Source organism: Lutispora thermophila DSM 19022 (assembly GCF_900142105.1).
Lineage (GTDB): Bacteria > Bacillota > Clostridia > Lutisporales > Lutisporaceae > Lutispora > Lutispora thermophila.
Genome location: NZ_FQZS01000024.1, coordinates 1 through 41,319, shown reverse-complemented (window position 1 = coordinate 41,319; position 41,319 = coordinate 1). Strand labels below are relative to the sequence as shown.

Below are 41,319 nucleotides of genomic sequence, written 5' to 3'. Positions count from 1 at the left end.
CTCTACTATAGTATCTTTAAATTCTTTGGTGTAATGTTTTTGACCTCTTCCCATTGTAGACACTTCCTTTCACTTCTTATTTTAAATCGTTCGAACTTCTGTGTCTACAAAACTATACTAACACTAGTTTTGTGTGGCTTAATGTGAAGCTATACATAAATATCTTTTAGAATTGTAAAGGAGAGGTAAAAATAATGGATCAGAATTCACCTATGTATCATTTTTTAAAGGCAAGAAGGCCAGATGAATTTTCTGATTCAACTATAAAAAAGAAGGGGAAACTATCAAGAGAGTTTCTTGAATATTATTTAAATTCTCTTACTAGTAGAAGTCAGGAAAAAGAGTTTGAAATATTCTGCAGGAGATTAGCTGAAAAAGAAATATGCCCTAATTTATTACCGCAAACAGGTCCAACCGGGGGTGGTGATAGTAAAGTTGATTCAGAAACATATCCTGTGTCTGAAACAATTACTCTGAGTTGGTATAGTGGTATTGGAAAAGCAGCAGCTAATGAACGATGGGCTTTTGCTATAAGTGCGAAAAAAGATTGGAAACAAAAATGCATATCTGATATTGATAAAATTATAGCTACAGGACGAGACTATAAAGAAATATTTTTTATAACAAATCAATATGTACCTGATAAAAATCGGGCTGCATTAGAAGATGACCTAACTAGTCAATATAATATTGGAATTCATATTTTAGATAAAACATGGATTTTAGAAAAGGTTTTTACCAATCATTATGAAGATATTGTGATCGATACATTACATTTATCAAACGACCTTAAGGAAGAAAAGGATTTAGGGCCATTAGATTATAGACGAAGAAAAGAATTAGATAAGGCTGAAAAGGAAATCTCGGATTATATTTCTTCTGGAAATTTCAACCTTCATTTAGTAGAGAGAGCATCTGATGCTGCTATTTTAAGTAAGGAAATGGAACTTCCTTTTTATGAAACCAAGGGGAAATTTGAACGTGCTATCAATCTTGCCAAAGCCTATGGTACTTCGGTTCAGATAAAAGAGATTTGCTATCAGTGGGCTTGGGCGACTTATTGGTGGTACAATAACCAACCAGAATTCATAAAAGCTTATTCAGATTACGAATCCTTAGTTCTTGGTAGCAATAATTTCTTTGATATTGAACGGTTAACTAATTTATGGATGAACCTCTTTGCGCTTTATAAAGGAGATTTAAATAACTCGGCACTAAAATCAAAAACCGATACATTACTTAGAGAATATGATAGACTTGTGTCAGATACCTCTCGTCGAAATACATCTTTAGAGGCCAGAGCTAACTTAATTTTTGTTCGATTATTTTTAGAAAAAAATAGCGGTAAATTATTTCAAGAGCTAGGAACGATAATTGAAGAGGCAAAGCATTCACTAGATTTTAGTTTTACAACAATAGAAAAAATGATATCCGGCTTATCAGATTTCTTTTTGGAAAACTCGGAATACGATACGTTGTATGAAAGTCTCATTAAAATATCTGAAAGTCGTTCCAAAGAAATTAATGGTGCTAAGTTGCTTATAGTTAGAGGAAAATCTTTTTATTCAGCAAAACCTTATACAGCGATAAGATACTTAGGAAGATCTTTAATGCGATTATATAAATCTGAAAGCAAGAAATTATTGATAGAAGCTCTATTTTACTTGGGAGTGTCATTCTCTAAAATAGGTCTTTATTGGGCTGCCTATGGATATTTTGCAAACACATTGTTTATTGCTTTTATTGACTACATGAAATTTGGAAATGTATCTCCGTTTTTAATTGGTTGTGCCGATAATCTAAGGAGAATAGAGTTACAGAGTGGCTTGATTTCTAATAGTTTAGAATGGAACAACCTATATAATATTTCAAAAGCATTGGTCCAATCCGCTGGATTTAACATAACCGATCCTGAAATAGAGGAAACTGATCAATTATATGATGGGCTATTAGGTGTATTATTTTTAAACCTCGAACATAATGAACTTTATAAGCTCATTAAACTACCGGATAATTTAGACCGTCTAGGTTTAGCTATGTCTGCTTTAGCATTAAGATACGAATTAGGCTATGTAGATCAAGAGCTATCAAATATATACGGAGATGAAGAACAGTTAGAAGATTTTATAAGCAAATGGAGAGACCAACCAGCAAAAGATTATTTATCTTTTTCTGTCATTAGTGGCACAGAAGAAATTGTTAAGCTAAAATCTAAAATATTAGGTTGCTTAATTAAAATAGATTCTAGTTTAACTTTTCCTTGTGTTGAACTTTCCAAAAGTATTTTAGCTAGTATAGAAGCATTCATGGCAACAAGTATTTTGGATAGAATCATGGCCAGATACTCTGAAGTATATATCAAAGTAGAGTTTCAAGAGAAAATAAAATTTGAACCTTCTTTTACTGTAGAAGAAAAAGATGGTTTGTTGTATTATCATGTTTATTGTAATAATTATGAGCAAAGTGAATTTGTTTCATCTCAAACTCAGATTAAAGAATTTCTATTTAATTTTGTTTCTGAATTTGTAGCACGAGTATTTATATTTAGTGATATTGAACAACAGATGAAAAAGATGGTAACAGAAGATCATGTGTTCAATCGTGCATTAGAGTTTTCTAATTGTATTTTTGTTATAGATGATCTTATAGGAAGAGAATCAACTTCATTAATAAAATGGATTATCAGCGACTCGAAAGAATATATGCCTTTAGAAAGAAAAATGTCTTCTAAAAACATAAGCTCAGTAGACGATAGCAAAAGTAACGAAACAAAAGAAATTACTGTACATTATGGCGCTCCGGAGCAATTTGATCCTGAAGATATTAATTATAGTGACATAGTTATGGATGATTTGATTAACATACCTCTATGGGATCAAGCAAAATGGAAAGGTATGTTGTATTTGTTTGCTCCTGAACCTAATATTCCCCCAATATTAGCTCCGGTTTTTTCAGATAAAGCCTCTTGCATTGCAATTTTCAAAAAATGGATTTCAGACATTGGAAACTTGGATTCTGAAAATAAAATTAGGTGCTGTGTAATCAAAGGAGTGGATAAAGATAATCCAACATTTTATAAATTTGCATTTTCTCCTAACATAAATAAATCATATTCATCCAGAACTCAATGTCAATTTATTGCACCTAGTAGATTTCAATTAATGGAATCTAAAGATAATAGACCATTAAACTGTTTCTTAGATAAATTAAAAACAATGAATAATCGCTATTTTTTAGTTCCTGCAATTATGAAGTCGGAAACGGATGAACCTGAAATTTTATATGATTATGCAATAAGAAAAAGTCATCTTGAAATAAAAAATGCTTGGGAAATAGGCAAAGATAGTTGGTGGGCATTTGTGATATTACCTAATGATAAACCTATCATTCCACCTATGGTTTCAAAGGCTCCTGTTATGGAATTATTAGAAATAAAAAGAAATAAAAAGAAATGATAAAGTACGGTATATCGATCGATGTACAAAGAGGTGATAAAATGCAATACACATTTTCTACATACGAAGATTTTCTCAAGGAGTATGAGAAGTATCATATGCACAAATGTTCAAAATGTGGTAGTTTAAGAGAACTTTCAAATGAAAAAGTCGATGTAGTTATTGATAATAGGAAAATTCATTTTAATAATTTGCTAATACTCACCTGCACTAAGTGTGGTAGCGGGTGCTTGCCACTATATACAAAACAAATTATCAATAGATGTTATAAAATAATGGTTGACGAAGGAATTTATGAGAGTGAACAATATTATAAAGGTTATAGGAAAAAATTCGATTATTGTAAAGAACAAGATTTTATATACGATCATCGTGATTATTATAATATTCCGGGGCTTTGTTTTGACGACGAGCATTCTGTCGAGGGGTACCTAACTCCGGTCTATTTCACGAAAAAAGTTCTCCTGTATTTTATGCAAGATCCCGATTATACTGTGAAGTTGGGTGCTGAGACGTATGGTTATTTTAGTTTCAAAGATGAATGGGTAATTCCTTTTGGAATTAATAGAAACGGAAAAGTTGTATTTTGGCTTGGTGATTTAGATTACCTAGACGATCAGACTCTCAATATAATGAAACCACATAATATTGACTCAGATCATCAATTGATTGTTTCTGAATTTTATGCGGGTCAAATGTGCTGTATATGGAGTGAACCTAATAAGGAAATCCAGATATGTGAGCAGAAAAACAAGCTATTTAACGCTTTATTATCTCAGTATAATATTTCGCTTTTTCACCTAGAAGATGAGATTGAACAACAAAAAGCATCTTTTGTGAAGCCTGTGGTGTTTACAGAGAGAACAATCGAACCATCTATAAATATGCTCCATAAAGTTCTTATAGAGGGCGTGAATATATCAGAGTTTAGAAAACTCTATTTGAAAATAGTTGAACATCCAAACGAAAAATATTTAGAGTGGAAATCCATTAAATTTTACGAGGCACTTTTAGCACAAATTGTAGTAAAAGAGGATGATGTGCGGGAAATAATTGCGCCACTATACTTGTTAAATGATTTTCGCCAGTATTATGACCATCTGCTCCCATCAGCTAAGAAAAATGAAATTAAAGAAAACATAATAAAATCCTTAAGGATAGCGTCTTTTAACGATATTGAGAAATTATATGTTACACTTCTAAATAGGCTGGGGAGTTTATTTGAATACTTGATATTAGGTTATACACCTTAACATAGGTGTTAAAGATTGTATGCTTTGGTAAGGATAGGTGTAATAAAAAATATCTAACGCAATTCAAAAACAGTGTTTATGATAGATATACTAAGGTTGCAAATATCAAAATCGAATAAATGAGGGAGTATTAGTTAGTTTAAGCTAATTCTCTCTTTTTATAAAAATTATTAAAGAAGCCGTTTGTTTTATTATCTGATAGAGCAAGCGGCTTTTTTGCGTGAAAGGAGGAATTTCAAGTGTCAAGAGTAATCGCCTTGGCTAACCAGAAAGGCGGCACAGGGAAAACAACGACGGCGGTCAATCTTGGTATCGGTCTTGCTAAACAAGGTAATAAGGTACTGCTGGTGGATGCGGATGCACAGGGAAACCTAACGGATTCATTGGGCTATCAGGAGCCAGACAATCTGCCCATTTCGCTGGCTACCGTCCTGACCAAAATCATGATGGAGGAACCATATGAGCCTGATGAGGGTATCCTTCACCATGCGGAAGGCGTTGACCTGATGCCGGGCAACATTGAGCTGTCCGCCATTGAGGTATCACTGGTCAACACCATGAGCCGGGAAACGATACTGCGCACATATATCAACACGGTCAAAGACAAATATGATTATGTGCTGATCGACTGTATGCCGAGTTTAGGCATGATGACCATCAATGCCCTTGCCGCCGCAGACAGCGTGATTATTCCCGTCCAGGCTCATTATCTGCCCGCCAAAGGAATGACGCAGCTTTTACAGACCATTGCCCGTGTGAGAAGGCAAATCAATCCCAGGCTGACTATTGACGGCGTTTTGCTGACAATGGTGGATAACCGCACCAACTTTGCAAAGGATATTTCCTTTGTCCTGCGGCGGGACTACGGCGACAAGGTGCGGGTTTTTCAAACGGAAATCCCCCTGTCGATCCGGGCGGCTGAAACAAGCGCGCAGGGAAAAAGCATATATGCATTCGACCCGCACGGAATAGCCGCCAAAGCCTATCAAGCCTTTACAAAGGAGGTGCTGGAAATTGGCGAAAAGCAGCGCAAGAGACAGCATCAAACTCACCTCAGTAGATGAATTGTTTTCCACGGAGGAAAGCCGCGCTGATAGTCAGCGGGAAAAGGTGCTGGATATTCCTCTGTCGGAAATCAGCGATTTTCCCAATCATCCTTTTAAGGTAAAAGCGGATGAAGCCATGTTGGAAATGGCCGAAAGCGTAAAACAGTACGGCGTTTTAGTTCCCGGCTTAGTTCGCCCCAAACCGGACGGCGGCTATGAAATGATAGCCGGACATCGCCGTAAAAAAGCAAGTGAGCTTGCGGGCAAAGAAACTATGCCCTGCATTGTCCGTGAATTGGACGACGATGCCGCTATTGTCGCTATGGTTGACAGCAATCTGCAAAGGGAAAGCATTTTGCCGAGCGAAAAAGCCTTTGCATATAAGATGAAGCTGGAAGCCATGAAACGACAAGCAGGAAGGCCAAGCAAAGAAAATATGTCCCAAGTTGGGACACAAAAACGTTCAGACCAAATATTAGCTGAACAAAGCGGAGATAGCCGTAATCAAATCCAACGATATATCCGCTTAACCGAACTCATACCACCCATCCTTGAAATGGTGGACGAAAAGCGGATTGCTTTTAATCCTGCGGTAGAAATCTCCTATCTGGCCGAAAAGGAACAGCAAGACCTATATAACACCATGCAGTCCGAGGACTGCACCCCGTCTTTGGCACAGGCACAGCGGATGAAAAAGCTCAGTCAGGACGGCAGGCTGAATGTGGATGTCATCTTTTCCATTCTCACGGAAGAAAAACCCAACCAAAAAGAAAAATTCCATATTCAGCGTGAACGCATCGACCGCTTTTTTCCTAAGAACTTTACCGAGAAGCAAAAAGAAGATTTGATCGTACAATTGCTTGAAAGTTGGTACAGGAAGCGGCAAAAGGAACAGGAGCGATAAAACAGAATACAACCGCGCCGTATAGCAATTCGCTCTCATGAATGAGGGTATTTTTTGTGCCCTTTTTGAAAGGAGGTGCTTCCATGTACTTTACGGAAGGGCGGCTGCGCACATACGAGCGCATGATGCAGGAAAAACCGAAGCATGACAGTGAGCCTGTTAAACCAGTGAGAGAGGAGGATTGTGCGCAATGTCGCTACTTTGACAAGCATAGCGGAAAATGCAGCAAAGAAAAGTGTGTCATACCTGATGATTAACGAGGGATTTTACACCAAGGGGGTAGTCTGTCCTTTTGCTTGCAGGCATCGCACAGCGGCCTTGCGGTTTCCCCCTCCCCACACCCCTCCCCTGAAAATTTACCGGCCGAAAAAGAAATATTTCTGCCTTTCGGCAGGTAATACCGCAAAATTCATGTAGAAAGGAGCTCTTTATGAAACAGACAGCCCAAAAGAAACCAAAAGTCTTTCGTACCCTGATCCGGCGAATCCATATCAGCCGCAAAACAGCAAGGGATGAAAGCAATGGGCCTGCTGCAGGGAGAAAGAACGAAAAGCAGGAAACCCACCCGCCTTTCTTTTTCGGCCCGTAATAGCGCTCTCTGTGAAAACACAGGGAGCTTTTTTAATTCATCACAACGGAAGGAGGCATAGAACAGTTTGAAGATATTGAAAAACCGGATATTTCTAAGCGCCCTCTGCATCATTGCTGCAGCAGTTGTTTCCTTTGTGCTTCTGCCAGGGTTTTACGAGAATAAGGACGCAACCGTCATGGTGCTGCGGGCATCAGAAGACATTCCGGCAGGAGCCAGAATAGAAGATAAACAGCTTGCCGAGGTGGAAGTTGGAAAGCTGGGTCTGCCGGAAGGTGTCATCAACGACAGGACCCAAATTGTCGGGAAAATTGCACAGACCGACGTTTACAAGGGGGATTATTTCTTTCCCAAAAAGCTCGGAAATTTTGTTGCAGATGAAATTTTAGACCGTATCGCCAGGAATAATCAGCGCCTTGTCACCGTGAGCGTTTTAAGCATTGCAGCGGGACTTTCCTCCCATCTGCAAAGCGGCGACATTGTGACGGTGGCCGTGTTTATGCAGAAGGCATCCAACGGCCAGGATGCTTCCCCGCAGGTTATTATTTATCCCGAATTGAAGGAGCTGGAGGTTTACAGCGTGGAAAATGCCCGCACACAGAGCACTGCGGAAATGAGGAAACAGCAAAAGGAAAGTCAATCTTCCTCCAATGACCCCGTCCCCAGGGCTGTGACCTTAATCGTTACCGAAGCACAGGCAACAAAGCTCATCGAAGCCGAATACACGGGCAAGCTGCACCTGATTTTTGAGAAAAGGGGTGTGAGCCGTGAGCGGTAAAATCATTGCTGTATGGGGCGGAAGCAATAGCGGGAAAACCACCTTTGCGGTGAATCTGGCCTGCGCACTGTCCACGCGTGACCGCCTAGTGGGCCTCATATCCTCCAACCTGACCCATGGGGACCTGCAAGTCTTTTTCGGCCAGAGCGTTCCTCCCCAAAAGGGCCTGTTTCAGGCTTTGAATGATGATAATCCCAACATCGGAGAAAAATTCACGGAATATGAGGACAGCAAAAATCTGTTTTTCCTGTCCGTACCCACCCACTATACCGGGCTTCTCTGCGATGCCGTGACCCTCCGGGAAGCGGAACGGATGATGGATGCCGCAGCGTTGGTTTTTGACATTCTCATCGTGGATGGAGCCGCAGAGGTGACTAATCCGGTATCCGGCGTCGGCCTCTGGCTGGCCGACAGGATATATACCCTGCATAAGCCGTCCATAGCGGCGAAAATGTGGCATGAAGGCGTTGCCGATTTTGTGCGGGAGCTGCATATTGCGGAGAAGCAGATTCATATCCTGCAGCTTCCCAACGGCGAGTTTGATGACAAGACCTATCGGAGCATGACGGGACTTCCCTTTGCCTATGAGCTGCCCTATATAAAACGGGCGGACGAGCTGGAAAACGCCGGGACACCCATCTATTTCTTTCGGGACAGAACCTGCAGGCGTTACGGCAAGATATTGGAGCAAATAGCAAACGGGATCTGCGGAGGTGAAGCATCGTGAACAATAGGTTTTCTGTTAATGAGCTGATTTACCGGGCCAACAAGCGGCGCTCCGACAGCGGAGAAAGCAATCCGGAAGCTCAGGACTACGGCGAAATTCTGGATAAGCTGCAACGGATTATTGCCAAAAACAACTCCGCGGAACTGGCACAGGTGCTGTATTCGGAGGAAGCCGAGGGCAAGCTCAAGGACCTGATCATGCGCTACCTGAACAGTGAACGGATGGTGGCAAAGGGCATCCAAAACATCTCCGAGCTGGTGGATATGATTTACGACGATATGGCCGGCTTAGGACTTTTATCCCCCTACCTTCAGGACAGTGACGTGGAGGAAATCAACATCAACGGCTATAACGGCATCTGGGTGCTGTACAAGGACAAAAAGGTGAGGCTGTCAAATACCTTCGGCAGCCCGGAGGCTTGCGCCAACATCGCAAAGAAAATGAGCCGCTTTGGGAATGTCATCCTGGACGGCTCCAAGCCCATCGGAGACAGCTTTATTGCGCGGGGCATCCGCATGTCGGGAGCCATTGAACCCTGTGTTGACCCTGATACCGGGGCCATCGCTTCGGTCAGAAAGCAAAAGCCGTCTTACATCACACGGGAAAACCTCATCGGATGGAACACGGCCACGGCGGAGGAACTGGACTTTCTCACTCTTTGCGTCAACAACGGCGTATCGGTGGCCATTGCCGGAGCCACCGGCAGCGGGAAAACCTCCGACATGGGATACATTTTAAGCTGCGTATCCCGGGACAAGCGTATCGTCACCATTGAGGACACCCGCGAATTGTCACTGGCACAGTTCGACGAAAACGGCGTAATGGTCAACGACGTGATTCACCTTCTCACAAAAGAAGAACCCAACCCCGTCACCATGCTGGATTTGTTGAAGCTCTCCCTGCGGCTTCATCCCACCGTCCTTGTTCCCGCCGAAATGCGCGGCAAGGAAGCGCTGACGGTGCAGGAGGCCGGACGGACCGGGCATACCATCGTCAGCACGTTGCACGCCAACAGCGCCAGGTCCGCTTATGACAGAATCCTGACCATGTGCCTGGAAGCAGGGACTTCCCTGTCGGAGGAAAGGCTCCTGAAAAACATCGTGGAAGCCTTTCCCATCATGCTTTTCAAAATGCAGCTTCCCGACAAGTCCCGCAAGTACATGGAAATCTTTGAAGCCACCGGGGTAAAGGACGGTGAAGTCGCAGGCAATACCCTTTTCAAATATGAAGTTGACCATTATGAAAGGGATGAAGCCGGAAGGATTGCAAAGGTCGTGGGAAGCCACAGGCGTGTGGGAAACATCTCCCCCGCCCTTGCCGAGCGGCTGCTGGTCAATGGCGTTGAACTGACAGAAATCCGCCGTTTTGCGGGCAGCGGATACAGGCCGGAAGGAGGTTAGAAATGAGCATTCAAATATCTCTTATCGTTGTGTTTATGCTCATCAGCCTTGCCCTGTTCCTCTTGTTGGGACTGAACCCTTTTGCAGCGGAGCAAAACCCGCTGAAAAAGCGCCGCCTGTACCTGACGGGGACAAAGCTGAAAATTACCGAGCGGATCGCCATCCGGTTTCAAACCCTGTTCCGACAGACCGGATGCACGCAGAAAAAATACCTTGCTATGACGGGTGCGGCAGCGGCAGGCGGATTTCTGGCAGGGCTTATGCTGTTTAACAGTGCCGAGCTGGCGGCAGTCGTGTCGGTATGCCTGACCCCCGCCCCATTCTTCTACCTGATCGTAAAAAGCGCCACAGCCGCGCGGGAGGAAATCGAGGGGCTGGAAAACACCATGTCCATCATCACCAATGCCTATGCAGGATGTGACGACATCATCAAAGCCGTGGAAACCTATGTGGAAGAAAAAAACCGGTACATTCCGGCTCACCTGAGAACCCCGACTCCTTTTGACGAATTTGTATCGGAAATCAGGCTCATCAACCCCAATGTGGAGCACGGACTGTACCGCCTGTCGGCAAAGATAAAAAACCGGTATTTTGCCGAGTGGGTGAAAATGCTCATCCTATGCTGCCACGACCGGCGGCTGAAATTTGCCTTGTTTCCGATTATCAAAGCCATGAACGATGCGAAGTCCATGCAGATTGAAAGCGACGGCATGATGATCCGGGTCTGGCGGGATTACCTGCTGACGGCGGGGCTGATGTTTTCCGTCATCCCCATGATGCGCTTTTCCAACGCCGAATGGTTTTCCATCCTGACACAAACCACCATCGGGAAGCTCTTGATCGTCATCATGCTGCTGACCGCCCTTGCGACGGCGTTTTATGTGATGAAGATTACCAAACCCGTTAACAGATAGGAGGTTCCAATTTGTTTTATCAGATCATTGTCTTTGTCCTGCTGACTGCGGCAGGATTTTTAATTTGCAGGCAACTGCTTAAAATCCCTAAGCTGAGCATGAAGAAAAACATCAAAAACCTGCAAATGGAAAAGGAGAAAACGGGCAAACGGCTCCTAAACCGCTTTGTCATGCCCCTTATCAAGCCGGTATCCCGCTGGATCAGGCTTGACCCGGCAAAGGAAGCGAAGATGGCGTCCATGATAAGGCGCGGCGGGCTTGACCTCACACCCAGGCAATATCAAGCCAGGGCGCTCATCTGCGCCGCCTTCACCCTGCTGCTCTTGGTTCCGCTTTTGGCAATCGGGGCAACAAATATCGCACCCGTCATTCTCATTTTTTCCATTGTGGTCTATTTCCATTTTACGACCGACTTCAAAGATAAATTAAAAATGAAAAAGGCCCTCATCGAAGCGGAGCTTCCAGGCTTTGTCCGTTCCATCCTGTATAAGCTGGACGATATCCGGGAAGGCAGCCAAAAAACCGTCGTGCAGGTGGATTTGATCCAAATATTTGAGGATTACCTGATGGTTGCAAGCGATGTGTTCCGCTATGATGTCGCGGTTTTGGTCATGGAGATGAAGGCCAAGGATATTGAAACCGCCCTTCGGAATTTCAATGAACGCATCGGCCTTACGGAGGTGTCCTTTTTAGTCAATGCCCTTATCGGATTATATCGAGGCGAGCATCAGGGCGAAGCTCTGGCGTATCTTGCCCGGGATATGGACATCAAGGCAAAGGAAGTCTTGAAGAAAAAACTCAATAGGCTGCCACGCAGGGTTAAAATCGCATCCATCCCTTTGGTGGCCGTAACCCTGGCCACACTGCTCTACGTCATCGGCTCCCATCTGGTACGGTCCATGGGGGGCCTTTTTTAATGCCAAAAGGCGATAAGTATCGAATTACTGCGTTGCACTGCGGTCGGAAAGTCCTCACATACAGGAAGTATGCTCCGGGCTTTCCGCCTTGTGCGCCTTGTACTTCTCGCTTCTGGCCTTTTGGCCGGCAATTAACGTGAAAACGGGGCAACCCTTTTCAAATACATTTTTCAGGAGGTATTAACATGCAAAACAGAACAACCGCAATCCAAATCACCGGGGAAAGGAGGGAAAATTCCATGAAGAAAAGAATCGCAAATGTTCTTTCAAGCGCCAGGGGGCTTCTTAACAGCAAGTCCGGCGATCAGATGACCGGCTGGCTCATTGTCGTGCTGGTTGTCGTAGTAGTGGGCGCCGTGTTCATGACACTGTACCAGGGTTCCATCACCAGCATCTGGAACAGCATTGTCACCAAAATTACCAGCCTGTTGAGCTAACAATACTTGCAGCCAAAAAGGCTACGGCAGCAAGGGGGAGAATCGTTCTCCCCATTTTCCTTTGAACCAAAATCTAAAAATGATATGGAGGTATTTGCTATGATGACTGCTTTAAAAAACAAAATGCGAATGATGGGCTTAAAAGCGAGGAATGTATTGACAAACCAGTCCGGCGACCAGATGACCGGCTGGCTTATCGTCGTCCTGATCGTTGTAGTTGTGGGTGCAGTATTTATGACGCTGTATCAGGATTCAATCACCACTATCTGGAACAACATTGTCACAAAGATCACCAGTTTGCTAAGCTGATGGCAGCCGTGCCGGATATATCCACTCACACGGGAGGTGCAAGCAGATGAACAGAAAGCACCGGGGCATATGGGGGAGAAATTCTCCCCCACTGCCTTTCAAAAAGCTGCTTTTTAATCGGAGGGGCAGCGCCTATTACGAATTGATTATCAAGACGCTGGTGGTGATTACGCTCATGGCCACGGTGATGTCCTTTTTGAGCATCTTCACCGCCTATTTGAATTTGAACCATATGTGCCGACGTGTTGTCCGGGTGGTTGAACTGGAAGGACAGGTATCGGATAAGGCATACGACGTTTTTTACCGGCTGAAGGAGCAGACCGGCCTGTCGCCGGAAATGACCATTGAGAATGTCCAATACTGCGACGGAAGCCAAAAAATCCAACTGCGGGATACCTTTACGGTGACGATGACAGACAGCTATGCCTTTACCCTTTTCAAGCCGTCCTTTGCGCCGCCTATCCAAATCAACATCCCCATGAAGGTGAGCATCACCGGCATGTCTGAAAAATACTGGAAGCTGCCGGAATGAAGATGCCGGAAGGGAGAGAAAACCTGTGGGCCATTTCAGACGCATTATGAACAACCGTAAGGGCGGCGCTTTTGTGTTTATCCTCATCCTCGTCTTTTTCATTCTCACCCTTACCGCCATCCTGATCGAGTATTTCCGCATGGAAAGCCTTTACCAGCATGTGGAATACGTCCTCCAGCGCGGGGTAAACGACTCTGTGGAATACGCCATGCTGGATGAATACCGCAGGGACGGCTATTCACGGATGGACAGCGCCCTTGCGGAGGAAACACTGTACGAATATTTGCATGAAAGCATGGGGCTGGATTCCGATCTGAACAAATATGCTGACGGACAATGGGTTTATAAGCTTGAAATTGAAAGCCTGAACACCACCGGCGACCCGCCCCAGCTGACGCTGAAAGGAACACTGAAAACCCGCAGTATTTTCAGCTTCCTGACCGGCGAGGTGCGGCTTCCCTTTACCATATCCAGCGTCAACAACAGAATCGAGGAAGGAGGTTCCGAATGATAAAAAAATTCATCTTTTTCATGCAGGTTGTGGTTGTTTGCTGTCTGCTCTTTTCCGCCAAAGCATTTGCCGCATCGGACAGCGACATTGAAATCAATGTCACCTCTCCCATCGACAGCCTGCAAACCGAAAGCGGTGTGGTAGCCGTAGAGCATTTTCCGGCAGAGATCCCTATCCGTGTCACGGCTAAAACCGGGGCGCTCACAGATATTCAACTGGAGTATGGCGGCCAAAGCCAAGCGATAACTCCGGACTATACGCTGACGATTGAAAATAAGGAGGCTTGCGGTCCTTATACCATTACGGCGAAAACCGACCAGGGCGCTGTCCTCACCATCACGGCCAATGTGGTATTTCAGGTAAAGGCCACCTATGACACTCGATACCGCAGCATTGGGATGAATGTGAAAGAAATCTATGAGGGTGAAACACTGCTGAAATCCTTTCAGGAGCCGCAGCGCATCGACCTTGTGAACGCCAACACCATTGCCGGCCATGAACAGGAACGGATTGCCGGTTGGATCGGCAAGCACGACGGAGGTACTTACACTCTAAAGGGCAGTCTTGTGGTGGAAATTTACGGTTTTTCTTCCGGCAGGCTCTATGGAACCTATGATACGAATATGGATTTTGAACCATTGACTACCAGCTATGGCTGGACGGAGAAAGCCCTAATTGCCTTTGAAACCATGCGGAACACGGAAATAACCTACCAGGCCCCTGTCAAGATTGATGTGGACGCTACCTGGTGTGATGAAAGCAAACAGGAGGTTTATGGGAAGCTCACGGCCCAGGACAAGGGAGTGCCGGAGCTGCTCTATCCTTATCAGACCATCTCTGTTACCTTTCACAAGAATGATATTAAATTGTCCCGCAACTTCATATATAAAGGACTTGAATGGGACTACACGCCGGAGAGCGCTGAATATACTGATGGAGAAAGTAAAACCCAAACCAGCATCACGCAAAAAATAAATTATACAATACCGATAACAGACTTCTATTTCAAGTTCAAGGCATGCGACGGGAACGACCTGTCGGTCGCCATCCGTGCCCCTGCCACGGTGTACCGGGGGGACAGCTATTCCTTTACCGTAGTTTTTATGAACAGCGGAAAAAGTCCGGCTTATGATGTACCCCTCAAAGGCACGGTGGATGCTGTTTTGATCAAAGAAATCCCTGTCATGCAGGATTTTTCACCCAATGAGAGCAAGACCTATACCATAAAGCGCACAGCCGATACCAAAGCCGACGTGATACACCTGTGGGCAAACATCGGTGTGCCGGAGGGCTTTATCGACGGCAATCCATCCAACAACACAGCCACGGCAGACATCAGGGTAATTGACAAACCTGTTCCGAAACCAACGAATCCACCTGAACCGAAGGACAATCCGGATAACCCTGTCCCTCCGGGAGATAAGCCGCCCGCATCTCCAAAGCTGTGCGACCTGTCGGCAAGCATTCTTGCGCCGCCCACCGTATATGAGCATGAGAGCTACCACTTTACTGTTAGCTTTACCAATCAGTTCAACATAGAACTGAAAAATGTGATATTGCGGGGAACAAACAACGATACCGCTTTGACGCAAATTCCGAAAACTTGCAGTTTCAAACCAAAGGAAACAAAATCATTCACCATCACAGGCACGGCGGGAAATGCGGGTGAGACATACAACCTGTGGGCCAATATTGCAGCACCGAACGACTTCCGGGATGATAACCTGGCCAACAACACCGCCGTTTCAAAAATTACGGTGGTGAAAAAGCCTTCCGGCAATCCTGACAATCCGCCTGATAACCCGCCCGATAACCCCGACAACCCACCGGACAATCCCGATAACCCAAGCAATCCGGAGGTGCCATCGGAAAAGCTGTGCGACGTATGGGCAAACCTGTCCTGCCCGCCCATGGTTTACGAGCAGGAGGAATACAGCTTTACCGTGTACTTTGCCAATTCCACGGACAAACCGCTGTTGGGAGTGAGGTTGAACGCTTCCATCGACGGCAAGGCAGTTTCCACAGTGCCATCGACGGCAGATTTTAAAGCCTATGAAACCAAGGCTTATGTAGTCAAAAGCACGGCGGGAGAAAAAGGCACAACCATTCACTTATCGGCGCAGGTATCGCCGCCTGCAGATTACAAGGATACCAACACAAATAACAACCAAGCAGCGGCGGAAATCATGGTGACAGAACGTCCCTATGACCTGGATGTGCAGCGGATAACGCCCGACCAATACAAGGAAAACCAGACGGTCATCAGCACCATCAAGGTATCCAATAAAGGGGACCTGGACTTTACGCCGGGACAAAAGGTTTCCGTCCTGTTTGAAATCCCTGAGCTTTCGGTCAAAAAGCGTGTGGATGCCGTGATCATGGAGCAAGACACCTGGAATGTCGTATCAGTCAAATGGAATACCCCCAATGTCCAGGCCGATAAAAACATCACCCTGGTCGCCACCATCAATCCCGACCAAACTTTGGACAATGAAACCACTGCTACCAACAACACCTATACCCAAAAAGCCGTCATCAAAAATGTAACCTATGACGAGCCGGAAGAAAGCAGGGCCATCCCTGCACCGCCGCAAAGAAGCGAGCAGCCCAGGGTGACATGGTGGGAGCAGCGTTATGAGAACGGCCGATTTGTATGGCGGCAGTTTTATGCGGAACTGAAAGTTACCGCCGTGCTGGACTATGATACAAAGGCAAAAGGCTATCTTAAATCCGGCTACGGCTTTTCCATCAGCGTCACTGCTACCGTGAACACCAACTATGACAGGCCGGAGCTGATCACCGCTGCACAGACGGCGGAGGTATATCTGCCGCAATACTGCTATGAAACAGCCATCCCGTTGATGTCCGACAGTACGAATCATTTTACTTTCCGGGAGAATCCCAGCTCGCCGTTCCGGTATAAAAAGCAATATGTTCCAGTGTGGTTCCCCGACAACAGGGACTATATCGTACAACTCCTTGTTACCGACGTGCATACTCCCGGAGGCACCCTGTCCAAATGGATCACCGGAGGAGAACTAAAAATATTTGTGGTTGACAGCATGTATTCCGATGATGTTACCACGGGGAACTGAATATGGCTATGTTGCTTTGCGCCATCCCCATCCTTTGGGCGGCGGTAACAGACTTTAGAAAGCGGATCATCCCCGATTGGACATGGATTGCAATCCTTCTAATCGGCGGTGTATCCGCTTTCATGCTGCCATATCCTACCCTGCTTGAGCGGATTGCGGGATTCTTGCTGCCGGGATTGTGCCTGTTCCTTCTTGCCATGAAATACGGTGGTGTCGGAGGCGGCGACATCAAGCTGACAGCGGCAATGGGCTTTTGTTTCGGCTTATACGGATTTGCGGCCATCCTCTTTTTTGCGCTTGTTCCCGCCTGCATCTATGCAAAAGTGACAAAGCAAAAGAGTGTCCCACTGGCCGTGTTTTTGGGCATCGGTTTTTTCACGTATGCCGGTGTTCTTTTTATATATGGACTGATTTGCTGCTGATTAAGTAGCAGGAGGTGATTTCGTGGAATTAAAAACGATACTGGCCATCGTTCTTTGCCTGGTGATTGTCGGCGGCGCGGTGTATCTGCACATCAAGCGAAAAAAGAAGTGAAAGCAGGACGGCAAGAGGGGCGGCAACACCGTCCCTTTTTGCCTGCCATATAGATTGGAGTGAGAATGAAAATGAGCCGGAGCGTTAGGAGGTTTTAAAACATGGATCAGGAAATCAATGCCGGTTATGTCATTACCGACCGGTTAACCATAGAAAATACGGAATTTGTCATCGGGCAGAACGAAAATGCTCCCGCCAAATTTGTGACCTGGAAATGCAAAAAGGGTGAAAAGGATTACTACTGGGGACATTACTGCAATGACCGTATGACCGCCCTTGAAGATTTGTGCAACCGTGCGCTGGATGAAATCCATTATTTGAGAAGTCTCCGGCAGGAAAAGGACACCAACGTAAAAATGGTGAGACAAGCCGAAAAGGAACGATAAGGAGGGATGAGATTTGGCGACGAAGCTGCAACTGATTACGGAGCTTTCGCAAAGGACGGCTCACAGCATCACAAGAAATCCTGTCAACTGGACTTCCTTCCTGAAAACGGCGGCCTGGAACTACAAATACCCGTTTCAGGACCAGCTTTTGATTTATGCGCAGCGCCCCGACGCGACGGCCTGCGCTCCCATTGAGATATGGAACCGGAAGTTCGGCAGATGGGTAAACAGGGGCGCGAAAGGCATCGCCCTCATCAACGACAGCGAAAGCCGGTTGAGCCTGCGCCATGTTTTCGACGTATCGGACACCAACAGCCGGTATAACCGTCCCCCTGTCCTTTGGTCTATGCAGGATAGATATGCGGAGGCCGTGACGGAAACGCTGGAAAATTCCTTCGGCGACCTCAAGAATAAGAGCGATATTCCCTCTGCGCTGGTTTCAGCCGCCTTCAATGCCGTGGAAGATAATTATGCGGATTATCTTTCCGACCTGATGTACTGCCGGGAGAACAGCTTTCTGGAGGAACTGGACGGCCTGAACGTGGAAGTCATCTTCAAGGATGCCCTTAGAAGCTCCGTAGCTTACATGCTCTTAGTCCGCTGCGGCTGTCCTGCCGACAAGCTTTTTACTTCTGAGGATTTTCAGGGCGTTGTGAATTTCAATACCATTGATACCATATCCAGGCTGGGAGCCGCCGCAAGCGATATTTCCGAAATGCTGCTGCGGGAAATCGAGGCAACAGTCAAAGACCTGCAAAAAACGGAAAGGAAACAAATCCGCACAGTTGCAAAAAATCAGGGTGCAGGGCACAATGAAAGCAGAAAGGATGAAAGGAATGGTGAAGATGGAACTGACCTACACAATGCAGGGCGATTATCTGATACCTGACCTGGCGCTGTCGGAGGAAGAAACGCACATCGGCAAATATGGAATGTTGCGCAAAACATATCTGAAAAACCACAGGAAAGGGATGTACGCCAGCCTGATGCTGTCGGGCAAGCTGACGGAGCACCTGGCGGAGATCGACCGGACGGCGAAGGAACGGATCGAGAGAATCACGGCGAAGCTCCTCACGAGCAGCCCCGCGCCGGACAAAGCGGCCGACCCGATGGGCTGGACGGGACACATGAACAACCTGCGGCACTTGGCGGAGGAAACGGTACTGGCGGAGCTGGTGTACAGCTAACCCTTTTCCCCACCGTAGAGCAGCAAATCGAATCAATTAAACAGGCGGAGGACGAAAAATCCTCCGCTTTTTCTATTTCCCAGGAAGAAATTGACCATGTGCTTTGCAAGGGTACTGGCTTCCAGGACGGCAAATTCCGTGTTTACCTGCACTACCAGGAGCAGCATACCCTAAAGGAAACCATTGACTTTTTAAAGCGTGAATACGGAACCGGCGGCGGTACGCATATTTTCACCGATGGAACCCAGGGAAACACATGGCACGACGGCAAGGGAATTTCCATTAGCAAAAGCGGCAGTTTTATATCAAATCCTGATCTGAGACTGTCCTGGAACCAGGTTGCAAAACGCCTTGGAGAACTGATTGCCGCAGACAGATATTTAAACAGCAAGGAAAAAGAGCGTCTGCCCGCCGTGCAACAGGAAATGGAGGAACGCCGCCGGCAGCTTGCCGAGGAAGCCTATGCCCGTGAAATCCTGAACCGGGAGCCTGTACCTGCAGAACCGAAGGTGCCTATTTCAAAAGATACGGCTAAATATGTTTTCCATCTTGGCGATACGGTGTATATCGGTGCAGAGGAATATGAAGTTGTGTCCTTTAACAATCATGCGGTAGAACTGCGCGACATGAACTTCCCTATATTCACCAAACAATTCCCGCGGGAAGCCTTTGAACAGATCTTGCAGGATAATCCGTTAAACGACCATCTCATTGCGCCGGAGCAACCGGCCGAAGAAAAAACGGAAACGCCATCTCCCCGCACGCTGTACCGGACGTACCTGCCTGAAATCGTCGGCAGGGTGCGAACAGATGAGATCTACCCCTACCTGCGGGACAGGGATACCGACCCCGACAGTGCCAAACAGGAGCTGGACGCCGCCATCGACCGCATTGTCCTTTCCATGAGGGAGGAACACCCGGATTTTTATGAAGCCTATACCTCGTTGCCGCAGTTTCGGGAGTGGCTTCATGAAGATGTGTACCAGCGGACATATCAGGACCATTTGGCGGATTCGAGGGACAGCATCGCTATTCATGCCGATGACCCCGGCGCACCGGAATGGGCGCGGGAAACCGGCGGCATTACCATCACCCGCGAAAGCGATACCGTCACCATCGGGAGCAGCGGCGAAGGTGAAAAGCACGATGTGGAATTGGACCTGGAGCTGCCGGAAAGTCAAACCGAGCAAGAGGAAAAGGAACCTGCCGAAAAAGAAATTGTCGCAGGCATGGAGCTTTCTATTGAGGACCGGCGCTATGTTATTGACAGTATTAACATAGAAGCCGAAACGGTCAGCCTGCGGGACATCACCTTCCAGAGCAGCACGGGCTTCCCCATTTTCCGCAGCGAAAGCATCGAGTTTGTACTCGGCGTTTTGGAACAATCGGAAGAACCGATATGGCAAAAAGCGCAGTACGGCGAAGTTTCTAAAGTCATCATTGACCTCCGGCCGGAAACGCCAAAACCCCATCAGCCGCACATCAATTACCGCATCACCGACGACAACCTGGGCGCTGGCGGTCAAAAAACCAAATACGGCTGGAACGTCGCCGCCATCCGGCTGTTAAATCAGCTTGAAGCAGAAAACCGACTTGCCACACCGGAGGAACAGGAAATCCTGTCCCGTTATGTGGGATGGGGCGGCCTGCCGCAAGCCTTTGATGAGAACAACAGCCAGTGGGCGAAGGAATATGCCGAACTGAAGGAACTGCTCACCGACGAGGAATATGCTTCTGCAAGGTCTTCCACCTTAAACGCCCATTATACTTCCCCCACCGTCATCAAGGCCATGTATGCCTGCCTGGAAAACATGGGCTTTAAGACCGGCAACATCCTGGAGCCAGCCTGCGGCATCGGCAACTTTTTCGGCCTCATCCCCGACAGCATGAAAAATTCCAAGCTGTATGGCGTGGAGCTGGACAGCATCACGGGCCGCATTGCCAGGCAACTTTACCAGCAGGCCAACATTGCGGTGCAGGGCTTTGAGGAAACCAGCCTGCCCGACAGCTTTTTCGACCTGGCCATCGGCAACGTGCCTTTCGGCAGCTACGGTGTTGCGGACAAGAAATACGACAAATACCATTTCTATATCCACGACTATTTCTTTGCAAAGACGCTGGATAAGGTGCGTCCCGGCGGCATCATCGCCTTTATCACTTCCAAGGGCACGATGGATAAGCAAAACCCCGAAGTGCGCAAGTACATTGCACAGCGGGCGGAGCTTTTAGGCGCTGTCCGGCTGCCCAACAATGCATTTTACGATAACGCAGGCACGCAGGTTACAACAGACATCCTCTTTTTACAGAAGCGCGACCGCGTGATCGACATTGAGTCGGACTGGGTGCATCTCTCCACCACCAAGGACGGTATCCCCATCAACAGCTATTTTGCCGAGAACCCCGACATGGTGCTGGGCACGATGGACTACGATGACATGATGTACGGCAATGCCAAAGAAACCACCTGCCGTCCCTTTGAAAACGCCGACCTTGCCGGGCTGCTCCGCGAAGCCCTGGAGAACATCCATGCGGAAATCACCGAGTATGAGCCGGACGAAATAGCCGAGGAAGAAGATACCTCCATTCCGGCAGACCCGAATGTGAAAAATTTCAGCTATACCGTGGTGGACGGGGAAATCTACTACCGCGAAAACAGCCGGATGAACAAGGTGGAAGTTTCCGTCACGGCGGCGAACCGCATCAAGGGCATGATTGCCATTCGGGATTGCGTCCGCGAGCTGATCGAATACCAGACCGAGGATTACAGCGATGAAATAATCCGGGAACAGCAGCGCAAGCTGAATAAGCTGTATGATGAGTTTACTGCAAAATACGGACTGTTAAGCAGTCGCGGCAACAACATGGCCTTTTCCGACGACAGTTCCTACTGCCTGCTCTGCTCCCTCGAAATTCTGGACGAAGACGGGAATCTGGAGCGCAAGGCGGATATGTTCACCAAGCGCACCATCCGGCAGCGCACCGTTGTCACCCATGTAGACACCGCCACCGAAGCGCTGGCCATCTCCATCGCAGAAAAAGCCTGCGTGGACATGGCCTTCATGCAGAGCCTGACGGGGCTTTCCGAGGAACAAATTGTTAAAGACCTGGAAGGCGTCATCTTCCGTAATCCCGAAAAAATCGGCAATGAAGGAAAGCCGCATTATGAAACGGCGGATGAATACCTGTCCGGCAATGTAAGGGAAAAGCTGAAAACCGCCCGGCGGTTTGCCGAAATGCATCCCGACATCTACAGTATAAACGTTACGGCACTGGAAAAGGTGCAGCCGAAGGATTTGAGCGCGTCTGAAATCGACGTACGCCTCGGTGCTACCTGGCTTCCCCCGGATGTCATCAAGGACTTTATCTTTGAACTTCTGGAAACTCCTTATATGTACAGGCGCTACATCGACGTTTTTTATTCGTCCTATACCGCTAGCTGGAACGTCAAAGGCAAAAACGACGACCGCAGCGGCAACATCAAGGCAGTAATGACCTATGGTACCAGCCGCATTAACGCCTATAAGATTATTGAAGAAACATTGAACCTCAAGGATGTACGGGTTTTTGATACTGTTTATGAGGATGGCGTTGAGAAGCGTGTGCTGAACAAAAAGGAGACCGCCATCGCCCAGCAGAAGCAGGAGGCCATCAAGGAGGCATTCCAAAGCTGGATATGGAAAGACCCCAATCGCCGGGAACGTCTGACGCGGATCTACAACGACCGCTTCAACGCCGTCCGCCCCCGCGAATACGACGGCAGCCACATCCGTTTTACCGGCATGAATCCGGAGATCACCCTGCGCAAGCACCAGGTGGATGCGGTAGCCCATATCCTGTACGGCGGTAATACCTTATTGGCGCACTGTGTCGGTGCGGGCAAAACCTTTGAGATGGCGGCTGCGGCTATGGAAAGCAAGCATCTGGGGCTTTGCAATAAAAGCATGTTCGTCGTGCCCAACCACCTGACCGAGCAGTGGGCGGCGGAGTTTTTGCAGCTCTACCCCTCCGCGAACATCCTTGTGGCGACGAAAAAAGACTTTGAAACCAAGAACCGCAAGAAATTCTGCGCAAGAATCGCAACCGGAGACTACGACGCGGTGATCATAGGGCACAGCCAGTTTGAGAAAATCCCCATTTCCATGGAACGGCAAAAACGGCTGCTTGAAGAACAGATCGCGGAAATCACCAGCGGCATCCGGGAACTGAAAGAAGAACGCGGCGAGCGTTACGCCATCAAGCAGCTTGAAAAGACTAAAAAGACCTTGAAACTTAAGCTGGATAAGCTCAACGACACCAGTCGAAAAGATGATGTGGTCACCTTTGAGGAACTGGGCGTTGACCGCCTGTTCGTGGATGAGGCTGACTTTTACAAAAACCTCTTTCTTTACACAAAAATGCGCAATGTGGCGGGCTTATCCCAGACCGAAGCGCAGAAGTCTTCCGACCTCTTTGCCAAATGCCGCTACCTTGACGAATTGACAGGTGGCCGCGGCGTCATCTTTGCCACAGGAACGCCCATTTCTAACTCCATCACCGAGATGTACACCATGCAGCGGTATTTGCAATACGAAACCCTGCGCAAAAACGGCCTCCAGCACTTTGACTGCTGGGCCTCCACCTTTGGGGAAACGGTCACCGCCATCGAGCTTGCACCGGAGGGCACAGGCTACCGGGCTAAAACAAGGTTCGCACGGTTCTACAACCTGCCGGAACTTATGAATATGTTTAAGGAAATCGCGGACATCAAGACGGCGGATATGCTCAACCTCCCTGTGCCCAAAGCGAACTACCACAATGTGGCGGTGAAGCCGAGCAAATTCCAGCAGGACATGGTGGCCGAGCTTGCGAAGCGCGCCGAACGGGTGCGCGCCAGGCTGGTGGAGCCGTATCAGGACAACATGCTCAAAATCACCAACGATGGCCGGAAGCTGGCCCTTGACCAGCGGCTGATGAGCCCTATGCTTCCCGACCATGACGACAGCAAGGTAAATGCCTGCGTGGAAAATGTGTTCCGCCTCTGGCAGGAAAACAGCGATAAGAAGCTGACGCAGCTTGTATTCTGCGACCTGTCCATTCCAAAGAATGATGGAAATTTCAATGTGTATGACGATATACGCCAAAAGCTTATTGCCCGCGGCGTTCCCGCCGACGAGGTTGCTTTTATCCATGATGCCGACACAGAGACCAAGAAAAAGGAGTTATTTGCTAAAGTCCGCAAGGGACAGGTGCGAATCCTGCTGGGCTCCACCTTTAAAATGGGAGCCGGAACCAACGTGCAGGACCGCTTGATTGCACTCCACGATCTGGACTGCCCGTGGCGGCCGAGGGATCTGGAACAGCGCTCCGGACGTATCGTGCGGCAGGGCAACCAGAACGACGAGGTGCATATCTTCCGGTATGTGACGGAAAACACCTTTGACGCTTATCTCTACCAGATTCTTGAGAATAAGCAGCGGTTTATTTCGCAGATTATGACTTCAAAGTCCCCTGTAAGAAGCGCCGAGGACATTGATGAAACGGCTCTTTCCTATGCCGAGGTGAAGGCTCTGGCCACCGGCAACCCGCTTATAAAAGAGAAGATGGATTTAGACATTCAGGTTTCCAAGCTGAAATTGCTGAAAGCCAACCATTTAAGCCAGCGATATGCTTTGGAGGACAGATTGCTCAAACACTACCCGCAGCAGATCAAATCCACCGAGGAACGCATTGCAGGCTATGAAAAAGACCTTGCTCTGTACGAGCGTCACAGCACATCAAAATCTGCCGGGGATGGCACAGAGGACAGCAAATTCCCGGGCATGATGGTCAAGGGCATAGACTACACCGAAAAGGCCAAGGCGGGCGCAGCCATCCTGGAAGCCTGCAAGCAAATGACCTCGCCGGAGCCGCAGGAGTTTGGCAGCTACATGGGATTTTCCATGCTGTTTTCCTTTGACAGCTTCAATAAGCAGTATCAGATCACCCTGCGGGGCGCTCTGAGCCATACGGTCACACTGGGCACGGACATCCACGGCAACATCACAAGGCTCAATAATGCTCTTGCAGAAATACCAAAAAAACTGGAATACTGCCGGGAACAGTTAAAAACGCTCCGCCAGCAGATGGAAACGGCTAAAGAACAAATTGACATCCCCTTTGAAAAGGAGCAGGAGCTGCAGACCAAATCTGCGCGGCTGGCGGAGCTGAACATTTTGCTCAACATGGATAAGCATGAAAATGAGGTGTTCGACAGTGAACCGGACGAGGATATGGACATTCCCGAAAAGAAAGCCGTGGGCTATGAAAGATGAGGTGAAAAAACATGCCCTATGTAACGCCGGAGCAGATTGAGCGCGCAAAGCAAATGGACCTGCTGACCTATCTGCAATACTATGAACCCCAGGAGCTGGTGCGCTTCTCAGGCAATGTCTATACCACCCGCACCCATGACAGCTTGAAAATCAGCAACGGGAAATGGTGCTGGTGGTCGCGCAACATCGGCGGACGCTCCGCCCTGGACTATCTCATCAAGGTGCGGGGCATGACGCTCCCCGAAGCGGTGCTTCAGATAGACGGACAGGCGGCTGTCATGCCGCCTGTTTCGCAAAAAGTACAGGAACCCTCCGAGCCAAAAAAACTGCTATTGCCGGAGAAAAACGAAAACAATGACCGTATAATTGCCTACCTTATGGGGCGCGGCATACATAGAGATATAATCGGCTACTGTATCCAGACCGGACGGCTGTATGAAAGCCGCGATTATCACAACGCCGTCTTTATCGGCTTTGACCGGCATGGCGTTTCTAAATACGCTACTCTCCGTGGGACGTTTGGCAAACGGTTTATGGGGGAAGTCAATGGAAGCAATAAGCACTTCTCCTTCTCTATTCCGGCCAGGAACGAATGCAGCAAACTGCACCTGTTTGAAAGCGCCATTGATTTATTGTCATACGGCACTTTGGAATTGCTTTCCGGCAGGAACTGGCGGCAGGAAAACTGCCTGTCCCTTGCGGGAATCTATATGCCCAAAAAGATAATCGAGGAAAGCACCCCGCCTGCCGCACTCATGCAATACTTAAAAGACTTCCCGCAAATCAAGGAAATCGCTTTACATCTGGACAACGACACGGCCGGACAGCTGGCGGCAAAGACTATCAAGACCATCCTCCCGCCCATCTATACTGTTTCCGACGAGCCTCCGAAACGCGGAAAGGATTATAACGACTATCTGAGAATTGTATTAAGAATACGGCAGCCACATGAACGCGAACTGTTATAATTAAGAAGAATTGATTGATATCATAGCATGAAAGGAGTATAATATGGTTAGAATGTTACTACAAGGAGTTGATATCATGCAGATTAAACCGTCCGCAAGCATCAGGCAGAATTACAATGAAATTGCGGCTTTGTGCAAGTCTACCGGAGAACCTGTTTTTCTTACCAAAAACGGTGAAGGAGATCTTGTCGTCATGGATATAGAGGCGTTTACCCGCCGCGAAAAAATGCTGAAGCTGCGCGAAGAACTGCTGGCTGTTGAGGAAGACCGTCTGGCAGGACGTGCAGGAGTTACGCCGGATGAACTGGACAGCTATCTGGACAGCATTATTGATGAGGTGGAGCATGGAAAAGAAGGTTCAATATAAGGTAATTGTTTCCGACCGTGCCCGTCAGATGCTGGCGGGCCACGTACGTTTTCTGGCACAGAAAAGTCCTACTGCTGCTCGTAAAGTAAAAAACGACTTGATGGATGCTATTCGCTCCCTTCAACAAATGCCGGAACGTTTTCCGTTTCTGGAGGCTGAATTTATCCCGCCCAATAAGTATCATAAGATGTTCGTTGAAAAATATTATCTGGTACTATATCAGATCAAGGATCAGATAGTGTATGTTGATTATATTGTGGATTGCAGGCAGGATTATTGGTGGCTGGTACGGTAAATTTTGATATAGGATGTAATTGTTTATTGAGACAGAATTATTACATGGATTATGCTGTCTAATGACAAAAAATGATGTATTATTATGCTATAGATAAAATGTAAGAAAATGTACTTTGTGGGGGTGCAGTTATGAACTCAAGAATAACTGTAAGTGGTAATATTATCAGTGAACTATCCGAAAAAATTCCTTCGAATATTATTGCTCTTAACGAATTAATTAAAAATTCTTACGATGCTGGAGCTCATAAAGTTTCTGTCATTTTAGATACTACTGCGAAAACTTTAACTATATCAGACAATGGCTCTGGTATGAATAAAGAAGATATTGATACTTTATTTCATATTTCTGATAGTAAGAAAAAATATGGTGTAATAAATGAATATGGGAGATATACACAAGGTTCAAAGGGTTTAGGCTTTTTATCGGTTTTTAAATTTGGGGGACATGTTGAATGGAGAACACGAAAAGATATAGGACTAAAATTTTCAGTAAATTATGTTGATTTAATTAATTCTTCTGATATTTCTCAGTTTGAAATTGAAATAGTCGAGGATGATACAATTAAAAAAGGAACTACTATAATTATCTCATTAAATGACTATAATGCAAATTCTTTAGAAAGTTATTTTTCAGAAGAAAGGAACTATAAAAAAATAATCAATTCATTTGATGATAAAAATTTTGAAATTGAGCTTCAAATTAATGGAGTAGTATACTCTAGTAAAGACACTTTACCTTTATTAGAAAATTCAAAAGAGCATCAATTATATTATGTTACATACAATTATCAGGAACAAAAAATAAAGTTTTTTTATAATGGGTGTCAAATTTTATCAGAAAACTTTCCATTTAATTCTAATGCATACAAATTAAACATTGAGTTAGTCATTTTTCAATTTCCTCCTCATGGGAAAGGAAAGGTTGATCAGCTTTTCATAAATCCTCAAGGAGATTTAACACCTTTGATATATGTAAATGACAATCTATTTAATAATTTTGACATGTTTGACCCGAATGTCATGAAAAACATAAAAACTAGTCTGGTATTAAATCAGATGATTGGATTTATAAGAATCATTAGTAATGATCCAATGATAAGTTTTAATTCTGATAGATCTCAATTTTTGCAAAACGAACTGACTGATTCAATAAAAGACTTTTTAAGTAGTATAAATAAAAAAATACAAGAAATTGGCTCTATAAATAAAAAATATTTGATGAATTTTGATTTTTTAATAGTATCTGAATTGCCTGAAGAATGCAATGATAATAGTGATAATGAGCAATTTAGAAAATATATTAAAAGCGATTTTCAATTTAGACCAAATGTAAATATCAGACGTTCAGGAAATGTAGTGTTTTATTCATTATTTGGAAAAGAAACTTATTTAAAAATTAAGGCGAAAAATCTATCAACTATAACTACAAATAACAATAATACTTCAAATAATAACAACGGAGATAAACCAAAGACTCAACATCCTACTTCAAATGAATTACCAAAGTCTATTCCTGCAATCATTAATCTAAATTGCAGAGATGTTATTAGAATTGCCGTACCTTCTGAACAGATAGACTTAAGACAATACGTAGCTTCTGTTAGGGATAGCAAAGGGAACGAACTTAGTAAAGATATTTTAGAGATAAAAGTAGATGGAGTATCAATATCTGGGGAAATTTTATCTAGTGTTACTGAACCTTGTCAAAAAAATATAGAGTATAGATATTTGGACTCCGAAACAGGTCTGGTTGTAAAAACTTTGACATTATCTTTCTACCAACCAGAGGCTACTATAAATGCAGGGAATAAGACCACAAAGCTAATTACTCTTCCCTCAAGAGAAACTTATACAATAAGTTATAATCAATTTGTGGGGAAACTAATTGAACAAATTAATAGTTTAAGTCTGAATGATTATAGAGAACTTATTTCTTGTTCATTAAGAGCAATATTTGAATTAAGTATAGATTCAATTAGTAAATCTACAAAGTATAGCGGATTTTTCCCGAACAAATTTGGATTTGAAGATAAGGTTGTTAAGGTGGTTGAATATATTAAGAATAATAAAGTATATATAGGGGAGATAGCAAAATCAACCAAAATTGATTTTCACAGCTTAAATAATATGCTAGATCCGCAGTCTTTTCGTTCGGGCATTTCAACAGCACATTTGGGTGCACACAAATCAGCATCATATATTAGTGATGCTGAAATCGTTCATTTGGCGAAACTCTTAGGTATTTTTGTTGTAGTGACAAATGAGATGATAAATAATAGTAATATCAAGTAATTTAACTGATTTAATATCTCTTTACTAAAAAATGGTAATATAGAAGGTGTAATAGTATGTTAGATAATATTGATTATAGAGATTATAAAAAATGTGATGATATTCATGGCACAGTTTTATATCCTGCTGTTATGGTAGCACCCATACAAAAAGATATATTAAAGAATTTAATTTTGCGTGATGAAATTGCATCAGTTTTTGATCCTTTCCATGGGTCTGGTACTTCTCTGTATGAAGCAATGGAGATTGCACCGAACATGCACTTGGTAGGTTGTGATATAAATCCATTAGCAAATTTAATAACAAGGGTTAAACTGCAAGGAGTTAATTCAAACATCAAAAGTGATATTAATGAATTAAAAGAGCACATTATCGAACCCAAGGATATATCATACTTCTCATTTCCTAATATGGAAAAATGGTTTAGGACAGATATAATTGAGTCATTAAAAATTGTGCGCTCTGCTATTACAAAAATAAGTAATGATCAAAATCGATTATTTTTTTGGTATATGCTCTGTGATATTATTAGAAAATATAGCAATACTAGAAGCTCAACATATAAACTTCATATTAAAGAAGCAGATGCCATTTCTAGGATGGAAAATAATGTTATTGAAGATTATATTGGTTCAGTTGAAAAGAATATTTATAAATTTTTGCATTCATCCAATAATTTCATATTATATAAATGCAATGTATTAGAAAAATTTAGAGATTTTGAAAACGAATTATTTGATATTTCAATAACATCGCCACCGTATGGTGATAATGCCACTACTGTTCCATATGGTCAGTTTTCAATGCTTGCTTTATATACAATAGATCGTAAAGATTTGGAACTGGAAGGATGGGAACTAGATAATTATTCTATAATTGATTCAAATAGTTTAGGTGGAAAAACAAAAAATATTATAATGAATGATTTTGAAAAAGCATTAATCGCTCCTTATTTAAAAAAAATTTCAGTGGCTAAACATAAAAAGGTGATTTGCTTTTTTAATGATTATTTTTTATTTTTAAGAGAGTTGTGCCGAGTTACTAAAAAATATATTGTTTTAACACTAGGAAATCGTACTGTTGATAGAGTTCAAATTGATTTAACTAATATTACAAAAACATTTTTAGAAAAAAATGGATTTGAAAATTTAAAATTTGTTAAACGAGAAATACCAATAAAAAGAACACCAAAGGTAACTTCGATTGTTAACCAAAAACCAGTCAGTTCTATGAATTATGAGTATATAATTATTCATAGGCGTAATACATAACAATTATATTATCCATAATGAAATTTATATATAACCATTAAAGGTGCTGAAAGAATCAGTGCCTTTTTCTTTTGCCCAAAAATCAAGAAAGGAGGCTTTGCTTTTATGAAAACCTATCAGGTGGAAATCAGAGAAACCCTTTGCATGATTGTCGAAATCGAAGCAGAAAATGCCCAACAAGCGGAAGCGATGGTGCGGCAAGCATACAGCAACGAAGAATACATCCTCGATGCGGAACACTTTGCTGGTGTGGAGTTTGCCGCACGGGAAAAAGAAATCGAAGCGCGGAGCAGGAACCAAAAGCGCCGCGAGTATGAACGCTGACCAAGACTTCCTTTTTGGCTGGTAGAATCTTAAGCCAACCGTAACATGACAACACAAGACCGTTGTCTTGTGTTGCAGCAAGCACTGAATAATGCTGGCATTATTCGCTTGTCAGGGATAATCCCTGAAACCCTTAACAGAACAGGAGGTTTTATATGCTTAAAAGAAGCATCAAAATAACGTTCCGATTGAACGCACAAGAATGTCAGCGGTTAAAAAAGCAGGTAAAGAAATCGGGGCTTTCGCAGGAAGCATTTATCCGTACCCTCATCAACGGTTACGTGCCCAAAGAACTTCCCCCACCCGACTATTACGCCATGATGCGGGAACTTCACGCCATCGGCAGCAACTTAAACCAGATTGCGGCAAAGGCAAACGCCACAGGACATATCGACAGGACGGTGTTCCAGTATGAAGTTAACCGGCTCCGCAAGGCCGTGCTGGATATACAGGCGGCGGTCACGTCGCCGGAAAGGAGGGAAAATAATGGCAACCACGGCGATATGGGATGTGACAGACCGCCTTAACCGGGTGATCGACTATGCCACCAATCCCGAAAAAACCGAGAACCTGGATTTTTCAAGTCCCGATTTTCAGGGCCTGCGGAACGTGCTGGAATATACCGAGCAGGATGCCAAAACCGAAAAGCAGTTTTACGTCACCGGCATCAACTGTGATCCGGCTACCGCCTGTGAGCAGATGAGCCGGACAAAGCTGCAATTCCAGAAAACGGACGGCATCCTTGCCTTCCACGTCTACCAGTCCTTTGCTCCGGGGGAAGCCACCCCCGAAACCGCCCACGCCATCGGCGTAAAGCTGGCACAGGAGCTTTGGGGCGACCGCTTTGAGGTGGTGGTTTCCACCCATCTTGACAAGCATCATCTGCATAATCATTTTGTGCTGAACTCCGTATCCTTTATGGACGGCAAGCGGTATTACGATAACAACGCCACCTACGCCCTCATGCGGCGGACCTCCGACCGGCTGTGCAGGGAATACTCCTTGTCCGTCATCGAAAACCCGCAAAAGGGCAAATCAAAACACTACGCCGAATGGAAGGCCGAGCAGGAAGGCAAACCCACATGGCGAGGACTTATCCGCGAGGACGTGGACAAAGCCATTGCCGCATCCATGACCTTTACGCAATTTATTGCTGCTTTACGAAAACAGGGCTACGGAGTAAAAACCGGCGTAAAATACATGGCGGTGCGTCCTCCGGGAAAAGAACGCTTTGTCCGCCTGAAAACCCTGGGTGATGATTACACCGAGGACGCTATCAAGCAGCGGATACTTCAAAACCGCGCCCGGAAGCGTCCGGAAGTCCTGCCGGAGCCGAAGCGAAAACGCTATGCCGTCAAAGGCGGCTTCAATCCCAAAAAAGCAAGGAAGCTCACGGGCCTGCAGGCGCTCTACTTCCACTACCTTTACAAAATGGGCATTTTGCCAAAACATCGTGCGTCCAGCAAACGGGCGCATTTTTTATTGCGCGAAGACCTCCGGCATCTGGAGGAAATCATCGCGCAGACCAAGCTGCTCTGCAGAAACCAAATTTCCAGCAAAGAGCAGCTTTTCACGTATCAGCATGGAATAGAGCAGGAATTGGCAGCCCTGTCCGACGCCCGCAAATCTCTTTACCATCGACTGCGCCGGTGTAAAGACCATGAGCAAACTGCACAGTATAAGCAGCAGATTTCAGAACTTTCCAGGAAGCTGTCCCTGCTCCGGAAGGAGGTGAAGCTCTGTATGGGCATCCTGTCCCGTTCCGAAGAAATGAAGCAGAAACTTCTTCAGGTTCAACAGGAGAAAATTCATCAAGGAAAGGAGGAAAAAGCCTATGAACAGCGGAGCCGACGCAGCGGATCAAATCGTTAACATGAGCCTTAAAGGGATTGAGGTGATGGCCAAAATCTCCGGCGTGGGGGCGAAAAACCTCGCCACCTATTTGTATGCCGTCCTCAAAAGCCAAAAGAAAACCAAGGGCAAAATCCGTCTGGAGGGGCTTTTGCGCAGCGGCAAGGAACTGAAGGTCTTTGCAGTGCGCAACGAGGACTTAAAGAAGTTTTGCCAGGAGGCCAAACGCTACGGCGTCCTCTATTGCGCCCTCCGTGACAAAAATGACACGGACGGCATGTGCGACATCATGGTGCGGGCGGAGGATGCTTCCAAAATCAACCGCATTGTGGAACGCTTCAAGCTGGCCACCGTGGATACGGCAAGCATCAAGAGCGAAATTGAAAAATCCAGGACCGACAGGCAGAAGGAGAATACGCCGCACAAAGAAGGCACGGACGAAAAAGCGCCTCCCAAAAAAGGAACGCCCGCCGAAAAAAGCGCGGACGATTTTCTGGATGAGCTTATGGCAAATCCCGACCAGCTGAAGCCGGTCAAGGAACAGCCGGACAACCCAAACCCCACGACGGCGACGGCGGAGAAACCCCTTCCGTCCGAGCCTACCTCCGAGCGCAGCGGGAAAGCCGCCGAGGGTGCTATTGAGCCGCCGAGAAGATCCGTCCGGGAAGAACTGCGGGAAATCAAGGCCGCTCAAAGGGAACAAGCGGCGGAACCCAGGCGCGAGCCTGCCAAGGAACAACTGCAAGCCATGAAACAGAATGCCAAATCCAACAGGCAGAAATCCAAATCAAAAAAGCCAAAATCGAAAGCGAGGTAAGAGTTATGAGCAGTTTCGACGATCTTTTCCGGCAGGAAAACGAGCAGCCTGCCCCCCGAAACGACCGGCCTTTTGACAAAGAGGCATGGAAACAGCAAAAACAGGAGCAGCGGGAAATGGTTTACGCCATGATTGACGACACGGCACAAACCGTGGCGCGGGACGGAGCTGCTTTCCGGAAGTACCTGGATGTGCAGAGCCGTTTTGACCGCTACAGCGTGGCCAATGCCCTTTTAATCCTTGCGCAGAAGCCGGACGCCACCCGCATTGCGGACTTTGACACCTGGAAGGAGCAAGGCGCATTTATCCGCAAAAAGGAAACCGGCTTCTACATCCTGGAGCCGGGTGAGGAATACCAGCGCGAGGACGGCACTGTCGGCATCAGCTACAACCCGAAAAAGATGTTTGACATTTCCCAGACCGGAAACAGCCGCAAACGGGAAACACCTACCTATCCCGATGACCGCACCCGCATCAAGGCACTGATGGACCATGCGCCGGTGCCCATCCGGATCAGCGATGCCCTGCCGGAAGGCACAAACGCCCTGTATCGGCCGGAAGCAAGGGAAATCCAAATCAGAAAAGGCATGGATGCGGGGAATATTTTCCGCGCCCTTTCCCAGGAGCTGGCCCACGCGGAAATGGATAAAGGAGACGGTAGCTACCGCCGTTCCGATCATGCCTTCCACGCTTACTGCGTGTCCTATATGCTCTGCAAGCAATACGGCGTGGATACAAACGGCTACCGCTTCGACCGCGCTCCCCAAATGTTGGAAGGCATGGACCCTCAGGAGGTCCGCGCCGAGCTTTCGGTCATAAGGGAAGCTGCCGGCGAAATTTCCGGCAGGATGAACCGGATGCTGTTTCAGCGGCAGCAAATATGGCAGGAGCCGGAACGATGATAGGAGGGATTGCCCATGAAGGAAGAAGAAAGGGTGCTTACCCTGGACGACTACGAATACGGCGTTGTGGTGAACGCCTTAAACGAGCTCAGAAACGACCTGATTAAAGAAGAACGGCCCACCGACGCCGTGGACGAGCTGCTTTTAAAAACCATTGACGCCCCGACCAAAAAACAAAAGCGCAGGAGCCACGATGAGGCGCGATGAAACCGCAAGGAGCAACCTGATACTCTTTGCGGTTTTTTTAATCCCTGTGGTATGGGCGGCATTATTGACCGCCCCTTCTCTTTCCGGCGGACTTCCCGAAATCCTTGCCAATCTCACGGCGGCAATGAACAATCCGTTCGACATCCAATGGGTGGCCGACACGCCTAAATGCATCCTGCTGTTTATAACTGCCTACGGCATGAGCATCGGGATTTACCTTTCCACCAGGCGCAATTACCGGCGGAGGGAGGAACACGGCAGCGCCCGCTGGGGCGGCGCGGCAGCTGTCAATAAAAAGTACCGGGACAAAGACCCGCAGAAAAACAAAATCCTTACACAGAACGTCCGCGTCGGTCTGGACGGCCGGAAGCACCGGCGCAACCTGAATGTCATGGTGGTGGGCGGTTCCGGCTCCGGCAAGACCCGGTTTTACGCGAAGCCAAACGTAATGCAGGCCAATACCTCCTTTGTCGTCCTCGACCCAAAAGGCGAAATCCTGCGGGACACGGGGAACCTGCTCAAAGCAAAGGGCTATGAAATCAAGGTGCTGGATTTAATCAACATGCACCTGTCCCACTGCTACAATCCCTTTGCCTATCTCAGAGACGACAAGGACGTATTAAAGCTTGTAACAAACTTAATCAGAAACACTACGCCGAAAGGCAGCAACACCAACGACCCCTTCTGGGAACGTTCCGAAACCGCACTGCTGGAGGCGCTTATTCTCTATCTTCTCTATGAAGCGCCGAAGGAAGAACAGAATTTTCCGATGGTCATGGAAATGATCGCCGCCGCTGAAGTCCGGGAGGATGACGAAACCTATCAAAGCCCCCTTGACGAGCTGTTTGAACGGCTGGAAATGCGGGAACCGGAGCACCTGGCTGTCAAGCAGTACAACATCTTCAAGCTGGCTGCGGGCAAAACCGCCAAATCCATTCTGATCGGCTTGGGCGTCCGGCTGGAAAAGTTTAACCTGTCCTCCCTTGCAGGGATCACTACGGTGGACGAAATGGAGCTGTCCTCCATCGGGGAGAAAAAGACAGCGCTCTTTGCTGTGATACCCGACAACGACAGCAGCTTCAACTTCATTGTCGGCATGCTCTACACCCAGCTTTTCCAAAGCCTCATGTACCTTGCCGACTATAAGTACGGAGGCCGCCTGCCCGTCCATGTCCATTTTGTCATGGATGAGTTTGCGAATGTCGCCCTGCCGGATGAGTTTGACAAGCTGCTTTCCACCATGCGTTCAAGGGAAATATCGGTGTCCATCATCCTGCAAAACCTGGCGCAATTAAAAGCCTTGTTCAAAGACACCTGGGAATCCATCGTGGGAAACTGCGACGAATTCCTGTACCTGGGCGGCAACGAGCAGTCCACCCACAAGTATGTGTCCGAGCTTTTAGGCAAGGAAACCATCGACACCAACACCTACGGACTGAGCAAAGGCAGGAACGGAAGCTACTCCACCAATTACCAGCAGTCCGGCCGGGAGCTTCTGACCCCCGATGAGGTGCGGATGCTGGACAACCGCTTTGCCCTGCTGTTCATCCGGGGAGAACGGGCAGTGATGGACGGCAAGTACGATATCTTAAAACACCCAAATTTGAAGCTGACCGTTGACGGCGGCAGCCAACCCTTCCGGCATGGCGGCGCGGAAAACGCCCTGGACTGGAAAGCCGTAGCCTTAAACGAAGAAAGCGATTATGAGCTTCTCTCCGAGGAAGAACTCGAAGCAATGCTTCAATCCTAATAACAAAAATCAGGAGGTATGATTCATGAAAATTTCCAACAAAACCAAAAGGACATTCGCCGTTTGCTGCGCATTGGTGCTGGTGATGACTTTCTTTACCGCACCCGCCTATGCGGCCGACGACCCGCTGACCGTCGTCAACAACCTGTCCAACTTCATATTCGGGCTGATCCGGGCCATCGGTCTGATCCTGCTGGGTTTCGGCATCGTGCAGATCGGCCTTTCCCTCAAATCCCACGACCCGTCCCAGAGGGCCAACGGCTTCCTGACCCTTGCCGGCGGCGTAATTATAACTTTTGCCAAAGAAATTCTGAATCTCATTACAGGAGGTTGATCGCAACAATGTTTAGTAAATTCCCGATTACTGAAAAAATGCACATTCATTCACTAAACGGCGAACTGCGGGAAGCTACCATCCTCAAAAGGCTGGGTGACAACGATTATCTTGCCGAATATAACGGCGTAAAGTGCCATGCAATCTACAACCCGTTTGTCAATAAATTTTATGTGGATGACAAGTATGGCGTCATCAGGGACAAATTGCCCGGCAGGGATGAACCATGCCGGTAACGATCGTAAAGACAGGCCCGCGCTTCATACGCGGGCTTTGTCTTGGAAATGAGGTGAGTTTATTTGGGAAGCGGCAACTGGGTAATTGATAATCTAAACAATGCTCTGGAAACCTGGAATAACAAGCTGTCGGAAATCTGGCAGCTTGTGGCCCAATCCCCCACGGAATTTAAAGGCGGCGGCATCTGGAACGTCATTGTGAATATCCACGGAGCGCTGCAGGCCGTCGGTCTTGCCCTGCTGGTGCTGTTTTTCGTCATCGGTGTGGTGAAAACCTGCGGCAGCTTTGCCGAAGTCAAAAGGCCGGAACAAGCGTTGAAGCTGTTCATACGTTTTGCCCTGGCCAAAGGCGTCGTTACCTACGGGCTGGAGCTGATGATGGCTCTGTTCAACATCGTGCAGGGGATTATCTCCACCATCATGAGAAGCTCAGGGTTAGGGACGGCCACTCAAACCGTCCTGCCGGACACCATTGTGCAGGCCATTCAAAACTGCGGATTTTTCGAAAGCATCCCGCTGTGGGCGGTAACGCTCATCGGCGGACTGTTCATCACGGTGTTTTCCTTCATTATGATCCTGACGGTGTATGGCCGGTTTTTTAAATTGTATTTATATACCGCCATCGCCCCGGTGCCTCTGGCCTCCTTTGCCGGAGAACCAAGCCAGAGCATCGGCAAAGCCTTTTTGAAAGGCTATGCCGCCGTGTGTCTGGAAGGAGCGATCATTGTCCTGGCCTGCGTCATCTTTTCCGTCTTTGCGTCCTCCCCCCCGGTGGTAGACACCAGCGCCAGTGCCGTCACGATGGTGTGGTCCTATGTAGGGGAGCTGATTTTCAACATGCTGGTGCTGGTAGGCGCGGTGAAAATGGCCGACCGGGTGGTGCGAGAGATGATATTTGGATTATAAAGAGAAGTCGGGTATTATTGCCCGGTATCGTCATATACCCTTGAACTGAACACCCTCCCCATAAACAACAGGTTCCCCTGTTCTTGGATCAAGCAAATCCCCATGCTCGTTAAACAGAATTTTGTCAAGAGGTACGCCCATCTCTCTTGCCCGCCGGATTTGCCATGCGACGTCATCTTCAAGGTATTTCTCGTCACGTTTGCGCCGTATCGCCTTTATAAGCGATACAATCCAACTTAACATGGTCAAGCCAAGCATCGAGAAAAGAATGATGAATGCTAAAGTCTCATGTTCTCCTGCCCACTTGTTCAGCACGGTACTGAACAGCAGGAAGCAAAGAATGGGAATCGTCAGCCGAATTTTACCGGCTGCTTTAAATATAAAAGAGAGAATAAGCAATCCCGCCGTAAGGCAAAGGGAAATAACTGCCGCGATTGGCATATTGGACACTCCTTTCCACGCAGTCTGTATATTCCCATTATCGCACATGGAAAAAAGAAATGGAAGGGTGTCCCAATTACAGGCTATTTTATCTCCTGCTCCAGATTGGAAAACAAATCACAGTCAAAAAATTCACGCACGCTGATTCCGAGTCCGTCACACAGCTTTTTGATGGTGACAATTCCCGCATTATATGTCTTGCCGCTCACAATATCGTTTACAGTTGATTGCGTGACGCCTGAAATGTTGCTGAGAGCATTGATTGTCAGGTTCCGTTCCCTGCACAACCCTTCAATGCGTTTTACAACCGCTTGAGAAATATTCATTCTACCACCTCTTAAACGTTATTCCGTTAATCAAAGCTTATCAATTTATCAGGTAAATAGTTAACGGAATACCGTTGATACAGATTAAGAGGTAATTTATACTAACGGTATAACGTTAAGATAAGGATTCATTAACGTAAATAAGCAAAGGAGGTTTCAGCATGAAACAGGAGACTCTCAAAGAAAAACTGGAAAAAGAGAAGGAAAAACTTAACAAGCTTATAAGTGAAGCTTTGAATAAAGGCGCCCCTCTCACAGTAGATGAGGCAGTTATTGAACAGAACCGCAAGGTTGACTCATTGGTAGTTAAGATACAAAAAGAGAAAGAAAAGTATAGTAAAAATCAACAAGAGCGATAAAACAAACAATCTGATGGTGCTACGTTAAGAGGCGCTATTCTTATTTGGAGGTGATTGTTTTTGGAAGTAAAGATTAACCGGGAAATCCGGGATTATACCGAAAGCATGTTTTTTGGACTGTCCTTACGGCAGTTCATTTTTTCTGTCCTGGCCGTGGGCGTGGCCATCGGCATCTATTTCGGCCTTCGGAGCTTCTTCGGCACGGAGACCGTGAGCTGGATGTGCGTTTTGGGGGCTTTCCCCTTTGCGGCCCTGGGCTTTATCAAGTACCACGGCATGACGGCGGAACAGTTTTTATGGGCGTACATCAAATCGGAGTTCCTCATGCCCAAAAAGCTGACCTTTTATCCGACCAACATCTACTATGAGGCACTTAAAAACGTTATCGCGAATCGTGAAAAGGAGGAATGGAAACGCCATGATTAAGACCCTGCAAAAAATCATGAAGCAGGATAAGGAAAGGTTTGTCGTCCCCAGAGGCGTCCAGCAGGCCATCCCTATCCGCGCCATCTGGCCGGACGGGATTTTCCGGGTAGGCAACAAGTTTTCCAAATCCTTTCGCTTCGAGGACATCAATTACGCGGTGGCGTCCAAGGAGGACAAGGAAGCGATGTTTTTGTCCTATTCGGAGCTTCTCAATTCCTTTGACAGCGGAGCCACCACCAAAATCACCATCAACAACCGCCGCTTAAACAAAGCGGACTTTGAAAGCTCCATCCTCATTCCGTTAAAATATGACGGCCTGGATGAGTATCGCAGGGAGTACAATCAAATGCTTATGGATAAGGCCACAGGCGCAAACAGCATTGTGCAGGATAAGTATGTCACCGTGTCGGTGATGAAAAAGAACATTGAGGAAGCACGGAACTACTTCTCCCGCATCGGCACCGACCTTATCACCCATTTCTCCCGCCTGGGCTCAAAATGCGTGGAGCTGGACGCCACCGACCGTCTTAGAATCCTGCATGATTTTTTCCGCGCCGGCGAGGAAACGGACTTCCATTTCGACCTGTCCGCCATCATGAGAAAAGGACATGATTTCAAGGACTATATCTGCCCCGACACCTTTGAATTTGAAAAGGACCACTTCCGCATGGGAAGCAAATATGGGCGCGTCATTTTCCTGCGGGAGTTTGCCAGCTACATCAAGGACAGCATGGTGTCCGAGCTTTGTGATTTAAACCGCAATATGATGCTGTCCCTGGACATCATCCCTATCCCCACGGACGAAGCCGTGCGGGAGGTGGAAAACCGCCTTTTGGGCGTGGAAACCAACATCACCAACTGGCAGCGGCGGCAGAACCAGAACAACAATTTTTCCGCCGTCGTCCCCTATGATATGGAGCAGCAGCGAAAGGAAAGCAAGGAATTCCTCGACGACCTGACCACCCGCGACCAGCGGATGATGTTTGCCGTCCTGACAATGGTGCACATTGCGGACAGCAAGGAGCAGCTTGACAGCGACACCGAAACCCTGTTCACCACCGCACGGAAGCACCTCTGCCAATTCTCCACCCTGACCTTCCAGCAGATGGACGGACTGAACACGGCGCTGCCCTACGGCCTGCGGAAAATAGACGCCATCCGGACGCTGACCACCGAAAGCACTGCGGTGTTCATTCCCTTCCGCGCACAGGAAATCTCCCACAGCGGCGGCATCTACTACGGGCAGAATGTGATTTCCAAGAATATGATTATCGCCAACCGCAAGCTGCTCTTAAACGGCAACAGCTTTATATTAGGAGTATCCGGCTCCGGCAAGAGCTTTACCGCCAAGCGGGAAATCATCAATCAGATACTGTCCAGCGATGACGATATTATCCTGATTGATCCCGAGCGCGAGTATTCGTCGCTGGTCAAGGCGATGGGCGGCGAGATCATCCATATTTCCGCCACCTCCCCGAACCACATCAACGCCATGGACATGAACAGGGATTACGGCGACGGCGCAAACCCCGTCATCCTGAAATCCGAATTTGTGTTGTCCCTGTGCGAGCAGTTGATTGGCAGCCAGAACCTGGGCGCAAAGCAAAAATCCCTCATCGACCGCTGCACCGCATAGTGTTAGTATAGTTTTGTAGACACAGAAGTTCGAACGATTTAAAATAAGAAGTGAAAGGAAGTGTCTACAATGGGAAGAGGTCAAAAACATTACACCAAAGAATTTAAAGATACTATAGTAGAGCTATATAATTCAGGAAAGCCGCTAGCAGATTTAGCTCGTGAATATGGCATACCAAAATCAACAATGGTGACATGGTTAAACAAAGCCAAACCAGTAGTAATTGATAAAGATAAAACCGTGACAACAGCCGACTATCAAGTCATGTTAAAGAAGATAGCAAGGCTAGAAGAGGAAAATGAAATACTAAAAAAAGCCATGGCCATATTCGCGAAAAAGTAGATT

Annotated in this window: 42 protein-coding genes and 1 pseudogene; 41 read left to right on the top strand and 2 right to left on the bottom strand. The window is 46.6% G+C overall.

Annotated features, from left to right (window positions below; translation table 11 throughout):
* Nucleotides 1–194 precede the first annotated feature (194 nt).
* The 37 genes from BUB48_RS14570 to BUB48_RS14415 all read left to right on the top strand — a co-directional run bounded on the left by BUB48_RS14570 (nucleotide 195) and on the right by BUB48_RS14415 (nucleotide 37,786).
* Entirely contained in the window at nucleotides 195–3,455 is a 3,261-nt protein-coding gene (locus tag BUB48_RS14570) for a hypothetical protein (protein WP_073027060.1), read from the top strand.
* A 41-nt stretch (nucleotides 3,456–3,496) separates the two neighbouring features.
* Nucleotides 3,497–4,708, top strand: coding sequence for a hypothetical protein (locus BUB48_RS14565; protein ID WP_073027058.1), 1,212 nt, complete (start codon nucleotides 3,497–3,499; stop codon nucleotides 4,706–4,708).
* A gap of 239 nt (nucleotides 4,709–4,947) precedes the next feature.
* Nucleotides 4,948–5,772 carry a ParA family protein gene (locus tag BUB48_RS14560; RefSeq protein WP_073027056.1) on the top strand — a complete coding sequence of 275 codons (825 nt, stop codon included), beginning with the start codon at nucleotides 4,948–4,950 and terminating at the stop codon, nucleotides 5,770–5,772.
* The gene (locus BUB48_RS14555; RefSeq protein ID WP_073027053.1) at nucleotides 5,723–6,658 is read left to right on the top strand and encodes a ParB/RepB/Spo0J family partition protein; all 936 of its coding nucleotides are present in this window, start codon (nucleotides 5,723–5,725) and stop codon (nucleotides 6,656–6,658) included. Before BUB48_RS14560 ends, BUB48_RS14555 begins: the two co-directional genes overlap by 50 nt.
* An 83-nt stretch (nucleotides 6,659–6,741) precedes the next feature.
* The gene (locus BUB48_RS18155) at nucleotides 6,742–6,915 is read left to right on the top strand and encodes a hypothetical protein (RefSeq protein ID WP_175548433.1); all 174 of its coding nucleotides are present in this window, start codon (nucleotides 6,742–6,744) and stop codon (nucleotides 6,913–6,915) included.
* A 173-nt stretch (nucleotides 6,916–7,088) separates the two neighbouring features.
* Nucleotides 7,089–7,247 (top strand): hypothetical protein, encoded by a 159-nt coding sequence (locus BUB48_RS18150; RefSeq protein WP_157064891.1) that lies wholly within the window; start codon nucleotides 7,089–7,091, stop codon nucleotides 7,245–7,247.
* A 67-nt stretch (nucleotides 7,248–7,314) separates the two neighbouring features.
* Entirely contained in the window at nucleotides 7,315–8,025 is a 711-nt protein-coding gene (gene cpaB / locus BUB48_RS14550) for a Flp pilus assembly protein CpaB (protein ID WP_073027051.1), read from the top strand.
* On the top strand, nucleotides 8,015–8,752 hold the full coding sequence (locus tag BUB48_RS14545) for an AAA family ATPase (RefSeq protein WP_073027050.1): 738 nt from the start codon (nucleotides 8,015–8,017) through the stop codon (nucleotides 8,750–8,752). Before cpaB ends, BUB48_RS14545 begins: the two co-directional genes overlap by 11 nt.
* A complete protein-coding gene (locus BUB48_RS14540) occupies nucleotides 8,749–10,152 on the top strand; it encodes an ATPase, T2SS/T4P/T4SS family (RefSeq protein ID WP_073027048.1) in 1,404 nt (467 codons plus the stop codon). Before BUB48_RS14545 ends, BUB48_RS14540 begins: the two co-directional genes overlap by 4 nt.
* 2 nt (nucleotides 10,153–10,154) lie before the next feature.
* Complete coding sequence (locus tag BUB48_RS14535; protein WP_073027046.1) at nucleotides 10,155–11,066, top strand: hypothetical protein; 912 nt, start codon at nucleotides 10,155–10,157, stop codon at nucleotides 11,064–11,066.
* Between the two features lie 11 nt (nucleotides 11,067–11,077).
* Nucleotides 11,078–11,983 (top strand): hypothetical protein, encoded by a 906-nt coding sequence (locus tag BUB48_RS14530; protein WP_242944236.1) that lies wholly within the window; start codon nucleotides 11,078–11,080, stop codon nucleotides 11,981–11,983.
* A 185-nt stretch (nucleotides 11,984–12,168) separates the two neighbouring features.
* A complete protein-coding gene (locus BUB48_RS14525; RefSeq protein WP_242944235.1) occupies nucleotides 12,169–12,420 on the top strand; it encodes a hypothetical protein in 252 nt (83 codons plus the stop codon).
* A 99-nt stretch (nucleotides 12,421–12,519) separates the two neighbouring features.
* Entirely contained in the window at nucleotides 12,520–12,729 is a 210-nt protein-coding gene (locus BUB48_RS14520; protein ID WP_073027044.1) for a hypothetical protein, read from the top strand.
* A gap of 46 nt (nucleotides 12,730–12,775) precedes the next feature.
* The gene (locus tag BUB48_RS14515; protein ID WP_073027042.1) at nucleotides 12,776–13,261 is read left to right on the top strand and encodes a DUF4320 family protein; all 486 of its coding nucleotides are present in this window, start codon (nucleotides 12,776–12,778) and stop codon (nucleotides 13,259–13,261) included.
* Nucleotides 13,262–13,286: 25 nt separating this feature from the next.
* Nucleotides 13,287–13,772: a TadE/TadG family type IV pilus assembly protein gene (locus BUB48_RS14510; RefSeq protein ID WP_242944234.1), complete on the top strand. Its 486-nt coding sequence runs from the start codon at nucleotides 13,287–13,289 to the stop codon at nucleotides 13,770–13,772.
* Nucleotides 13,769–16,867 carry a hypothetical protein gene (locus tag BUB48_RS14505; RefSeq protein ID WP_073027040.1) on the top strand — a complete coding sequence of 1,033 codons (3,099 nt, stop codon included), beginning with the start codon at nucleotides 13,769–13,771 and terminating at the stop codon, nucleotides 16,865–16,867. The genes BUB48_RS14510 and BUB48_RS14505 overlap by 4 nt, the downstream gene beginning before the upstream one ends.
* 2 nt (nucleotides 16,868–16,869) lie before the next feature.
* Nucleotides 16,870–17,289 carry a prepilin peptidase gene (locus BUB48_RS14500; protein WP_242944233.1) on the top strand — a complete coding sequence of 140 codons (420 nt, stop codon included), beginning with the start codon at nucleotides 16,870–16,872 and terminating at the stop codon, nucleotides 17,287–17,289.
* 22 nt (nucleotides 17,290–17,311) lie between these two features.
* Nucleotides 17,312–17,401, top strand: coding sequence for an LPXTG cell wall anchor domain-containing protein (locus tag BUB48_RS17795; protein ID WP_139250002.1), 90 nt, complete (start codon nucleotides 17,312–17,314; stop codon nucleotides 17,399–17,401).
* A 101-nt stretch (nucleotides 17,402–17,502) separates the two neighbouring features.
* On the top strand, nucleotides 17,503–17,787 hold the full coding sequence (locus tag BUB48_RS14495) for a hypothetical protein (RefSeq protein WP_073027038.1): 285 nt from the start codon (nucleotides 17,503–17,505) through the stop codon (nucleotides 17,785–17,787).
* A 13-nt stretch (nucleotides 17,788–17,800) separates the two neighbouring features.
* A complete protein-coding gene (locus tag BUB48_RS18635; protein WP_242944232.1) occupies nucleotides 17,801–18,676 on the top strand; it encodes a hypothetical protein in 876 nt (291 codons plus the stop codon).
* Complete coding sequence (locus BUB48_RS18630; protein ID WP_242944231.1) at nucleotides 18,624–18,974, top strand: TnpV protein; 351 nt, start codon at nucleotides 18,624–18,626, stop codon at nucleotides 18,972–18,974. Before BUB48_RS18635 ends, BUB48_RS18630 begins: the two co-directional genes overlap by 53 nt.
* 98 nt (nucleotides 18,975–19,072) lie before the next feature.
* Entirely contained in the window at nucleotides 19,073–25,264 is a 6,192-nt protein-coding gene (locus tag BUB48_RS14490; protein ID WP_242944230.1) for a DEAD/DEAH box helicase family protein, read from the top strand.
* 11 nt (nucleotides 25,265–25,275) lie between these two features.
* The gene (locus BUB48_RS14485; RefSeq protein WP_073027036.1) at nucleotides 25,276–26,232 is read left to right on the top strand and encodes a DUF3991 and TOPRIM domain-containing protein; all 957 of its coding nucleotides are present in this window, start codon (nucleotides 25,276–25,278) and stop codon (nucleotides 26,230–26,232) included.
* A gap of 76 nt (nucleotides 26,233–26,308) precedes the next feature.
* Nucleotides 26,309–26,599: a type II toxin-antitoxin system prevent-host-death family antitoxin gene (locus BUB48_RS14480; RefSeq protein ID WP_068555130.1), complete on the top strand. Its 291-nt coding sequence runs from the start codon at nucleotides 26,309–26,311 to the stop codon at nucleotides 26,597–26,599.
* Nucleotides 26,577–26,894, top strand: a complete 318-nt coding sequence (locus BUB48_RS14475; RefSeq protein ID WP_073027034.1) for a type II toxin-antitoxin system RelE/ParE family toxin — start codon at nucleotides 26,577–26,579, stop codon at nucleotides 26,892–26,894. Before BUB48_RS14480 ends, BUB48_RS14475 begins: the two co-directional genes overlap by 23 nt.
* Nucleotides 26,895–27,025: 131 nt before the next feature.
* Nucleotides 27,026–29,188 carry an ATP-binding protein gene (locus tag BUB48_RS14470; protein ID WP_073027032.1) on the top strand — a complete coding sequence of 721 codons (2,163 nt, stop codon included), beginning with the start codon at nucleotides 27,026–27,028 and terminating at the stop codon, nucleotides 29,186–29,188.
* A 56-nt stretch (nucleotides 29,189–29,244) separates the two neighbouring features.
* Nucleotides 29,245–30,459, top strand: a complete 1,215-nt coding sequence (locus BUB48_RS14465) for a TRM11 family methyltransferase (protein ID WP_073027030.1) — start codon at nucleotides 29,245–29,247, stop codon at nucleotides 30,457–30,459.
* A 105-nt stretch (nucleotides 30,460–30,564) separates the two neighbouring features.
* Complete coding sequence (locus tag BUB48_RS14460; protein WP_073027028.1) at nucleotides 30,565–30,783, top strand: DpnD/PcfM family protein; 219 nt, start codon at nucleotides 30,565–30,567, stop codon at nucleotides 30,781–30,783.
* A 155-nt stretch (nucleotides 30,784–30,938) separates the two neighbouring features.
* On the top strand, nucleotides 30,939–31,310 hold the full coding sequence (locus BUB48_RS14455) for a plasmid mobilization protein (RefSeq protein WP_073027026.1): 372 nt from the start codon (nucleotides 30,939–30,941) through the stop codon (nucleotides 31,308–31,310).
* Entirely contained in the window at nucleotides 31,270–32,655 is a 1,386-nt protein-coding gene (locus BUB48_RS14450; protein ID WP_073027024.1) for a relaxase/mobilization nuclease domain-containing protein, read from the top strand. The genes BUB48_RS14455 and BUB48_RS14450 overlap by 41 nt, the downstream gene beginning before the upstream one ends.
* On the top strand, nucleotides 32,618–33,451 hold the full coding sequence (locus BUB48_RS14445) for a PcfB family protein (RefSeq protein WP_073027022.1): 834 nt from the start codon (nucleotides 32,618–32,620) through the stop codon (nucleotides 33,449–33,451). Before BUB48_RS14450 ends, BUB48_RS14445 begins: the two co-directional genes overlap by 38 nt.
* A gap of 5 nt (nucleotides 33,452–33,456) precedes the next feature.
* The gene (locus BUB48_RS14440) at nucleotides 33,457–34,353 is read left to right on the top strand and encodes an ArdC-like ssDNA-binding domain-containing protein (protein ID WP_073027020.1); all 897 of its coding nucleotides are present in this window, start codon (nucleotides 33,457–33,459) and stop codon (nucleotides 34,351–34,353) included.
* Nucleotides 34,354–34,368: 15 nt separating this feature from the next.
* Nucleotides 34,369–34,560, top strand: a complete 192-nt coding sequence (locus BUB48_RS14435) for a hypothetical protein (protein ID WP_073027018.1) — start codon at nucleotides 34,369–34,371, stop codon at nucleotides 34,558–34,560.
* Nucleotides 34,547–36,310 (top strand): VirD4-like conjugal transfer protein, CD1115 family, encoded by a 1,764-nt coding sequence (locus BUB48_RS14430; RefSeq protein WP_073027016.1) that lies wholly within the window; start codon nucleotides 34,547–34,549, stop codon nucleotides 36,308–36,310. The genes BUB48_RS14435 and BUB48_RS14430 overlap by 14 nt, the downstream gene beginning before the upstream one ends.
* A 25-nt stretch (nucleotides 36,311–36,335) precedes the next feature.
* Entirely contained in the window at nucleotides 36,336–36,644 is a 309-nt protein-coding gene (locus BUB48_RS14425) for a TrbC/VirB2 family protein (protein ID WP_073027014.1), read from the top strand.
* Nucleotides 36,645–36,652: 8 nt separating this feature from the next.
* Nucleotides 36,653–36,880, top strand: coding sequence for a hypothetical protein (locus tag BUB48_RS14420; RefSeq protein WP_073027012.1), 228 nt, complete (start codon nucleotides 36,653–36,655; stop codon nucleotides 36,878–36,880).
* A 63-nt stretch (nucleotides 36,881–36,943) separates the two neighbouring features.
* Entirely contained in the window at nucleotides 36,944–37,786 is an 843-nt protein-coding gene (locus BUB48_RS14415; RefSeq protein WP_073027010.1) for a hypothetical protein, read from the top strand.
* Between the two features lie 30 nt (nucleotides 37,787–37,816).
* Here the strand turns inward: BUB48_RS14415 and BUB48_RS14410 are convergent, their stop codons facing one another.
* A complete protein-coding gene (locus tag BUB48_RS14410) occupies nucleotides 37,817–38,227 on the bottom strand; it encodes a hypothetical protein (protein ID WP_073027008.1) in 411 nt (136 codons plus the stop codon).
* A gap of 83 nt (nucleotides 38,228–38,310) precedes the next feature.
* On the bottom strand, nucleotides 38,311–38,553 hold the full coding sequence (locus tag BUB48_RS14405; RefSeq protein WP_068555042.1) for a helix-turn-helix domain-containing protein: 243 nt from the start codon (nucleotides 38,551–38,553) through the stop codon (nucleotides 38,311–38,313).
* 161 nt (nucleotides 38,554–38,714) lie between these two features.
* Here BUB48_RS14405 and BUB48_RS14400 point away from each other — a divergent pair, with 161 nt between their 5' ends.
* From BUB48_RS14400 to BUB48_RS14385, 4 genes and pseudogenes are all read left to right on the top strand, one after another.
* On the top strand, nucleotides 38,715–38,912 hold the full coding sequence (locus BUB48_RS14400) for a hypothetical protein (RefSeq protein WP_073027006.1): 198 nt from the start codon (nucleotides 38,715–38,717) through the stop codon (nucleotides 38,910–38,912).
* Between the two features lie 60 nt (nucleotides 38,913–38,972).
* A complete protein-coding gene (locus tag BUB48_RS14395) occupies nucleotides 38,973–39,338 on the top strand; it encodes a PrgI family protein (protein ID WP_073027004.1) in 366 nt (121 codons plus the stop codon).
* Nucleotides 39,331–40,971 (top strand): annotated as a pseudogene (locus tag BUB48_RS14390) (VirB4-like conjugal transfer ATPase, CD1110 family); the annotation flags it as partial. The gene BUB48_RS14395 and the pseudogene BUB48_RS14390, both read left to right, overlap by 8 nt.
* 72 nt (nucleotides 40,972–41,043) lie before the next feature.
* On the top strand, nucleotides 41,044–41,316 hold the full coding sequence (locus BUB48_RS14385) for a transposase (RefSeq protein WP_073026218.1): 273 nt from the start codon (nucleotides 41,044–41,046) through the stop codon (nucleotides 41,314–41,316).
* The last annotated feature ends 3 nt before the right edge of the window (nucleotides 41,317–41,319 follow it).

Coding starts and splice junctions, on each gene's coding strand:
- BUB48_RS14485 (WP_073027036.1), top strand. CDS start 25,276: ATGCCCTATGTAACGCCGGAGCAGATTGAGCGCGCAAAGCAAATGGAC.
- BUB48_RS14455 (WP_073027026.1), top strand. CDS start 30,939: ATGCTTAAAAGAAGCATCAAAATAACGTTCCGATTGAACGCACAAGAA.
- BUB48_RS14385 (WP_073026218.1), top strand. CDS start 41,044: ATGGGAAGAGGTCAAAAACATTACACCAAAGAATTTAAAGATACTATA.
- BUB48_RS18150 (WP_157064891.1), top strand. CDS start 7,089: ATGAAACAGACAGCCCAAAAGAAACCAAAAGTCTTTCGTACCCTGATC.
- BUB48_RS18630 (WP_242944231.1), top strand. CDS start 18,624: ATGGTGAAGATGGAACTGACCTACACAATGCAGGGCGATTATCTGATA.
- BUB48_RS14400 (WP_073027006.1), top strand. CDS start 38,715: ATGAAACAGGAGACTCTCAAAGAAAAACTGGAAAAAGAGAAGGAAAAA.
- BUB48_RS14430 (WP_073027016.1), top strand. CDS start 34,547: ATGAGGCGCGATGAAACCGCAAGGAGCAACCTGATACTCTTTGCGGTT.
- BUB48_RS18155 (WP_175548433.1), top strand. CDS start 6,742: ATGTACTTTACGGAAGGGCGGCTGCGCACATACGAGCGCATGATGCAG.
- BUB48_RS14460 (WP_073027028.1), top strand. CDS start 30,565: ATGAAAACCTATCAGGTGGAAATCAGAGAAACCCTTTGCATGATTGTC.
- BUB48_RS14470 (WP_073027032.1), top strand. CDS start 27,026: ATGAACTCAAGAATAACTGTAAGTGGTAATATTATCAGTGAACTATCC.
- BUB48_RS14495 (WP_073027038.1), top strand. CDS start 17,503: ATGGATCAGGAAATCAATGCCGGTTATGTCATTACCGACCGGTTAACC.
- BUB48_RS14465 (WP_073027030.1), top strand. CDS start 29,245: ATGTTAGATAATATTGATTATAGAGATTATAAAAAATGTGATGATATT.
- BUB48_RS14480 (WP_068555130.1), top strand. CDS start 26,309: ATGCAGATTAAACCGTCCGCAAGCATCAGGCAGAATTACAATGAAATT.
- BUB48_RS14435 (WP_073027018.1), top strand. CDS start 34,369: ATGAAGGAAGAAGAAAGGGTGCTTACCCTGGACGACTACGAATACGGC.
- BUB48_RS14505 (WP_073027040.1), top strand. CDS start 13,769: ATGATAAAAAAATTCATCTTTTTCATGCAGGTTGTGGTTGTTTGCTGT.
- BUB48_RS14405 (WP_068555042.1), bottom strand. CDS start 38,553: ATGAATATTTCTCAAGCGGTTGTAAAACGCATTGAAGGGTTGTGCAGG.
- BUB48_RS14445 (WP_073027022.1), top strand. CDS start 32,618: ATGAACAGCGGAGCCGACGCAGCGGATCAAATCGTTAACATGAGCCTT.
- BUB48_RS14535 (WP_073027046.1), top strand. CDS start 10,155: ATGAGCATTCAAATATCTCTTATCGTTGTGTTTATGCTCATCAGCCTT.
- BUB48_RS14565 (WP_073027058.1), top strand. CDS start 3,497: ATGCAATACACATTTTCTACATACGAAGATTTTCTCAAGGAGTATGAG.
- BUB48_RS14515 (WP_073027042.1), top strand. CDS start 12,776: ATGAACAGAAAGCACCGGGGCATATGGGGGAGAAATTCTCCCCCACTG.
- BUB48_RS14425 (WP_073027014.1), top strand. CDS start 36,336: ATGAAAATTTCCAACAAAACCAAAAGGACATTCGCCGTTTGCTGCGCA.
- BUB48_RS14450 (WP_073027024.1), top strand. CDS start 31,270: ATGGCAACCACGGCGATATGGGATGTGACAGACCGCCTTAACCGGGTG.
- BUB48_RS14410 (WP_073027008.1), bottom strand. CDS start 38,227: ATGCCAATCGCGGCAGTTATTTCCCTTTGCCTTACGGCGGGATTGCTT.
- BUB48_RS14500 (WP_242944233.1), top strand. CDS start 16,870: ATGGCTATGTTGCTTTGCGCCATCCCCATCCTTTGGGCGGCGGTAACA.
- BUB48_RS14525 (WP_242944235.1), top strand. CDS start 12,169: ATGCAAAACAGAACAACCGCAATCCAAATCACCGGGGAAAGGAGGGAA.
- BUB48_RS14420 (WP_073027012.1), top strand. CDS start 36,653: ATGTTTAGTAAATTCCCGATTACTGAAAAAATGCACATTCATTCACTA.
- BUB48_RS14570 (WP_073027060.1), top strand. CDS start 195: ATGGATCAGAATTCACCTATGTATCATTTTTTAAAGGCAAGAAGGCCA.
- BUB48_RS14475 (WP_073027034.1), top strand. CDS start 26,577: ATGGAAAAGAAGGTTCAATATAAGGTAATTGTTTCCGACCGTGCCCGT.
- BUB48_RS14440 (WP_073027020.1), top strand. CDS start 33,457: ATGAGCAGTTTCGACGATCTTTTCCGGCAGGAAAACGAGCAGCCTGCC.
- BUB48_RS14520 (WP_073027044.1), top strand. CDS start 12,520: ATGATGACTGCTTTAAAAAACAAAATGCGAATGATGGGCTTAAAAGCG.